At 58.7% G+C, this 55,620-nt stretch carries 56 protein-coding genes, 1 pseudogene and 1 riboswitch (1 of these 58 only partly in view); of the genes and pseudogenes, 22 read left to right on the plus strand and 35 right to left on the minus strand.

The features are described from left to right. Window positions 1–773: 773 nt before the first annotated feature. Window positions 774–1,067, minus strand: a complete 294-nt coding sequence (locus tag AO242_RS23770) for a BolA family protein (protein ID WP_095094864.1) — start codon at window positions 1,065–1,067, stop codon at window positions 774–776. A 15-nt stretch (window positions 1,068–1,082) separates the two neighbouring features. Further along, window positions 1,083–1,610 (minus strand): DUF2059 domain-containing protein, encoded by a 528-nt coding sequence (locus tag AO242_RS23775; RefSeq protein ID WP_027902054.1) that lies wholly within the window; start codon window positions 1,608–1,610, stop codon window positions 1,083–1,085. Window positions 1,611–1,780: 170 nt separating this feature from the next. Here AO242_RS23775 and AO242_RS23780 point away from each other — a divergent pair, with 170 nt between their 5' ends. After that, window positions 1,781–3,175, plus strand: coding sequence for a class II fumarate hydratase (locus AO242_RS23780; protein ID WP_099270607.1), 1,395 nt, complete (start codon window positions 1,781–1,783; stop codon window positions 3,173–3,175). After that, window positions 3,168–3,782: an NAD(P)H-dependent oxidoreductase gene (locus tag AO242_RS23785; RefSeq protein WP_027902056.1), complete on the plus strand. Its 615-nt coding sequence runs from the start codon at window positions 3,168–3,170 to the stop codon at window positions 3,780–3,782. Before AO242_RS23780 ends, AO242_RS23785 begins: the two co-directional genes overlap by 8 nt. Here the strand turns inward: AO242_RS23785 and AO242_RS23790 are convergent. The 3 genes from AO242_RS23790 to AO242_RS23800 form a co-directional block, all read right to left on the minus strand. Then, window positions 3,779–4,741 carry a DMT family transporter gene (locus tag AO242_RS23790; RefSeq protein ID WP_099270608.1) on the minus strand — a complete coding sequence of 321 codons (963 nt, stop codon included), beginning with the start codon at window positions 4,739–4,741 and terminating at the stop codon, window positions 3,779–3,781. The two genes, AO242_RS23785 and AO242_RS23790, sit on opposite strands and share 4 nt — an antisense overlap. Window positions 4,742–4,838: 97 nt before the next feature. Continuing rightward, window positions 4,839–5,453, minus strand: a complete 615-nt coding sequence (locus tag AO242_RS23795; protein WP_099270609.1) for a tRNA-uridine aminocarboxypropyltransferase — start codon at window positions 5,451–5,453, stop codon at window positions 4,839–4,841. Window positions 5,454–5,462: 9 nt separating this feature from the next. Continuing rightward, a complete protein-coding gene (locus tag AO242_RS23800; protein WP_027902059.1) occupies window positions 5,463–6,356 on the minus strand; it encodes a LysR family transcriptional regulator in 894 nt (297 codons plus the stop codon). Between the two features lie 295 nt (window positions 6,357–6,651). Between AO242_RS23800 and speB the strand changes: the two genes are divergently transcribed. Both speB and AO242_RS23810 read left to right on the plus strand, forming a co-directional pair. Beyond that, the gene (speB, locus tag AO242_RS23805; RefSeq protein WP_099270610.1) at window positions 6,652–7,602 is read left to right on the plus strand and encodes an agmatinase; all 951 of its coding nucleotides are present in this window, start codon (window positions 6,652–6,654) and stop codon (window positions 7,600–7,602) included. A 177-nt stretch (window positions 7,603–7,779) separates the two neighbouring features. Continuing rightward, entirely contained in the window at window positions 7,780–8,034 is a 255-nt protein-coding gene (locus AO242_RS23810; RefSeq protein ID WP_099270611.1) for a hypothetical protein, read from the plus strand. A gap of 116 nt (window positions 8,035–8,150) precedes the next feature. Here the strand turns inward: AO242_RS23810 and AO242_RS29985 are convergent, their stop codons facing one another. The 3 genes from AO242_RS29985 to AO242_RS23820 all read right to left on the minus strand — a co-directional run bounded on the left by AO242_RS29985 (window position 8,151) and on the right by AO242_RS23820 (window position 11,401). Then, the gene (locus AO242_RS29985; protein ID WP_264760712.1) at window positions 8,151–8,279 is read right to left on the minus strand and encodes a PA1414 family protein; all 129 of its coding nucleotides are present in this window, start codon (window positions 8,277–8,279) and stop codon (window positions 8,151–8,153) included. A gap of 1,143 nt (window positions 8,280–9,422) precedes the next feature. Continuing rightward, window positions 9,423–10,787 carry a DNA recombination protein RmuC gene (rmuC, locus tag AO242_RS23815; RefSeq protein WP_161628611.1) on the minus strand — a complete coding sequence of 455 codons (1,365 nt, stop codon included), beginning with the start codon at window positions 10,785–10,787 and terminating at the stop codon, window positions 9,423–9,425. Between the two features lie 191 nt (window positions 10,788–10,978). Continuing rightward, the gene (locus AO242_RS23820) at window positions 10,979–11,401 is read right to left on the minus strand and encodes a tetratricopeptide repeat protein (RefSeq protein WP_099270613.1); all 423 of its coding nucleotides are present in this window, start codon (window positions 11,399–11,401) and stop codon (window positions 10,979–10,981) included. A gap of 918 nt (window positions 11,402–12,319) precedes the next feature. Between AO242_RS23820 and AO242_RS23825 the strand changes: the two genes are divergently transcribed. The 3 genes from AO242_RS23825 to AO242_RS23835 all read left to right on the plus strand — a co-directional run bounded on the left by AO242_RS23825 (window position 12,320) and on the right by AO242_RS23835 (window position 14,703). Continuing rightward, window positions 12,320–12,544 (plus strand): hypothetical protein, encoded by a 225-nt coding sequence (locus tag AO242_RS23825; protein WP_027902063.1) that lies wholly within the window; start codon window positions 12,320–12,322, stop codon window positions 12,542–12,544. Window positions 12,545–12,806: 262 nt separating this feature from the next. After that, the gene (locus AO242_RS23830; protein ID WP_099270614.1) at window positions 12,807–13,286 is read left to right on the plus strand and encodes a hypothetical protein; all 480 of its coding nucleotides are present in this window, start codon (window positions 12,807–12,809) and stop codon (window positions 13,284–13,286) included. Between the two features lie 151 nt (window positions 13,287–13,437). Then, on the plus strand, window positions 13,438–14,703 hold the full coding sequence (locus AO242_RS23835) for an OmpP1/FadL family transporter (protein ID WP_099270615.1): 1,266 nt from the start codon (window positions 13,438–13,440) through the stop codon (window positions 14,701–14,703). 94 nt (window positions 14,704–14,797) lie between these two features. Here the strand turns inward: AO242_RS23835 and AO242_RS23840 are convergent, their stop codons facing one another. The 13 genes from AO242_RS23840 to cobO form a co-directional block, all read right to left on the minus strand. Then, the gene (locus AO242_RS23840) at window positions 14,798–15,349 is read right to left on the minus strand and encodes a glutathione peroxidase (RefSeq protein WP_027902066.1); all 552 of its coding nucleotides are present in this window, start codon (window positions 15,347–15,349) and stop codon (window positions 14,798–14,800) included. Window positions 15,350–15,423: 74 nt separating this feature from the next. Next, window positions 15,424–15,546, minus strand: coding sequence for a hypothetical protein (locus tag AO242_RS29860; protein WP_255877355.1), 123 nt, complete (start codon window positions 15,544–15,546; stop codon window positions 15,424–15,426). Then, window positions 15,543–16,745 (minus strand): MFS transporter, encoded by a 1,203-nt coding sequence (locus AO242_RS23845; protein WP_099270616.1) that lies wholly within the window; start codon window positions 16,743–16,745, stop codon window positions 15,543–15,545. The genes AO242_RS29860 and AO242_RS23845 overlap by 4 nt, the downstream gene beginning before the upstream one ends. Window positions 16,746–17,007: 262 nt before the next feature. Continuing rightward, the gene (locus tag AO242_RS23850; protein ID WP_099270617.1) at window positions 17,008–17,739 is read right to left on the minus strand and encodes an adenosylcobinamide-GDP ribazoletransferase; all 732 of its coding nucleotides are present in this window, start codon (window positions 17,737–17,739) and stop codon (window positions 17,008–17,010) included. Between the two features lie 241 nt (window positions 17,740–17,980). Then, complete coding sequence (cobC, locus tag AO242_RS23855) at window positions 17,981–18,562, minus strand: alpha-ribazole phosphatase family protein (protein ID WP_099270618.1); 582 nt, start codon at window positions 18,560–18,562, stop codon at window positions 17,981–17,983. Continuing rightward, a complete protein-coding gene (gene cobT / locus AO242_RS23860; protein WP_099270619.1) occupies window positions 18,559–19,611 on the minus strand; it encodes a nicotinate-nucleotide--dimethylbenzimidazole phosphoribosyltransferase in 1,053 nt (350 codons plus the stop codon). The genes cobC and cobT overlap by 4 nt, the downstream gene beginning before the upstream one ends. Then, window positions 19,608–20,129: a bifunctional adenosylcobinamide kinase/adenosylcobinamide-phosphate guanylyltransferase gene (gene cobU, locus AO242_RS23865; RefSeq protein WP_099270620.1), complete on the minus strand. Its 522-nt coding sequence runs from the start codon at window positions 20,127–20,129 to the stop codon at window positions 19,608–19,610. The genes cobT and cobU overlap by 4 nt, the downstream gene beginning before the upstream one ends. A gap of 130 nt (window positions 20,130–20,259) precedes the next feature. Then, window positions 20,260–21,714 (minus strand): cobyric acid synthase, encoded by a 1,455-nt coding sequence (locus tag AO242_RS23875; protein WP_099270621.1) that lies wholly within the window; start codon window positions 21,712–21,714, stop codon window positions 20,260–20,262. Then, a complete protein-coding gene (gene cobD / locus AO242_RS23880; RefSeq protein ID WP_099270622.1) occupies window positions 21,711–22,730 on the minus strand; it encodes a threonine-phosphate decarboxylase CobD in 1,020 nt (339 codons plus the stop codon). The genes AO242_RS23875 and cobD overlap by 4 nt, the downstream gene beginning before the upstream one ends. Next, window positions 22,723–23,631 (minus strand): adenosylcobinamide-phosphate synthase CbiB, encoded by a 909-nt coding sequence (cbiB, locus tag AO242_RS23885; RefSeq protein ID WP_027902074.1) that lies wholly within the window; start codon window positions 23,629–23,631, stop codon window positions 22,723–22,725. The genes cobD and cbiB overlap by 8 nt, the downstream gene beginning before the upstream one ends. Next, on the minus strand, window positions 23,628–24,278 hold the full coding sequence (gene bluB / locus AO242_RS23890; RefSeq protein WP_099270623.1) for a 5,6-dimethylbenzimidazole synthase: 651 nt from the start codon (window positions 24,276–24,278) through the stop codon (window positions 23,628–23,630). Before bluB ends, cbiB begins: the two co-directional genes overlap by 4 nt. After that, window positions 24,275–25,570 carry a cobyrinate a,c-diamide synthase gene (locus tag AO242_RS23895; RefSeq protein WP_099270624.1) on the minus strand — a complete coding sequence of 432 codons (1,296 nt, stop codon included), beginning with the start codon at window positions 25,568–25,570 and terminating at the stop codon, window positions 24,275–24,277. Before AO242_RS23895 ends, bluB begins: the two co-directional genes overlap by 4 nt. Before the next feature lie 10 nt (window positions 25,571–25,580). Further along, complete coding sequence (gene cobO, locus AO242_RS23900) at window positions 25,581–26,192, minus strand: cob(I)yrinic acid a,c-diamide adenosyltransferase (protein ID WP_099270625.1); 612 nt, start codon at window positions 26,190–26,192, stop codon at window positions 25,581–25,583. A 98-nt stretch (window positions 26,193–26,290) separates the two neighbouring features. Next, window positions 26,291–26,508: riboswitch (cobalamin riboswitch) on the minus strand. 102 nt (window positions 26,509–26,610) lie between these two features. Between cobO and AO242_RS23905 the strand changes: the two genes are divergently transcribed. Further along, complete coding sequence (locus AO242_RS23905; protein ID WP_099270626.1) at window positions 26,611–27,954, plus strand: PQQ-dependent sugar dehydrogenase; 1,344 nt, start codon at window positions 26,611–26,613, stop codon at window positions 27,952–27,954. 203 nt (window positions 27,955–28,157) lie between these two features. Here AO242_RS23905 and AO242_RS23910 read toward each other — a convergent pair whose 3' ends face one another. The 6 genes and pseudogenes from AO242_RS23910 to AO242_RS23935 all read right to left on the minus strand — a co-directional run bounded on the left by AO242_RS23910 (window position 28,158) and on the right by AO242_RS23935 (window position 33,756). After that, window positions 28,158–28,694 carry a C40 family peptidase gene (locus AO242_RS23910; RefSeq protein WP_027902383.1) on the minus strand — a complete coding sequence of 179 codons (537 nt, stop codon included), beginning with the start codon at window positions 28,692–28,694 and terminating at the stop codon, window positions 28,158–28,160. 93 nt (window positions 28,695–28,787) lie between these two features. After that, window positions 28,788–29,489, minus strand: coding sequence for a C40 family peptidase (locus tag AO242_RS23915; RefSeq protein ID WP_099270627.1), 702 nt, complete (start codon window positions 29,487–29,489; stop codon window positions 28,788–28,790). Between the two features lie 77 nt (window positions 29,490–29,566). Continuing rightward, window positions 29,567–30,331, minus strand: a complete 765-nt coding sequence (locus tag AO242_RS23920) for an NAD-dependent deacylase (RefSeq protein WP_164706036.1) — start codon at window positions 30,329–30,331, stop codon at window positions 29,567–29,569. Continuing rightward, window positions 30,325–31,029 carry a DnaA regulatory inactivator Hda gene (gene hda / locus AO242_RS23925; RefSeq protein WP_027902380.1) on the minus strand — a complete coding sequence of 235 codons (705 nt, stop codon included), beginning with the start codon at window positions 31,027–31,029 and terminating at the stop codon, window positions 30,325–30,327. Before hda ends, AO242_RS23920 begins: the two co-directional genes overlap by 7 nt. Window positions 31,030–31,296: 267 nt before the next feature. Next, window positions 31,297–32,367 (minus strand): annotated as a pseudogene (locus tag AO242_RS23930) (AI-2E family transporter); the annotation flags it as partial. Window positions 32,368–32,664: 297 nt separating this feature from the next. Continuing rightward, a complete protein-coding gene (locus AO242_RS23935) occupies window positions 32,665–33,756 on the minus strand; it encodes a DUF2066 domain-containing protein (RefSeq protein WP_099270629.1) in 1,092 nt (363 codons plus the stop codon). 329 nt (window positions 33,757–34,085) lie between these two features. Between AO242_RS23935 and purM the strand changes: the two genes are divergently transcribed. The 4 genes from purM (at window position 34,086) to AO242_RS23955 (ending at window position 37,076) form a co-directional block, all read left to right on the plus strand. Further along, window positions 34,086–35,144, plus strand: a complete 1,059-nt coding sequence (gene purM, locus AO242_RS23940) for a phosphoribosylformylglycinamidine cyclo-ligase (protein ID WP_099270630.1) — start codon at window positions 34,086–34,088, stop codon at window positions 35,142–35,144. Next, window positions 35,144–35,794 carry a phosphoribosylglycinamide formyltransferase gene (gene purN / locus AO242_RS23945; RefSeq protein ID WP_099270631.1) on the plus strand — a complete coding sequence of 217 codons (651 nt, stop codon included), beginning with the start codon at window positions 35,144–35,146 and terminating at the stop codon, window positions 35,792–35,794. Before purM ends, purN begins: the two co-directional genes overlap by 1 nt. An 8-nt stretch (window positions 35,795–35,802) precedes the next feature. Continuing rightward, window positions 35,803–36,516, plus strand: a complete 714-nt coding sequence (locus AO242_RS23950) for a DUF3108 domain-containing protein (protein WP_027899227.1) — start codon at window positions 35,803–35,805, stop codon at window positions 36,514–36,516. A 380-nt stretch (window positions 36,517–36,896) separates the two neighbouring features. Next, window positions 36,897–37,076 (plus strand): hypothetical protein, encoded by a 180-nt coding sequence (locus AO242_RS23955; protein WP_027899228.1) that lies wholly within the window; start codon window positions 36,897–36,899, stop codon window positions 37,074–37,076. Window positions 37,077–37,160: 84 nt separating this feature from the next. Here the strand turns inward: AO242_RS23955 and AO242_RS23960 are convergent, their stop codons facing one another. The 5 genes from AO242_RS23960 to cysM all read right to left on the minus strand — a co-directional run bounded on the left by AO242_RS23960 (window position 37,161) and on the right by cysM (window position 43,347). Next, complete coding sequence (locus AO242_RS23960) at window positions 37,161–37,703, minus strand: DUF2058 domain-containing protein (RefSeq protein WP_027899229.1); 543 nt, start codon at window positions 37,701–37,703, stop codon at window positions 37,161–37,163. A gap of 30 nt (window positions 37,704–37,733) precedes the next feature. Continuing rightward, complete coding sequence (gene mazG, locus AO242_RS23965; protein ID WP_027899230.1) at window positions 37,734–38,567, minus strand: nucleoside triphosphate pyrophosphohydrolase; 834 nt, start codon at window positions 38,565–38,567, stop codon at window positions 37,734–37,736. Between the two features lie 120 nt (window positions 38,568–38,687). Further along, window positions 38,688–40,931 (minus strand): GTP diphosphokinase, encoded by a 2,244-nt coding sequence (relA, locus tag AO242_RS23970; RefSeq protein ID WP_095094959.1) that lies wholly within the window; start codon window positions 40,929–40,931, stop codon window positions 38,688–38,690. Between the two features lie 158 nt (window positions 40,932–41,089). After that, entirely contained in the window at window positions 41,090–42,445 is a 1,356-nt protein-coding gene (gene rlmD, locus AO242_RS23975) for a 23S rRNA (uracil(1939)-C(5))-methyltransferase RlmD (protein WP_099270632.1), read from the minus strand. Next, the gene (gene cysM / locus AO242_RS23980; protein ID WP_099270633.1) at window positions 42,445–43,347 is read right to left on the minus strand and encodes a cysteine synthase CysM; all 903 of its coding nucleotides are present in this window, start codon (window positions 43,345–43,347) and stop codon (window positions 42,445–42,447) included. The genes rlmD and cysM overlap by 1 nt, the downstream gene beginning before the upstream one ends. 257 nt (window positions 43,348–43,604) lie before the next feature. On the opposite strand from cysM, the gene AO242_RS23985 reads away from it, so the two are divergent. The 4 genes from AO242_RS23985 (at window position 43,605) to AO242_RS24000 (ending at window position 48,534) form a co-directional block, all read left to right on the plus strand. Continuing rightward, the gene (locus AO242_RS23985; protein WP_099270634.1) at window positions 43,605–46,358 is read left to right on the plus strand and encodes a response regulator; all 2,754 of its coding nucleotides are present in this window, start codon (window positions 43,605–43,607) and stop codon (window positions 46,356–46,358) included. A 292-nt stretch (window positions 46,359–46,650) separates the two neighbouring features. Next, complete coding sequence (locus AO242_RS23990; protein WP_099270635.1) at window positions 46,651–47,640, plus strand: 2-hydroxyacid dehydrogenase; 990 nt, start codon at window positions 46,651–46,653, stop codon at window positions 47,638–47,640. Window positions 47,641–47,695: 55 nt separating this feature from the next. Continuing rightward, window positions 47,696–48,133 carry a hypothetical protein gene (locus AO242_RS23995; RefSeq protein WP_027899236.1) on the plus strand — a complete coding sequence of 146 codons (438 nt, stop codon included), beginning with the start codon at window positions 47,696–47,698 and terminating at the stop codon, window positions 48,131–48,133. Further along, a complete protein-coding gene (locus tag AO242_RS24000) occupies window positions 48,130–48,534 on the plus strand; it encodes an META domain-containing protein (RefSeq protein ID WP_099270636.1) in 405 nt (134 codons plus the stop codon). Before AO242_RS23995 ends, AO242_RS24000 begins: the two co-directional genes overlap by 4 nt. Window positions 48,535–48,827: 293 nt before the next feature. Here AO242_RS24000 and AO242_RS24005 read toward each other — a convergent pair whose 3' ends face one another. After that, a complete protein-coding gene (locus AO242_RS24005) occupies window positions 48,828–49,295 on the minus strand; it encodes a TlpA family protein disulfide reductase (protein WP_099270637.1) in 468 nt (155 codons plus the stop codon). 116 nt (window positions 49,296–49,411) lie between these two features. Here AO242_RS24005 and arsC point away from each other — a divergent pair, with 116 nt between their 5' ends. From arsC to AO242_RS24025, 4 genes are read left to right on the plus strand one after another with little or no spacing between them, the layout of a single operon-like run. Next, a complete protein-coding gene (gene arsC / locus AO242_RS24010; RefSeq protein ID WP_099270638.1) occupies window positions 49,412–49,765 on the plus strand; it encodes an arsenate reductase (glutaredoxin) in 354 nt (117 codons plus the stop codon). Beyond that, a complete protein-coding gene (gene wrbA / locus AO242_RS24015; RefSeq protein WP_027901856.1) occupies window positions 49,762–50,367 on the plus strand; it encodes an NAD(P)H:quinone oxidoreductase in 606 nt (201 codons plus the stop codon). The genes arsC and wrbA overlap by 4 nt, the downstream gene beginning before the upstream one ends. Beyond that, entirely contained in the window at window positions 50,360–50,776 is a 417-nt protein-coding gene (locus AO242_RS24020; RefSeq protein WP_099270639.1) for a DUF2069 domain-containing protein, read from the plus strand. The genes wrbA and AO242_RS24020 overlap by 8 nt, the downstream gene beginning before the upstream one ends. Window positions 50,777–50,805: 29 nt before the next feature. Next, window positions 50,806–51,477 (plus strand): DNA-3-methyladenine glycosylase I, encoded by a 672-nt coding sequence (locus tag AO242_RS24025; protein WP_027901854.1) that lies wholly within the window; start codon window positions 50,806–50,808, stop codon window positions 51,475–51,477. Window positions 51,478–51,598: 121 nt separating this feature from the next. On the opposite strand, the gene ttcA is transcribed toward AO242_RS24025, so the two are convergent. Next, window positions 51,599–52,423, minus strand: coding sequence for a tRNA 2-thiocytidine(32) synthetase TtcA (gene ttcA / locus AO242_RS24030; protein ID WP_099270640.1), 825 nt, complete (start codon window positions 52,421–52,423; stop codon window positions 51,599–51,601). Between the two features lie 279 nt (window positions 52,424–52,702). Between ttcA and AO242_RS24035 the strand changes: the two genes are divergently transcribed. Then, a complete protein-coding gene (locus tag AO242_RS24035; RefSeq protein WP_099270641.1) occupies window positions 52,703–53,305 on the plus strand; it encodes a Yip1 family protein in 603 nt (200 codons plus the stop codon). A 184-nt stretch (window positions 53,306–53,489) separates the two neighbouring features. Then, window positions 53,490–53,984, plus strand: coding sequence for a SprT family zinc-dependent metalloprotease (locus AO242_RS24040; RefSeq protein WP_027901851.1), 495 nt, complete (start codon window positions 53,490–53,492; stop codon window positions 53,982–53,984). Window positions 53,985–54,340: 356 nt separating this feature from the next. Here the strand turns inward: AO242_RS24040 and AO242_RS24045 are convergent, their stop codons facing one another. Further along, window positions 54,341–55,620 carry the 3' portion of a dicarboxylate/amino acid:cation symporter gene (locus AO242_RS24045; protein WP_099270855.1) on the minus strand. It continues 79 nt past the right edge of the window, so 1,280 of the gene's 1,359 nt are visible here — the last part of the coding sequence; the start codon falls outside the window, past its right edge; its stop codon occupies window positions 54,341–54,343.

The following is a 55,620-nucleotide window of genomic DNA, read 5'->3' on the forward strand; positions in this document are numbered from 1 at the left end:
GAGATGCAAAAAACGGTTATGTCTCAATCAAAGTGTCACCTATGTGAATGCACTTTTTTGTAACCCATGTGGTTGATCCGTACATGCCCCACCACTTGGTGCCTCGCTGTCGCTCGGCATGCCCGTAATCCGATATTGCTGCGTGGGGCCGCCGCCACCGGCCATCCATGGCCTGAGGCGGCTAAACCGGCATCCCTGCCGGTTTACCCCACACAGCAATATCGAATTCCGGCCGGCGTGGTTTAACGGGGCGCTTCAGATCAAGATCAAGATCAAGAGCAGATGCAGAAGCAGATCAAAAGCAGAGCGAAAACGGCGGTAGCGCCTCGGAATGGTAGGAGCGAACTTGTTCGCGAGACGTCAGCACAGCCAACACAGACGTCGTCTGACACACCGCTTCGCAGCCTTCGGCAGCTCCTACAGAACGTCGGCAAACCCAAGAAAACAGGTCGGCTGTCAGGCCGCCGCGCTTTTGATTTTGATCTGAGGCGCCCCGTTAAATCACGCTGGCCGAACGCGGATTTGAAACCGTGGGTAACCCGGCAGGACGCCGGGTTAGCCGCATTGGGCCATGGATGGCCCGTTGCGGCGGCCCACGGTTTCAGATCTGCGGGCGGGTACACCGAGCGACAGCGAGGTGCCGAGTGATGGGGCAAGAGCCTTTTGGTTACTTTTGGGCTGTTCAAAAGTGACGCGCTGTAAAAGCGCAACCAATATCAGCCGTTACCCAATAATGGATATGTACCCAAAAGCACGAGCACTAAATCAGCACCTCATTCCCCACCCGCACAAACAGGCGAAACCGGCGCAGCGCCGGTTTTCGCCCACTCGACCGGCGTATAGGTGTGCAACGCCAGGGCATGAAACTCGCCCATCAAGCCGCCCAGAATGCCGTAGACCTTCTGGTGCCGCTTGACAGCGTTAAGCCCCTCGAATTGCTCACTGACAATCACAGCCTTGTAGTGAGTCTGCTCGCCACGGCTATGCATATGGCTCTCATCAAGCACTTGCAGATGCAATGGTTGAAACACAGCCAGCGCTGACTCGATTCGCGTTTGCATAGTCATGACGGGCTTCGCTTATCAGGGCTTTTTGGCAGGAGCAGGAGCGGCTTTCTTGGAAGGCTCCAGTTCAGTCGTCATGTCAGCCAGCAGCTTGTTGACGACAGGAACAGCGCTTTCCAGCTTGCCCTGAGTCAATTGAGCGGACTGCTGAGTCAGCTCAGGCATCTTGGTCAGAACCTTCTTGCCCAATGGAGACTGGTAAAACGCAACCAGATCCTTCAACTCACTTTCAGTGAAGTTCGCCGTGTAAAGCTTGACCATATCCGGCTTCAGCTTGTTCCAGCCGATGGCCTGGTCCAAAGCAGCGTTGGCTTTGGCCTGGTAAGTTTCGAGAACGGCTTTTTTAGCCTCTGGTGCTTTGGTTTCGGCGAAACGCTGAGCAAACATCTGTTGTACTTGCATGTACACCGGGGTGCCCAGCTTGTCGGCGTTAGCCAGTTTCAAGAAGGTTTCAGCGCTGGCGTTGTGGCTGGCGGTATCGGCAAGAACCTGGCCGCTGGCACATACCAGAACAGCCGCAGTACAGATGGCGCGAAGACGGGTCATCGAGTTTCCTTTCTAGCAGTCGAGGCAGAACCTCAGGGCCGACCATTCTGCGCCCATGTCTGCTTTTGGCTCAACCCCTGACTGCCCAAGCGGTTAAAAACCACGATCGGGGGAACCCAGATAGGATCATGGAGCCTAAACTGCGCATACAAACTTAAGGAGTGAGTCCAGTGAGCCGCACAGAAACCGATAGCATTGGTCCGATCGACGTTCCCGATGACGCTTACTGGGGAGCTCAGACTCAACGCTCACTGATCAATTTCGCCATTGGCGACGAGCACATGCCGTTGCCGGTGCTGCATGCTCTGGCCCTGATCAAGAAGGCCGCCGCCCGGGTCAATGACCGCAACGGCGACCTGCCTGCAGACATCGCCCGGCTGATCGAACAAGCTGCCAACGAAGTGCTCGCGGGCGAGCTGGACTCGCAATTCCCGCTGGTGGTCTGGCAGACCGGCAGTGGCACCCAGAGCAACATGAACGTCAACGAAGTTATTGCCGGACGGGCCAACGAACTGGCGGGTCAGGGACGTGGCGGCAAGACTCCCGTGCATCCAAACGACCACGTCAACCGCTCGCAAAGCTCCAACGATTGCTTCCCGACAGCCATGCATATCGCGGCTGCGCAGGCCGTCAAAGAACAGCTGTTGCCAGCGATTGCAGAGCTGTCCTCGGGCCTGGCCGAGCAGTCGGCACGCCACATGAAGCTGGTGAAAACCGGGCGCACGCACATGATGGACGCGACGCCGATCACCTTCGGCCAAGAGCTGTCGGCCTATGTTGCACAACTGGATTACGCCGAAAAAGCCATTCGCGCCACCCTCCCCGCGGTCTACGAACTGGCCCAGGGCGGAACGGCAGTCGGCACCGGTTTGAATGCGCCCCATGGTTTCGCTGAAGCAGTGGCTGCAGAGGTGGCCGCGTTGTCCGGTCTGCCGTTTGTGACCGCACCTAACAAATTCGCCGCACTGGCGGGCCACGAACCGTTGATGGCCTTGTCGGGCGCGCTGAAAACTCTGGCCGGGACGCTGATGAAAATCGCCAACGACCTGCGCTTGCTGGGCTCCGGTCCCCGGGCCGGGTTTGCCGAGGTGAAGCTCCCTGCCAATGAACCGGGCAGTTCAATCATGCCAGGCAAGGTCAACCCGACGCAGTGCGAAGCGCTGTCGATGCTGGCCTGTCAGGTGATGGGTAACGACGTCACTATCGGTTTCGCCGCCAGCCAGGGCCATCTGCAATTGAACGTGTTCAAGCCCGTGCTGATTCACAACTTGCTCCAGTCGATTCGCTTGCTGGGTGATGGCTGCCGTAACTTCAACGAGCATTGCGTGGCGGGCATGGAACCCGATGCCGGGAAAATGGCTGAGCATCTTGAGCGTGGCCTGATGCTGGTGACGGCCCTGAACCCGCATATCGGTTATGACAAGTCCGCACAAATCGCCAAAAAAGCCTACAGCGAAGGCCTTACCCTGCGTGAAGCGGCACTCGCACTGGGCTATCTCACCGATGAACAGTTCGACGCCTGGGTGCGACCGGAAAAAATGCTCGAGGCAGGCAGTAATGGTTGAGGCCCGACACGGCGCGACACGGCTGGAAGGTGACGGCAAACGGATTCTGATGATTTTCGGTACGCCGAAAAGCGCCAGCTTCGGCCATGCCTTGGGCGAAGCCTATGCACAAGGTGCCCGCAGCGGCGGGCATGTGGTGCGCATGCTGAAACTGAGCGAACTGGATTTCGACCCGGTGCTGCATAACGGTTATCAGCAAAGTCAGATGCTTGAGCATGACTTGCTGGAAGCCCAGCGCGAGATCCATTGGGCTGAGCATCTGGTGTTTGTCTATCCGGTCTGGTGGGGCGGCTTGCCGAGCCTGCTGACAGGGTTTCTGGACCGGGTGCTGATGCCCGGTTTTGCCTTCAAGAGCCATGGCCGCAAGAGTGCGGCTAACGAATTGCTCAGAGGCCGCACGGCGGAACTGCTGGTCACGATGGACACACCGCCGCGCTACTTCCGATGGGTATATGGTGCCCCGGCACATCGGCAGATGGTCCGCACCGTATTGGCCTTCTGTGGCATCAAGACCAAACGCCTCAGCGAGTTTGCGCCGGTGCAGACTTCGACTGAGGAGCAACGTCAGCAGTGGCTCAAAAAAGCCGAACAGCTCGGTAAACGCTAAACCTGACTCGCCAGCCTGGCTTTGCGCGCGCGCAGGCCAGCCAGCAAAGACGGCCCTAGCGCTACCACCGCCGAACCCACTACTACCAGCACTGCCCCGCCATATCCCAACGCGTTGATATCCTCATGTTTGACGAAATCCGGCCACAGCCAGGCGGCGACGGCAACCGATGCGAAGGTCACTAACGGCGTCAACGCGAGGGTTGCACTGACCCGGGATGCTTCCCAATGGGCCAGCGCTTCAGCAAACGCACCATAGGCAACCAGGGTATTCAGGCAGCATGCCAGCAACAGCCAGCCCTGCACCGGGCTTAGCAGTAATGCTTCCATCGGATGCGCCCAAGGTGTGATCACCAAAGCGCAAAACAGGTAGATCACCATCATCACCTGGAATGAATTCCACACGGTCAACAGTTGCTTCTGGCTCAGGCCATAGAACGTCCAGACTGTCGCCGCCAGGAAAGCAATCAGTACGCCTGTGGTGTATTCGCTCATGGATGTCAGCAGTTCTGCGAGCCGCTGATTGAAGAACAACGTAAAACCGATCAGCAACACCGCCAGACCAAAGCCCTGAGCAATGGTAAAGCGCTCCTTGAACAGGAAAACGCTGCCGATCAGCAGCAGGATCGGCCCCACCTGAATGATCAATTGCGCGGTGCCGGGGCTGAGAATCTGCAGGCCAAGCAGGTACAGGATGTAATTGCCGACCAGACCGAAGACTGCCAGCGCCACGAGGCCTTTACCGCGCATGCCCAGCGCTTTGAAACTGGGCAATTGCCGTTTCGCGGCCAGCCAGATGAACAACAACATCCCCGATACCATCAGCCGAAACCAGGTCACTGTGACCGGGTCCATCACCTGCAGAACCTGCTTGAGCTTGATCGGCAGAATGCCCCACAGGAACGCGGTAACCAGCGCCAGACAAAGGCCATAGACCCAGCGGCCAGAAGAAATATGCATTAAGAAGAAGTCCCGGATATAAAGCAGGGAGACAGTCTAGGCCCTACGAGCCTGACGACACAGTTACAGTTGCGCAGTGAGAACGCTGACAAGTGTTTTAGTCAGCCTCGACCTGGCGCGGTTCAACGTGATTACGCTGGTAGGTTTCGTCGCCCATGGCTGCGATCTGCTGGTCGATCAGCGCCTCAAAGGGCACTAGCAAGGGCGCGAATGAACGCGGGGCCTCAATAATCTGCAAGGCGCAGGTGATCGCTTCCAGTGTCGAAAGCGCGTCCGGCCCCGGTGCTTTTCGCAGGCGGTAGCGCGATTCAGGAGCATTGGCCAGCGTCACTCGCGGCAGCGCGGCCAGCTCCGGATTCAGATGCAACAGCTTGCGCGCCTTGCGCCAGGTTCCGTCCGGGACCACCAATAGAATCGGCAGACTGTCCACTGGCTGCGCCACCAGATTCTGCGCGCCCTCCCCCGGGAACAATAGACGCGGTCGATAGCCCGGCGGATTGAGCAACGCGTGCAAATCCTCGAAAACCTCACCCACTACCGACTGGGAATTATTCAGTCCTAGCGCCGCCAACCGCGCGGTATTCAGCGCATGGTTCACTTCACTGGGATGCTGCAGGATCAGAACACGGGTGCGGCTGTCCAGCTGTGGGATCAGTGAGCACAGGCAATGGCTTTCGGGACGCAGACAACGTTCGCAGCGCGGGCGGGACATCGGTGTTCCTCAGATCGGGTTGAGTTGCGCTTTGAGCAAGTCGCGGAAAGTCTGGATCAACGGCTCACGACTACGTCCGCGCCGCACGATCATGGAGAACGGTGCCTGATAGCCAAACGTTGCTGGTAGCAGAACACGTAGATGACCAGAGTCCACCCAGGATTGCGCGTAGTGCTCAGGCAAGTAACCGATGTAAGCGCCCGACAGCACCAGAATCAATTGCGCCTCCATGCTTTCCACGGTGGCAGCGCTGTGCTTGAAACCGTGCCGGGCCAGCTCTGCCTGGCTCCAGTAACCGCGCCCGACCATCCGTTGCTGGGCGATGACAGGCTCAGGGATACGCCGTTCGGTAAACAACGGGTGGCGATTACTGCAATACAGCCAGTGCTGCTCGCGATACAACGGCTGGTAAAGCAAGCCGTTCATGCGTGTGGAAAACGAACCAATGGCCAGATCCAGACGGTTATCCAGCACGCCCAGTTGCAACTCGTAAGGGCTCATCACTGAAAGATGCAAATGCACGGCGGGATGTTCGGCGCTGTACGCACCGATCACTTCGGCAAACGGCAAAGCCCGATCGCTGACGGTGGAGTCCAGCACACCGAGGTTCAGGGTGCCGCGCAGTTCACCCTTGAGCGCTGCGGCGTAGAGCTCGAAGCCTTCAAGCTCGCCGAGCAGGCGCAAAGTTTCCTGATGGAACAGCTCTCCCTTGCTGGTCAGGCTGAAACCGCCCCGGCCTCGATGACACAAGACGATGCCCAGCGCGGCTTCAAGTTGGCTCATATAAGTACTGATCGCCGAGGTCGACAGGTTCAATTCCTGTTGCGCACTGGCAAAGCCTTGATGACGCACCACACTGGCGAAAATCCGCAGGAGTTTGAGATCGGGTAAAGCGCTGGGCATGGAGGGGTCCGGTAGAAAATCAAAATGTAATCACAACCCCTGTGGGAGCGAATTCATTCGCGAAAGGGCCATTGCAGACAATGAAAAAGTGTCGTCTGGCAAAACGCCTTCGCGAATGAATTCGCTCCCACAGACAGCGTTAGGGCGATGCTTTCGCGCTGTTACGAGACCCGCAGCTTAGCCCAAAACCGCTTTAGTTCTGAAATTCCTGAACTAAGTATTTCGCCCCAGCGATTGTTCCTCGCCCCCATGCTTCGCAAAATCGGCCCATTGAAACCAACGCTGAGGCATTCTCGTGGACAAGATTTTTCACCAGCCACTGGGCGGCAACGAAATGCCGCGCTTCGCCGGTATCGCCACCATGATGCGCTTGCCGCATTTGCAAACCGCAGCTGGTCTGGATGCTGCATTTGTCGGGGTTCCCCTGGATATTGGCACCTCTCTGCGCGCCGGCACCCGCTTCGGTCCTCGCGAAATCCGCGCCGAATCGGTGATGATCCGTCCCTACAACATGGCCACCGGCGCTGCGCCGTTTGACTCGCTGTCCGTCGCAGACATTGGCGATGTTGCCATCAACACGTTCAATCTTCTGGATGCCGTGCGCATCATCGAAGAGGCCTACGACGAAATCCTCGGCCACGACGTGATCCCTCTGACACTGGGTGGCGACCACACCATCACCCTGCCCATCCTGCGGGCCATCCACAAGAAGCACGGCAAGGTCGGTCTGGTGCATATCGACGCCCACGCCGACGTCAACGACCACATGTTTGGCGAAAAGATTGCCCACGGCACCACGTTCCGCCGTGCCGTTGAAGAGGGTCTGCTGGACTGTGACCGCGTTGTGCAGATTGGCCTGCGCGCCCAGGGTTACACCGCCGAAGACTTCAACTGGAGCCGCAAACAGGGTTTCCGCGTGGTCCAGGCCGAGGAATGCTGGCACAAGTCACTCGCGCCTTTGATGGCTGAAGTGCGGGAGAAAGTCGGCGACGGCCCGGTTTATCTGAGTTTCGACATCGATGGCATCGACCCGGCCTGGGCACCTGGTACCGGCACCCCGGAAATCGGCGGGCTGACCACGATTCAAGCCATCGAGATCATTCGTGGCTGCCAGGGTCTGGATCTGATCGGTTGTGATCTGGTGGAAGTCTCGCCGCCCTACGACACCACAGGTAACACCTCGTTATTAGGTGCCAACCTGCTTTATGAAATGCTCTGTGTTTTACCGGGCGTTGCTCATCGCTGAGCTGTATCTCTGCGCAAAAAGGATGCCTCAGGGCATCCTTTTTTATTTCCCGTGAACACGACAGATGGCGAGGATATTGGCGAATATGAGCTAGCCTTAAAGGCATAGCCGAATGGACACTCCCCTTGTTTTACGGAAGTCAGGGCTGATCCTCCAACGACAGAACAGGGGATTATCATGGATCGTGACGAAGTGCGAAGGTACGTCGAGGGAGCCCTTGGGGTGATCCTCGTCGACAAATCAGTGATTAGAGAGAGCCGAACTCTCGAAGACCTTGTTCTTGACGAAGAAGACATTGATGAGCTTTTCAAGAAGCTTCACGAATCTGGAATCAACGTCAAGAAACGGGAAAAAGAGGAAGCGTTGAAGCACCCCGAAAGCACAACAGTGATGGCGTTGATTGATCACATCTTTGTGAGCTTGCAGAAATGACAGCGTGTCGTGTTACTCAACGGAAAACACGCTTTCGGGCAGTTTCAGGTAATCAAGACCTGAACGCTACGACGACGGGACGCGGTCGCGTCCCGGGAGGGATGGCGCGGTACTGACTACCGACGCTGAGGCTGACGGCGCCGTTTGTCATCGGTGCGCACCGGTACAGGTTGCAATTTAGGGCGCTCGATCAAACCCAGAGCAACCCCGAGATCATGAAGCCAATCTTGCAATTTAGTGTCCATATAGCCCCCCTTCAGGGAAATACTTAACGGCTGGTTCTCAAGCCGCTTGTTACTAATAAATAGTAGTGCCGAATCACACTTTACGCCTGCTCACGCAGTCTTGCGGAAAAACATCTTTCACGATGTGTTCAATGTGACATTTCTTGTGTCGATGCCGCGTATTTATGCGACAGACGGTGACACCGCGCAGCCCTTCTCGCACGGTAGGAGCGAACTTGTTCGCGAGGCGTCATGCCTGAAACACCGCGCAGCCCCTATCGCCAACAAGTTGCCTCCTACCCGAACAACCTGACACCCCACACCCGGTAGGAGCGAACTTGTTCGCGAGGCGTCAGGCCTGAAACACCGCGCAGCCCCTATCGCCAACAAGTTGCCTCCTACCCGAACAACCTGACACCACACCACCCGGTAGGAGCGAACTTGTTCGCGAGGCGTCATGCCTGAACACCGCGCAGCCCCTATCGCCAACAAGTTGGCTCCCACCCGAACAACCTGACACCACACCACCCGGTAGGAGCGAACTTGTTCGCGAGGCGTCATGCCTGAACACCGCGCAGCCCCTATCGCCAACAAGTTGCCTCCTACCCGAACAACCTGACACCCCGCCACCCGGCAGGAGCGAACTTGTTCGCGAGGCGTCAGGCCTGAACACCGCGCAGCCCCTTCTCGCCAACAAGTTGGCTCCCACCCGAACAACCTGACAACGCGCCACCCGGCAGGAGCGAACTGTTCGCGAGGCGTCAGGCCTGAAACACCGCGCAGCCCCTTCTCGCCAACAAGTTGGCTCCCACCCGAACAACCTGACACCGCGCCACCCGGCAGGAGCGAACTTGTTCGCGAGGCCTCATGCCTGAAACACCGCGCAGCCCCTATCGCCAACAAGTTGCCTCCTACCCGAACAACCTGACACCCCGCCACCCGGCAGGAGCGAACTTGTTCGCGAGGCGTCATGTCTGAAACACCGCGCAGCCCCTATCGCCAACAAGTTGCCTCCTACCCGAACAACCACACCCCGCCACCCGGTAGGAGCGAACTTGTTCGCGAGGCGATTCAACTGGCAAACCACGTAGTCCTTCTCGCTAACAATCGGGAGGCATTCCGACGATGAACGATGACGAGGTCAGCCAAGAACAAACCCGTCCATCACTCCGGCAGCTGCACCAGCCCCTCATCATCGGTCATTGCCTTCTCCAGCAAGTCAGCAGGCAGGTTCTTGCTGGCCCGGGCGCCGAGTAGTTTGAGCTGTTCACTGCGGCTTACCAGGTTGCCGCGCCCGTCAGTCAGTTTGTTGCGGGCGGCGCTATAAGCCTTATCCAGTTGCTGCAGGCGACTGCCGACTTCATCCAGATCCTGAATGAACAACACGAACTTGTCATACAGCCAACCGGCACGCTCGGCGATTTCCCGGGCGTTCTGGCTTTGACGCTCCTGTTTCCACAAACTGTCGATAACCCGCAAGGTAGCCAGCAAGGTGGTCGGGCTGACGATCACGATGTTGCGATCAAAAGCTTCCTGAAACAGATTTGGCTCAGCTTGCAGGGCCGCAGAAAAGGCAGCCTCTATAGGCACAAACAGCAGAACGAAATCCAGGCTGTGCAGCCCTTCAAGACGCTTGTAATCCTTGCCGGACAAGCCTTTGACATGATTACGCAGCGAAAGCACATGCTGCTTCAGGGCGGTCTGACCGATCACATCGTCGTCGGCACTAATGTACTGCTGATAGGCCGTCAGGCTGACCTTGGCATCCACTACCACTTGCTTATCGCCGGGCAACATGATCAGCACATCAGGCTGAAAGCGCTCGCCGTCCGGTCCCTTCAGGCTGACCTGGGTCTGATATTCGCGCCCCTTTTCAAGACCGGCATGCTCAAGCACACGCTCAAGAATCAGCTCACCCCAGTTGCCTTGGGTTTTCTGCCCTTTGAGTGCGCGTGTCAGATTGGTCGCTTCATCGCTGAGTCGCAGATTGAGCTGCTGCAGCCGCTCCAGCTCTTTGCCCAGGGAGAAACGCTCACGGGCTTCAGCCTGATAACTCTCCTCCACACGTTTTTCGAATGACTGAATGCGCTCTTTAAGAGGATCAAGCAACTGGCCGAGCTGCTGCTGGCTGGTCTCGGCAAAACGCTGTTCGCGCTCATCAAAAATCTTGCTGGCCATTTCCGCGAACTGAGCCCGCAGCTCATCCCGGGAACTCTGCAGATCGTTCAGGCGTTGCTGATGATTTTCCTGTTGTTCGCGAAGCTCGGCAGTCAATGCAGCGCATTGCACATCCAGACGGCGCAATTCGGCTTCTTTATTAGTGCGCTCATGGTGCCAGTCCTGGGCAGCGGCCTGGGCGTTATCGCGCTCATGGCGCAGCAACTCGACTTCACGACGCGTTGCGGCCAGATCAGCTTGCTTGACGGAGTTGGCCTGACTCAGATCACTGATCTCATCACGGCAGGCATCCAGCTGCGCATTCAATCCGTCCTGAGCCATTTGTGCAGTGCTCAGTCGCTCGTCGAGCAGCGCGGTGTCCGCTTGTTGCTGAGTCAGTTTGCGCTGCAGCTGCCAGGCCAAAACCAATAGTGGCAACGCCGCTGCACCTAGCCCAAGAAGCAGGCTGTTCAAATCCATTGCCATAGGGACTCCAGGATGCCGGATTCATGCAGCATTATGCGCGATGCAGCGTGTGCGTCAGCAGCGGATTGCGTGTGCGCTTAACTGAGGTCCAGTTGACCGAGTAGATGCCGGGCGTCCTGCGAGCCCTTGGCCGAAGCCAGTTCCAGCCAGTGGCGGGCCTTTTGCGGCTCGTTGATAGGCGCTTGAGCGCACAGTCGGCCGTATTCGAATTGAGCACTGCAGTCTCCGGCGCGAGCCGCCTGCCGCAACAGTTCATGACCCATGCGACGGTCGCGGGTGTTGCCGCAATCCCGGCAGAGCATTTGCCCCAGTCGGCTCTGCGCAACCACCACACCGCTGCGCGCAGGTTGTTTGAGCAGACGGCCGGCGAAGTGTTTGACGCTGGGCTTTTGATTCAAGCGCGGATTATCCAGCAACCATAACGCGACGCGCAGAGAGAGACGTGCAGGTTCGCGGGCTACAGCTTGAGATTCGTGCGATGGATCAGGACGAGACTTCATAAACACAACGGGGGCAAATCAGGAGGCGCGCAACTCTACACTTTTTCTCGCAGAGGTAAAGGGGCAGAACGCTAAAGGCGCGTCGTAGAGCCAGCGCTCGGGACAATCCACAGAAGCTGTGGATAACTCAGTGGACAACCGCCCCTCGTGCCCCGCAAACGCAGACAGAATGCGGCCTGCGCTCAAACTGACGATTTTTTCACCAGCAAAAAAATTTGATGTTTTTCATTGACTTAATAATTCGCCACGCTAAATCAAGCCCTTACAAGCGCATATGACAGTGATGTGGCAGCAATTTGCGCCAATGTGCACAAGTCAATCTCAGGTCGCGATTATTTTCTGAAAACGGCGCTTTAAACCGCTCACAACTGCAAGCGAATCTCAACTGGAACAGTAACTTGAGCGGATCCAGCGACGAACGGCGCCCTTCTCTGTATGTTTTTTCACCAGCACCCTTCCAATGCCCTGACAACTCCGTTAACATCGTCGCCGTTAGTACCAAGCTGAAAGTCAATTTTTTGGTCGAAAAAGTCCCCCGGCAAACTTTCTTCAAAACGTAAGGAAGTTGCTGACAACAAGGGATCGACCACCTCGATGGTTTCCAGACATGGCCTGCATGCCGACTACCCGCAGACGGGAGTGGTAGTGCAATCATCCATGGCCTGACCGAACCAGCCTGCAATTGATCAGGATCTGCACCCAGAGCGTCGAACCTTTGCTCTTGTTGTGTTGCCTGCCCTCCTAAGTACCTACCGGTCAGCCCGAGCGCCATACGATAAAGTGCGCTTCAACTGGCTGCTTTTGTTCCAGACAGGTTCTTCGCCCAGCCATATCCTGCCGATCAGGATCGCCCGCGTTTACTGGAACGTTTATTTTTGCACGGTAATGTTCCGTGTCGTTTTAGGAAACACCTTAATAATGACTACTCATCATCAGACTCAACACGCTATCCATACACTGACCAACGCTTTTGCCCCAATGAACTGCCTGATCATGGCCGCTCGCAAAGGCTGCTTCAGCTTCACCCTGGTCAACGAACACGGCATCGCTCGCCACACCGAGCGTCTGTACCCCGATCAGTACTCCAGCGCAGAGCCGCTGCAGGCCGTGATCGAGCGTACTCGTCAGGCCCTCATCGCCTGATACGCCGCTCGTTTTCGCAGGAATAAAAAAGCCCCGCCTTTCAAAGCGGGGCTTTTTTTCGCCTCGATATTACCCAAACCTTCTATCGCCAAGGGCTATATGAGAACCGACGACTGACAGGAATTAACCTGAAAACAATCCTTTACACGCGAAATATGACACTACACTTCAACTCAGGCGATCACGATCGCTTCCGACGGGCCTGATTCTATTGTCGCTGCCACACGTCCGGGCCCGCCGGTCACTTTTCCCCGAGGATGTCATGGGAATCGATGCCAGAGATTTATCCCGCCACGTAATTCGGCCCACCTTGTTGTATCTGGACCGGCACAGCCCGCGCGCCGAATCGTTCCTGCTCGCCGTCGCCGCCAGTCAATCAGATCTGGGCGCTGCACTGGACAGCCGCCGCGGGCATGGCCTGTACAGCATATCCGAAGGCTGTCACCGGCAGCTCTGGGACAACTATCTAGCGCTCGACCCTGAACTGGCCAGCCTGGTTCGCGGCCTGGCCAGTCAGCATGCTTTTCTCACAGGGCCGCACCTGGAACTGACCGTCAACCTGCGTTACGCCACCGCCATCGCCTGGTTGATGGTCGAAGCTCAAGGTTCTTGCCTGCCCGCCGACGAAGATCCCCGCGTAATGGCCAAAATATGGCGCGAAATATTTCAGCCCCAAGGCCGTTTACGCGATTTCATGAGTGCCTGGCAACGCTGTGTAACACCACTTTCGCACCCGGCTTGAATGACTTTCGAGCAAATCACGATAAAAACAGATCGCGACATTTTTCGCGGATTGTCCTACAAAAAACGCTCTAGATCAGGCCATTCGGACTATGGCGCAATCTGAGAAATGTTGGTAATTTTCGCGCGGTGATCAACAAGGAGTTCTAATAATGAAAAAAGTAATGCTCAAGACCACACTCGGCCTCACTGTTAGCCTGGCTGCCTCCCAACTCTTCGCTGCTGGTTTTGCCATCAACGAACAAAGCATCAGCGGTATGGGGACCGGTTTTGCGGGCCGTTCCTCTTCTGCCGATGATGCAAGCACCGTATTCGGCAACCCTGCCGGTATGTCCCGTCTCAAGCGCGAACAAGTCAGCGTTGGCGCAGCAGCAATAATCGCCAAGACCGATATTGATAACGCCAGCAGCTCTTTTGGCGGCAGCAATGATGGCGATATGGTACCAGTCGTCGGAGTTCCGATGGGCTATTACGTCAAGCCGATCGATGATCACTGGGCATTTGGCGTTGGGGTTTACGTTCCATTTGGTCTGGTCACTGACTACGAAAGCGGCTTCGCCGGTCGTTACTTTGCTGACAAGAGCCACGTTCAAGTCGTCACCTTTCAGCCGACTATCAGCTACGCATTCAACGACAAGGTTTCCATCGGTTTTGGTCCGACGATCAACCGTATTGACGGTGAGCTGACCTCCAGCGCCCTCAACCCGGTTACCGGCCCGGTCAATGACGGCAAGGTAAAGGTCAAGGGTGACGACACCGCGCTGGGCTTCAACGTCGGCATTCTGGTGCAAGCCACTGACAGCACTCGCATTGGCGCAACCTACCACTCCAAAGTTAAGTACAAGCTGGACGGCGATACCAAAATCTCTGGTCCCAACTTCGGTCCGTTCAACGGCCAGAAGTACGACGCCTCGCTGGATCTGACTACTCCTGAATCCGTCGACTTCTCGGTTACCCATGAGCTTGACGCAAACTGGACACTTTATGCGGGCAGTACCTGGACTCGCTGGAGTCGCCTGGAAAGCATCGACGTAAAAAACAGCGGCGTCCCTGGCCCTCTGACCCCAACCATTGGCACCATCTCCGAGCCTCAGAACTGGCATGACACCTGGGCCCATGCCATCGGTGCATCCTACAAGGTCAACAAAGAGTGGACCTTGCGCACCGGCTTCTCGGTGGATCAATCGCCAACCAATAATGAAAACCGCTCGCCGCGCATCCCTACCGGTGATCGCAAAGCGATCAGCTTCGGCGCTGGCTGGAGTCCAAACGACAACCTGACTATCGACGTCGCTTACTCGTATCTGCGCGAAGATGAAGCGAAGATCCGTGATTCCAGCGCTACGAAAGGCACCTACAACGCGGACTTCCGCAACACCGCTCACGGTGTGGGCAGCTCGATCACCTACCGCTTCTGATCCATCGACCACAACGGGCTGACCCAGCCGTTTGCAAGCCAACAAAAAGCCCCGCAATCAGCAATGGTTGCGGGGCTTTTTCGTTACGACTGAATCAAGGTTTGGAGGCGATAGCCTTTTCCACGGCAGCAATCAGCTCCGGGTCATCCGGCGTGGTCATGCTGGAGAAGCTGGCGACCACATTGCCTTTACGATCCACCACGTACTTGTAGAAATTCCAGCGCGGCGCGTTGCTCTGCTCGGCCAGCACTTTGAACAAGTGAGTAGCATCGTCGCCTCTGACGGGTTGCGGCTCGGTCATGGTGAAGGTCACGCCGTAATTGACGTAGCAAACCTTGGCGGTTTCTTCGCCATCCTTGGACTCTTGTTTGAAGTCGTTGGACGGCACGCCGAGCACTTCGAGGCCCTCCCCCTTGAAGCGCTGATTCAATGCTTCCAGGCTTTTGAACTGGGGAGCGAAACCACAGAAGCTGGCGGTATTGACCACCAGCATTGGCTTGCCGGCGAATCGCTCGCACAGGTTGATATTTTCCTTGGCGCGCAACTTGGGCAACTCGCCTTGCAACAGCGCCGGGCAATCAGCGGCCATGGCAGTGCCACCTAAAGCGAACATGAGAACCGGCAGAGCAATCCAGCGAATGTGCATAAGGCATCCCGAGCGCCCGTGCGGCGCAGTCATAGTTGTCTATGGGACAAACTAACCCGCGCCCGGCTAAATGCCTAGAGGCAAGCGCCCATGCCCAACTGCAAAGCGGCGAGCCCAACGTTTTGCCAGGCCCACCAGATCAGCGCCAGCGTCAGAGCGCCAGCCATACCCGCGCCCCAGAACCACCATCTGCTCATGCTGCTTGCGCCTGCAATCGGGTAACCGGGCGTTCACGCACCGGCCAGTTCAACCCCGCCGCCAACAGGCTCAAGAGTATCGACACTTGCCAGATCAAGTCGTAATTCCCGGTCCGGTCATACACAACACCTCCCAGCCAACCGCCGAGGAAAGCACCCAGTTGATGGAACAGGAACACGATACCACCGAGCATCGACAGGTTACGCACGCCGAACAAGGTCGCGACGGTGCCGTTGGTCAGCGGGACGGTGGACAGCCACAGCAAGCCCATGGCCACGCCAAACAGATAGGCAGAGGTTTCACTGAGCGGCAGCGTGATGAACAACACAATCACCACCGCGCGGAGCAAATAGAGCACGGTCAGCAGACGCGGCTTGGACATGCGCCCGCCCAGCCAGCCTGCGGTATAAGTGCCGAAAATGTTGAACAAACCGATCAGCGCCAGCACTGTGGTGCCGACTTTGGCGGGTAAATGCTGATCCACCAGATAGGCAGGCAAGTGCACGCCGATGAACACCACTTGAAAACCGCAAACGAAAAACCCTAGCGCCAGTAGCCAGAAGCCCGAGTGCGAACAGGCTTCCTTCAATGCTTCGCTCAGGGTTTGCTCGCCACCGACCAGCGGCGTCGGGCTGTCCCTGAGCATCATCACCAGCGGCAGAATCAGTGCCACCAGCACGCCAAGTACCAGCAAAGCGCTGGACCACCCCAGCCAGCCAATCAGGCCCAGCGTGCCGGGCAGCATGGCGAACTGACCGAAAGACCCTGCGGCACTGGCGATCCCCATGCCCATGCTGCGTTTTTCGGCGGGCAGCGCACGGCCGACCACGCCCAGAATCACCGAGAACGACGTGCCTGACAGGCCAATGCCGATCAATAAGCCAGCGCTCAATGACAAGCTGAGAGGCGTGTCAGCCATGCTCATCAGCATCAGGCCGATGGCATAGAGAACGCCACCGATGAACACCACTTTCGCTGCGCCGAAGCGGTCGGCCAACGCACCCGCGAACGGCTGCGCCAGGCCCCACATCAGGTTCTGAAAGGCGATCGCGAACGCAAACACCTCACGCCCCCAGCCAAAGTCTGCACTCATGGGAGCGAGGAACAAACCAAAGCCATGCCGCGTACCCAGCGACAGCGCCAGAATCAACGCGCTGCCTAGCAGGATCCAGCCACTGGTACGCCAGACGGATGTCATTGTTGTTCTCCCGCTTGCACACTCAAGAAAAATTACGTGGATATACCCGTAACAGAATGTGTGAAAGCTACGCGGTGGGGGATGGGGGTGTCAATCTGATCGGGCTGTCGATGCGAATCTTGCAGACGCCGCCTCTTATCCATGACACCGCGCTGTCTCGCGGCATACATAGGATCTGTAGGAGCTGCCGAAGGCTGCGATAGCGGTGTGTCAGGAAGGATGCATCGCAGCCTTCGGCAGCTCCTACAATGACCTTGGTGAATCAGGCCAATACCATCGCCAATAGCACCGTAACCTCCAGCAACTCCAGCAATGCACCCGCCGTGTCTCCGGTGGTGCCACCCAGGCGCTTGAGCATCAAATGACGCAGCCAGAAGAAACAGACGGCCGCCGCAGTCAAAGCGTAAAAACCGGATAAACCGGCAACCAGCACACAGCCTACTGCGCAGACCAACAGCACCTGTTTACCCGCCGAGCGCGGCAAATGGTCGGCCAGCGCCTGCCCCAACCCGCCAGCTCTGACGTAAGGCGTGCACAGAAACAGACCGAGCATGGCGCTGCGACCCAGCACCGGTGCGAGCAGCAGTGCTAGGGAGTTCTGACTCTCAATCAACGCCAGCAGCGCAGTGAATTTAAGCAGCAGCACCAGAATCAGTGTGACCACCGCTATGGGTCCGCTGCGGGGATCTTTCATGATGGTCAAGGTGCGTTCGCGGTCGCCAAAACCACCGAGCCAGGCATCGGCGCTGTCGGCAAGGCCGTCCAGATGCAGTCCGCCGCTGAGCAACACCCACGCGGTCAGCAGCAATGCAGCATGGAGCATGACAGGCGCGTCGCTGAGCAGCGTATTCAAGCCCAACAACAACACACCGAACAGCACGCCCACCAGCGGATAAAACAGCACCGAACGCCCCAGCTCCTCGGGCTTGGGCATGCCGGGCAACGTGACGGGCAAACTGCTGAGGAACTGCAGGGCGATCCAGAACGGCAACATGTCAGGCTTCCTCGCTATCGAACCCACAACTCAAATTGGAACGCTGCCACTGTAGGAGTGAGCTTGCTCGCGATAGCGTCAGGCCAGACGTTAATTTCTCAACAGGTCTACCGCTATCGCGAGCAATGTGGATCGCCACCCCGGTCACTCCTACAGATTCAATGCTGATCGCGAGAACGCGCGGTGCCATGGGCAAGGAGCGCGCTCTTATCGAACAAACTGCAATCCTCGAGATTGCCCTTTACAGGCCATCGGTCGTTTTCAACACACCACCAGCGGCAACAGTAATCGCCAACAACGCCCCGTGCCCGACCGTGACTTGCAGCAATTGCTCACGAGGCAAGCCACGGGCGTTTGCCAGCAACAGGCGCATGACACCTCCATGGCTGATCAACAACACACGTTCGCCCGCATGGGCTTGATGCAGTTTTTTGACAGCAGCTAAAACCCTTGCCGAAAACTCGATCACGGGTTCGCCATTGGGTGGCGTGAAACCGTAAGGATCGTTCCAGAACAGGCCCAGACCTTCGGCATCGGTTTCCATCAACTGCGCGGCGCTGTGCCCTTCCCAAGCGCCGAAATGCAATTCCTGCAAGCCTGGCTCCAGGCTCAGCGGCAATGCAAGACGCTCGGCCAGTTCTTCAGCAAAGCGCGCGCAACGCTGCAATGGAGAACTGACGATTCGATCCCATGGACCGGCTTCAGCCACCGCGGCACGCATCTGCGCCCAGCCGGTGTCGGTCAAGGCATCATCCAGGCTGCCACGCATGCCGCCGCCCAGCTCGGTCTCACCGTGACGCAACATATCAAGATGCAAGATCATGCGGGACGATCTGCCACTGCGGCTTCAGCGAACGTCGCCATGCCGTTGTGCAGTTGGCAGGCCAGACGCACCAGCGGCACCGCCAAGGCTGCGCCGCTGCCTTCGCCAAGCCGCATGCCCAGATCCAGAAGCGGCTCGGCTTGTAATGTCTCCAACAGATGGCGATGGCCCGGCTCAGCGCCGCGATGACCGAACAGCAGCCAGTCACGGCAGCCAGGGTTCAGACGTACGGCGACCAGTGCCGCGACGCTGCAAATGAAACCGTCCACCAGCACGGTAATGCCTTCCTGAGCACAGGCCAGGTACGCGCCCACCAGCGCCGCAATTTCAAAGCCGCCCAGACAAAACAGGCTCTGCAAAGGATCGCCAGCCTGCTCGACATGCAGCTTCAATGCTCGCTCGATAACGTCTGTCTTGTGGCTGATGCCCGCCGCATTCAAACCGGTGCCCGGTCCGACCAGCAATTGCGCGGCGCACTCAAGTAACGAACAGGCCACGGCACTGGCCGCCGCGGTATTGCCGATGCCCATCTCACCACCGACAAATAGTTCGGTACCCACCGCCTTGGCCCGCAACACACTGTCGCGCCCGGCCTGCAATGCCAGCAGGCCTTGCTCTTGAGTCATTGCCGGAGCTTTGGCGAAGTTCGCAGTACCGGCACCGATGCGCAGGTGGCGTACGCCCGGCAGATCCAATGGGCTGACAGTGCCCAGGTCCACCACGTCCAGTTGCGCCGACAATTGCTGAGCAAGCACGCTGATTGCAGCCCCGCCGGTCACGAAGTTATGCAGCATCTGGCCGGTGACTTCCTGCGGGTAAGCTGACACGCCTTCCGCAACAACACCGTGGTCACCGGCAAAAATAGCGATCCACACCGCGTCGACTTTAGGTTTCACCCGACCCTGCAGACCGGCCAACTGCACCGCGACGCGCTCCAGTTGCCCAAGAGAGCCGGTGGGTTTGGTCAACTGCTGCTGCCGCGCCAGCGCTTCTTCCCGGACCGGAATGTTGATCGCCTGGGCGGGCTCAAGCCACCACGAGTTACTCATAATGCGGATCCTTTCAAGGTCAGTGGCAAACCGGCAACGGTCAGCACCACGCGCTGGCAACGCTCAGCCAGAGCCTGATGCAGCAGGCCCGCTTCATCGACATAACGACGAGTCAGCTCACCGAGGGGCACCACGCCCAGCCCGGTTTCGTTACTGACAAAAATGATTTCGCCCGGCAATTGCGCCAGACAGTCGAGCAACGCCTGACGCTCTTGCGCCAGACGCTCGGTGTTTTCAAGCATCAGCAAATTGGTCAGCCACAGCGTCAGGCAATCCACCAGCAAGCAGCGCTCGGCACTGGCGTTGTTCTGAAGAACACGCGCCAGCTCGATGGGTTCTTCAATCAAGCCCCAAGTGTCAGGCCGACGCTCGCGGTGCAGGGCGACGCGCTGATTCAGTTCGCCATCCACGGGTTGGCTGGTGGCGATATAAATCACCTCCAGACCTGAGCCACTGGCGAGGCTTTCGGCCAGCTTGCTCTTGCCGGAGCGTGCGCCACCGAGGATTAGTTGCTGCATGTGAGCCTGCCTCGTTTATTCGTCGTTGGAGCGAGGCTTGCCCGCGAATGGGCCGACCCGGTGTCACAGGCCCACCGCGTCATCGTTATTCGCGGGCAAGCCTCGCTCCAGCAAATATCGCCGCGCTTTGTCATTTCAACCCACACAACTCGCGCAGCAACGTGCCATCCAGATGGTTCTCAACCAGATCCGCCAGCCGCTCGATGTCGCGCTCGCGCAGTGCGTGGTAATCCACTTGCTGCACGTCCTGCAAACCAGCCCAGCGCAGTAGTGCGCTGCATGCCTCAGGGGTTTCGAACAGCCCGTGCAGGTAAGTGCCGAAGATCTGGCCGTCAGCACTTTGCGCTCCGTCGCAGCGGTCATCGTCCAGTAGCACGGCCGGATTTTCCAGGGCTGAGCCGGTGGTTACGCCAGCATGGATTTCATAGCCACTGACCCGTACGCCTTCCAGCGACAGACGCCCTTTCACGTTGCGCAGCTGCTTCTCTTCTTCGAGCAACGTGCTCATCGCCAGTAAACCAAGACCGGCGCTGGAACCCGGCGCGCCTTCGAGGCCCAGCGGATCATGCAACTGCTCACCGAGCATCTGCAAACCACCGCAAATCCCCAGCAACTTGCCACCATAACGCAGGTGTCGGGCGATAGCGCTGTCCCAACCATTAGCGCGCAGATACGCCATGTCGCTGCGCACGCTTTTCGAGCCGGGCAGGATGATCAGGTCAGCCGAGGGAATAGCCTGTCCCGGCCCGATGAATTGCAGATTGACCTGCGGATGCAGGCGCAGCGGATCGAAATCGGTGTGGTTGCTGATCCTCGGCAGGATCGGCACTACCACGTTGAGCACTTGCTCGACCTTATCGGTCTGGCGCTGATCGAGACCGTCTTCGGCCTCAAGATGCAGGTCCATCACGTAAGGCAGCACGCCAACCACAGGTTTGCCGGTCCGTGCTTCGAGCCAGTCCAGACCTGGCTGCAGCAGCGCGATGTCGCCACGAAAACGATTGATGATGAAGCCCTTGACCCGCGCCTGCTCGCTGGGCGAAAGCAATTCCAGCGTGCCGACCAAATGGGCGAAAACACCGCCACGGTTGATATCGGCAATCAGCAACACCGGGCAATCCACCGCTTCGGCGAAGCCCATGTTGGCGATGTCGTTGGCGCGCAGATTGATCTCGGCAGGCGAGCCAGCACCTTCGACCATTATTACCGGATAGGTCTGGCCCAGCCGCTCGTGGGATTCCAGTACCGCTTTCATGGCGATTTCTTTATAGCCGTGATACGCCACCGCATTCATGGTGGTAACGGCGCGACCATGAATAATCACTTGCGCGCCGGTGTCGCTGTTGGGCTTGAGCAATACCGGATTCATGTCGGTATGCGGCTGCAACCCGCAAGCCTGGGCCTGCACCGCTTGGGCGCGACCGATTTCGCCGCCGTCCGCCGTGACCGCGCTGTTGAGCGCCATGTTCTGTGGTTTGAACGGCACGACGGCGACACCCTGGCGGGTCAGCCAGCGGCACAGCGCCGTCACCAGCGTGCTCTTCCCCGCGTCGGACGTGGTGCCTTGCACCATCAACGTGGTCATGGCTGCTCCTGGCTTGGCAGGCTGTGGTTGAACTCGACCAGCGCTTTCTCAAGACGCTGCCAGTGGGCTTCAGTGTCCGGCAGGCCGAAGCGCAGACTGCATTCGAGCGGGTTATCGCTGACGAACAAGCGCAACAGAATGCCGCGTCGGGCACAGAACTCGTGCAGCGACTCGGCGTGCGGGGTGATCACCCGTTGAAACAGCGCGCAGCCGCCGTCCGGCTTTAGCCCGTGGCGAGTCAGTACCTGCACAAGACGCTCGCTGGCCTGATCGGTGCGGGCACGTTGCGCAAGGTGACCCTGAACATCTTTCAGGCACGCTTCGCCGATAATTCGCGTGGGGCCGCTCACGGTCCAGGGGCCGATTTCCTGAGCCAGTGATTTGAGTAAATTTGGCTCAGCCAGGACAAATCCCAACCGCACACCGGCAAGCCCGAAGAATTTGCCAAACGAGCGCAGCACGACCAGACCGGCGAGGCCGGTGTGGGCCGCAAGGCTCAAAGCCGGCGTGTTATCCATAAAGGCTTCATCGACCACCAGCCAGCCGCCCCGCTCCGCCAGTCGCCCATGCCACTTCAACAAGCATTCCTGGGTGAGCATCAGGCCGGTCGGGTTATTCGGATTAACCACGACCAGTACGTCGAGGCTGTCGAGGAAGTAATCCACTTCATGCTCAAGCACTTCGCGCACCAGAAAGCCCGCGCTGCGCCAGGCGTGAGCGTGCTCGGCATAACAAGGCGACAACACGCCCACCTTACCGGCAGTGCGCAAACGCGGCAGGGCCTGAATCGCAGCTTGGGATCCGGCAACCGGTAAAGCGCGCGCTGCGCCGTAATAAGCACAGGCGGCTTGCTCCAGACCATCATCGGCTTCGGGCAGGCGATGCCAGGCGGCGGCCGGAATCGATGGAATCGGGAAGGCCCAGGGTGCAATGCCCGTGGACAAGTCCAGCCAGTCAGCTTCATCAATGCCGTACTGTCTGGCTGCCCTGCGCAGGCGGCCGCCATGTTCAAGCATAAAATTCGGCTCCAATGCACAACACCAACAACCATAACCACACACCGCGCTGCACCAGTTGCCAGCCGCGATCAATGGAATTAGCGTCAGCGGGCACACCCTCACCCAACTGCGGACGCTGATGCAGCTCGCCGTGATAGATCGCGGCACCGCCCAGTTCGACACCCAGCGCACCCGCGCCCGCGGCCATGACCGGCCCGGCGTTGGGGCTGTCCCACGTCGGGCCTTGGGTGCGCCAGCAGCGCAGGGCCAGACGGGTTTTGCCCAGCAACGCGTACGTCAGCGCCACCAGCCTTGCAGGAATATAGTTGAGGACGTCATCAATCCTCGCCGCCGCCCAGCCGAAACGCTCAAAACGCTCGTTGCGATAACCCCACATAGCGTCCAGCGTGTTACTCAATCGATACAGGACCACGCCGGGCGCACCGGCAACGGCAAACCAGAACAGTGCAGCGAACACCGCATCGCTGCCGTTCTCCAGCACCGATTCAGTGGCCGCGCGGGCGACTTCAGTGGCGTCCAGCTCCGAGGTCTGGCGACTGACCAGATAGCCGACGCGACGCCTCGCTTCTTCAATGTCATCCGAGCGCAGCGCCTGCGCCACCGGCTCAACGTGCTCACCCAGACTGCGTAAACCCAGCGCGCAATACAGCGCAAGGATTTCCACCAGCCAGCCAATGTAAGGCAGCCAGCTCAATGCGGTCGCCAGCAGGGTCAGCGGGATGACCGCAATAAACCAGGCCGTGACGCCATGACTGCGCCAGCCGCGACCGGCCGAATTGAAGCGCTGCTCGATCCGGTCAGCGTAACGACCGAACGCGACCAATGGATGAGCGCGCTTCGGCTCGCCCAGCAACGCATCCAGCGCCACCCCGGCAACACTTAACAGCGCCACACTCATTGACCGACTCCCCATTGGTTTTCAAACAGCATTTCGTTCAGCGGGCGCTCTTTGCCCCAGCCTTCCATGACCAGCATCGGCACCGGATAGAACTCGGTCACCGGCCCCAGGCACAGAATCGCCAGCGGTTTTGCGCCCTCGGGCATGCCCAGCAAGTCAGCCAGGGCCTGTGGTTCAAACAGCGAGACCCAGCCCATGCCCAATCCTTCGGCACGCGCTGCCAGCCACATGTTCTGGATGGCGCAGGACAACGACGCCAGGTCCATTTCCGGCAACGTGCGGCGGCCGAAAATGTGTTTTTCACGATCATCCATCAGCGCGGCAACCAGGACTTCTGCACAGTCGTTGATGCCTTCCACTTTGAGCTTCATGAAGTCATCGGCGCGCTCGCCCAGCGCTTCGGCGGTACGAATCCGTTCGGCTTCAACCTGTGCCTGAATACTCGCGCGCAAAGCCCGGTCGGTGATGCGGATAAACCGCCATGGCTGCATCAGGCCCACACTGGGTGCCTGATGCGCTGCTTCGAGCAAACGCGTCAGCAACTCGGGCGCTACGCTGCCACCGCTGAAATGCCGCATGTCACGTCGCTCGGCAATAGCGCGATAGACCGCAGCACGCTCTTCGGCGCTGTACGCTTGATCACTCATGGTTTGAAAAGCGCCGCAATCGCCTGGGGATTGGAAGGGAAATAGAAGTGCACATAGGACGCCGTCATGCGCCCGTCGCGATAGACCGCCTCCGCGCCGCGCCCACCGTTGGGGCTCAAGCCCCGGGCAATTGGCTGCAACTCGGTGCTGGTCAACGAATGGTGATAAGTGTGGCCGCGCAGTTCGCCTTCGGGCAATGCGACGTTTTGTAGCGCCAGGGCCGCCAGACGCTTCTGCATCACAGCCTCGCCTGCCAGCAAGCCCACCAGCTCAACCCGCAACCCGTCGACATCGGTCAAGGCATCCAGCAGATACAACATGCCGCCGCACTCCGCCAGCAACGGTTTGCCCGCTTGATGGTGTTCGCGGATTGCGGTCAGCATCGGCGTATTCTGGCTCAATGCAACGTGATGCAGCTCGGGGTAACCGCCGGGCAGATACAGACTGTCCGCCTGGGGCAAAACGCTGTCGCGGATTGGCGAGAAGAACACCAGTTCGGCGCCCATTGCCCGCAACAAGTCCAGACTCGCGCCATAGGTAAAGGCGAACGCCTCATCGTGAGCGATGGCGATGCGCACGCCTTCAAGCAGCGGCTCGGCTGGAATAATTTCCGGAGCAGCGAAGGTCACGGCGGGCGGCAAAGCCACTTCGCAGGTGCTGGCCAGGGCATCAGCCGCTGAGTCCAGACGCAGGTCCAGGTCATTCAGCTCGCTGGCTTGTACCAACCCGAGATGACGGCTTGGCAATTCAATCCCGGTTTCCCGTGACAACGCGCCGTACCAGCGCAAACCTTCGGTCAGGCTGCCTTCCAGCAATTGCGCATGACGCACAGTGCCGACGCGGTTGGCCAACACACCGGCGAACGGCAGGTCCGGCTGATAGCGCGCCAGCCCCAGGGCCAATGCGCCAAAGGTCTGGGCCATGGCCGTACCGTCGATCACGCCCAGTACCGGCACACCGAAATGACGAGCCAGATCAGCGCTGGACGGTGTACCGTCAAACAAGCCCATCACGCCTTCAATCAGAATCAGATCAGCCTCACCCGCGGCTTGCCACAAAAGGCGACGACTTTCATCAGCACCGACCATCCACAGGTCGAGCTGATAGACCGGCGCACCGCTGGCGCGCTCAAGAATCATCGGGTCGAGAAAGTCCGGCCCACACTTGAACACGCGAACCTTGCGGCCCTGATTGCGATGCAGACGAGCCAATGCGGCGGTGACGGTGGTTTTACCCTGACCCGAAGCGGGCGCGGCGATCAATACCGCCGGACAGTGACGCGGCTCGCTCATGACAGTGCGCTCACAGCTCAATGCCTTTCTGGGCACGAATGCCAGACTGGAAGGCGTGCTTGACCACGGTGATATCGGAAACCGTATCGGCCATGTCGATCATTTCCGGCTTGGCACTGCGACCGGTGACGATCACGTGCTGCATCGGCGGACGCGCCTGCAAGTCGCTGAGCACTCGCTCGATGTCCAGATAGCCGTGCTTGAGGGCAATGTTCAGTTCGTCCAGCACCACCAGGCCAATGGACGGATCACGAAGCATTTCCAGAGACACTTCCCAGGCGGCTTCGGCCGCAGCGATATCGCGCTGACGGTCCTGGGTTTCCCAGGTATAGCCCTCACCCATTACGTAGTAACGGACCTGCTCCGGGAAGCGCCGAAAGAAGAACTCTTCGCCCGTGCTGTGACTGCCTTTGATGAACTGCACGACGCCGCACTGGATGTCGTGGCCCATGGCCCGGGCGAGCATGCCGAACGCGGAGCTGCTTTTGCCTTTGCCATTGCCGGTCAAGACCAACAGCAAACCGCATTCGTTAGGGGCGCTGGCAATGCGCTCGTCCATGACGGCTTTCTTGCGCAGCATGCGCGCCAGATGGCGTTCGTCACGTTCAGGGGATTCGTTCATCTCAGCTCTCCGCTTGAGGGCACGCGAAAGCAGACGGAGGGCATAGCAAAGACTGACAGCACGACCACAGGTCATGCGCAGAGCATCGCCCGCCGTGATGCTGTTGAATGGATCAGGCCGGTCTCCGGGCTCATGAGCGGGCGAACCCGGCTGCGCGCCTTCCCATGCCTGAGCACAGTGGCAGATTGCGCAGCTTTCACTCATTTACCGTTGCGGGGGCAGCGCCGGAATAGCTCGAAAAAGAGCGAACGCACCGGCTTCCCTGTTTCACTCGATCAGTCCGCGGACGATGAGCACCTGAAACAAGCGCGCAGGTTAGAGCGTTGACCCGGGAGCGTCAATCAACACAGGGGTTGAACCTCAACCGCGTGAGGGCCTCTACCGCTTACTGCACCACTGCCCGTTACGGAGATCCACCATGTTCACGCTCAAACCGCACTACGCCGTCTTGCTCGTGCTCGCCGCTGGCCTCGCGGGCTGTGGCGAGTCCTCGACCCTGCAAGTCACGGACGGAACAGGCCCGTCTCCGAAGCTGCCGGAGCCCAACAAGACCCTGATCCCGACGGTCAACATTGCCCCGGCCGTCGGCTGGCCGCAGGGTGGCAAACCTGTTGCAGCAGCGGGCACCCAAGTTGCCGCCTTCGCTGAAAACCTCGATCACCCGCGCTGGCTATATGTGTTGCCCAATGGCGATGTACTGGTCGCCGAAACCAATTCCCCGCCCAAACCCGATGACGACCAAGGCATTCGTGGCTGGGTCATGAAAAAGGTCATGGGCCGCGCCGGGGCCGGCGTGCCCAGCGCTAACCGGATTACCCTGTTGCGCGACAAGGATCACGACGGCGTGGCAGAAACCCGCACCGTGTTTCTGGAAAACCTCAACTCGCCGTTTGGCATGACGATGGTGGGTAACACGCTCTACGTCGCCGATACCGACCGGCTGATCAGCTTCCCCTATAAAGATGGCCAGACGGCGATCACCGCGCAACCGACCAAAATCGTCGATTTGCCCGGCGGTACGCTGAATCACCACTGGACCAAAAACGTCATCGCCAGCAAAGACGGCAGCAAGCTTTACGTAACGGTTGGCTCGAACAGCAACGTGGCGGAAAACGGCATGGCAGCTGAAGAAGGTCGGGCAGCAATCTGGGAAGTCGACCCGGCGAGCAAAACCCACCGCATCTTCGCTTCGGGTCTGCGCAACCCGAACGGCATGGACTGGGAGCCGACCACGGGCAAGTTGTGGACCGCGGTCAACGAGCGCGACGAAATCGGCAGTGACCTTGTGCCTGACTACGTGACCTCGGTTCAGGACGGAGCCTTTTATGGCTGGCCGTACAGCTATTACGGCCAGCATGTGGATGAGCGGGTTAAACCACAAAACCCGGAGCTGGTTGCCAAGGCCATTGCGCCTGACTTCGCGGTGGGTCCGCACACGGCCTCGCTGGGCCTGGTCTTCGCCGACGGCAAAACCTTGCCTGCACCGTTTAACGAAGGGATGTTCATCGGCCAGCACGGCTCGTGGAACCGCAAACCACATAGCGGATATAAGGTGCTGTTCGTGCCATTCAAAGACGGCAGACCAGCTGGTACGCCAATCGACCTGCTGAGCGGCTTCCTCAACGCCGACGAAAAGGCACAGGGCCGCCCGGTTGGCGTGGTGAATGACCATCAGGGTGGTTTGCTGGTGGCCGATGATGTGGGTAACAAAATCTGGCGGGTGACGGGAGCGAAGGCGCAACAGGCGGGTTTGAAGCCTTAGCCCTAAGGATCGCTGGATCGGGGGCATGCCTTCAGATTACGGTAAGTCCACTGACGCCATCGCGAGCAAGCTCACTCCTACAGAAGATCGAATTCCAACTGTAGGAGTGAGCTTGCTCGCGATGACGATGTACCAGTCAGTGCAAATCCAGCTGACACTCTGGGGATGAGAAACCAGCGGAAGAAAGTGATCTGCAACCTGGATTACTGATTGCGCGCCAGATTCGAAGGCTGGATCACTCGCTTGGCGTCCAGATAAGCCTTCTGCCAATAAGGTTTATCGAGGCTATCCAGCTTCACGGTTCCGCCGGTAGCAGGTGCATGTACAAAGCGCCCTTCGCCCACGTAAATGCCTGCATGGCTGACTTGCGAACCGCCGCCTGTGGCGAAGAACACCAGATCACCAGACTGCAGTTGCTCGCGCCCAACGCTCGGCGCACGCATCACGATCATGTCGCGGGTTGAACGTGGCAAGGCAATGCCCGCCGCATCACGATAGACAAAACCGATCAGACCGCTGCAATCAAAACCTGAATCAGGCGTGTTGCCGCCCCAGCGATAGGGCGTGCCCACGAGTCCTAGAGCGCGGAACAACACGTCTTCGGCGGCAGGATTAGGGTTCTCGGCGGGAGCAACGATCACCGGGCGTTGAACGACCCGAGGCTGAGGCGGCGGCGCACTGGCGCAAGCACCCAGTAACGCAGCGAGAGAAATGACCACAATACGTAGCGTAATCGACATAAACACAACAACCCGAGGTGGATGCGGCTTACTTTGCCGGGAGCCCGAAAAGCACAAGACAGGCTTATAGCCTGTCTTTGTACGGGACGCTAATTATTTGTGATTACGCTTTTTGACCGCTGGAGTCTTGAGCGTCGTCGCCGTCATCGCAGTGGTCTGAGCGGGCGCAGTTGGCGATTCCATCGCCAGAGCACGCTTGGCTTCGATGAAGGTCTTGCTCCAGTACACATCGTCCAGGCTGTCTACACGGACACCGCCACTGCGACGACTGCTGGAGTGGATGAACTGATTGTCGCCCAGGTAGATAGCGGCGTGGCTGACGCGACCGCGACCGGCAGTGCTGAAGAACAGCAGATCACCTGGTTCCAGATCATTGCGCTTAACCAGCGGAGCATCGATGTTGATCATTTCACGGGAAGAACGCGGCAGGCTCATGCCCGCCTCTTCACGGAACAGATAACCAATGAAGCCGCTGCAATCAAAACCGGACTTGGTGGAGGTACCGCCGAAACGGTAACGGGTACCGATCAGGGATTTACCACGTTCAAGAATGCTGTCAGCCAAAACTGGCAACTGATAAGGCTTGTTGTCGGAGAAACGCGCCAGTTCAGTTTCTGTCGCCAGTTCTTCCTGCAAAACCGAACGATCTGAACGGACGTTTGCATTGGGAGCGCTGACCGATCTGGCGGTTTGCTGCTGTACTTGCTGTTGTTGCGAGACCGGTGAATTGGCGGCGCAACCTATAAGCAGGGTGACAAGTGCGAGAGGCACGAGGGGTGCGAAGCGAGCTAGCATGGGCACGACCGTGGCTGATAAGTATTAAGAAGCCGCGACTATGCCCACTCTCATTCTGATTTGCAAATTCAATCGAACTAAATGTGACTTACCAGATCGTCCATGACATGTACCGCTCGACAGGCCAAAAACACGTCCATTTGGGCGCTATGATCGGTTGGCGTCAAATTTACTAGCGCCGTAAAACCGCCGCAAACCCTTGTTCTTACTACGGGTTCATGGATATAGGGGAAGCTTGCAGTGGTGCCAATACTCAGCACTGCATCAAAGCCTTTTGCCATCTCTTCATAGAGTATTTGCATCGCTTGCTCGGGCAACATCTCTTGAAACAAAACGACGGATGGTCGCATTACGCCACCACAAAACGAACAGAGAGGTGGAAGAGGTCGTTCCAGGTGCGTACTTAAATCAGCATCCTCTGCACCGCATGACTGACAAAAAAGCGGTGCCATCTGCCCATGAATTTCAATCAGTCGCTCAGGCGGACTGCCCGCCGCGCGATGATAGCCATCCACATTTTGCGTCAGCACCCAGCATTCCGGCTTTTTGCGTTGCAGCTCGGCGATGGCGTAATGGGCGGCATTGGGCTGGCCTCCCAGGCATGCCCTTCCCAACTGCGCGATGTACTTCCAGCACAGCGCAGGATCGCGGCGCAGCATGGGGCCCGACAAAGCCATTTCGATTGGAATACCGTCGTCGGTTTCACCGTTATACAAGCCACCGACGCCGCGATAGGTCGGTAGCCCCGAATCCGCTGACAAACCTGCACCGGTAATAACCAGAATCCGCCGGGCATGACGCAGCGCCGAGGCGGTTTGCAGCAGCAACGCGGGGTCTACCACCCAAGCGTCTCTTTAAGGAAGGGAATGGTCAGCTTGCGCTGGGCCTGCAATGAGGCCTGATCGAGGGTTTCCAGCAGATCGAACAATGCGCTCATGCTGCGAGTGCCACGGGTCAGGATGAAATGTCCGACCTCGTCAGTCAGATGCAGCCCGCGTCGCGATGCCCGCAGTTGCAGAGCACGCAGTTTGTCTTCGTCAGACAGGCCACGCATCTGGAACACCAGCGCCATGGTCAGGCGTGATTTGAGGTCGGGAAGTTTGACCGGTAACTCGCGGGGGGACTGCGATGCTGCAATCAGCAGACGGCGACCACTGTCGCGCAATCGATTGAACAGGTGAAAGAGTGCTTCTTCCCATTCCGGCTTGCCGACGATGGCTTGCAGGTCGTCGAGGCAGACCAGTTCGTATTGCTCAAGGTTGTCGAACAGTTCGACGCCTTCATCAATCACTTCAGCCAGTGGCAGGTAAACCGCCGGCTCGCCCATCTGCTCGAAACGCAGGCACGCGGCCTGCAACAGGTGAGTCCGACCTACGCCATCCTTGCCCCATAGATAAATGAGGCTTTCGGTCCAGCCCGCCTCGGCTTCGCACAGCCGCTCGACGTAGCCGAGTGCCGCAGCATTGGCGCCGGGATAGTAATTGATGAAGGTGGCGTCATCACGCAGACGCACACCCAGGGGCAGCTGAATAGGTTTCATGCTGGCTGAACGGTTCAAATGAACCGTTAGGGGCCTCTGTGTAAAGTGCGCAAAGTTTATACCCGTGACGCTGGGGGCACAATGCGCCAGACCATAAGCAAAATCAAAGGTTTGCGTGAATCCAGCACAATGGTAGAGCGCTGTCCCTGTTGGAGCGAGGCTTGCCCGCGAAGAACAATAACGCGGTTATGCAGCAGACCGGGTTATCGTTCTTCGCGGGCAAGCCTCGCTCCAACAGGTATTTACGGATCCAAAAGAAGGGATCTCCACCTCCGTTTCTCCCCCCCCGCCGTAAACATCCGACTCTTTATAGACGTCATGCGCGTGACGGACCAGAACCATGATCACCGCTGCCACCGGTAGAGCCAGCAGGATCCCGGTGAAGCCGAACAACTCACCGCCCGCCAGAATCGCGAAGATCACCGCCACCGGATGCAGGCCGATCCGATCGCCGACCAGCAAGGGCGTGAGCACCATGCCTTCAAGCGCCTGACCGACCATGAACACCGCCGCGATACCCAGCATCGGGTAAAGGTCGCCGCCAAACTGGAACAGCCCGGCCACCAGCGCTGCGCCGATACCGATCACGAAACCCATATAAGGCACGATGGCGGCCAGACCGGCAATCACGCCGATCAACAGACCTAATTCCAGGCCCACCAACATCAAGCCGGCCGCGTAGATCACGCCCAGACCCACCATCACCAGCAACTGGCCGCGAATGAACGCACCCAGCACCTCATGACATTCGCCCGCCAGCTTGACGACCTGCTCTTCACGATGGCGCGGCAACAGGCCACGAATCTTGGCCATCATCACGTCCCAGTCCCGCAGCAGGTAGAAACACACCACAGGGATCAGCACCAGGTTGGTGATCCAGCCGATCAGCGCGAGGCTGGAGGCTGTCGCCCTGGACAATACAGCGCTGACGATATCGCCGGTCTGGCCCATGTGCTCGGAAATCGCCGCCTTGACTTTATCGAACTTCCAGAAGCCGTCAGCCAGTCCGAACTTGGTCTGCACCCACGGCAAAGCGCTGTGCTGCAACCAGTCCAGTATTTGTGGCGCCAGCTCATACAGACGGAACAGCTGCTTGGCGAGCATCGGTATCAGCACCAGCAGCAAGCCCATCAGGATCAGCGTAAACAGACCAAACACGGCCACCACGCTTAACGTCCGCGACAGGCCCAGCTTTTCCAGCTTGTCGGTCAGTGGGTCGCCCATGTAAGCCAACAGCAGCGCCACCAGAAACGGAGTCAGAATCCCGTGCAGCAAGAATACAAACAGGAACAGCAGAACAACCCCGCCAATCCAGAACCAGCGCCGTGTGTCAGTCATCAAAGCCCCTCAACTAAAATAAAAGCCCGCTGGAAAATCTACGTTGGCCTGCAAACCCAATTCCCGGTCGATCCCACAGATGCATCCATAACAAACCGCTGTCACGCGGCAAACTCAGGACCTGTAGGAGCTGCCGAAGGCTGCGATCGCGGTGCGTCAGGAGAAATGCTTCGCAGCCTTCGGCAGCTCCTACAGAAAAACATTCCAAATCACTTCGCGGGCGAGTCGGAACTCCGCCCGCTCGCTCATACAGATCCAGTCTCGCGCTCTTAACCGACAGCTTGCCGCAGCGATAAGTCACCAGCGGAAGTAAATCTGCGGTGCTGCTGTTGGCACGATTGTCGGCGCGGGAGCCTGAACCGCTCCTGTAGCGTCAACTGGTGCCGGTGCAGCCTGCTCAGGTGCAGCGGGAGCAGTCGGCGCCTGAGCAGCTTCGGCTGCCGGAATCTCCTGCAACTTGGCCAGCGACAATTGCGAACGCAGTTGCTCGGCACTGCCGTTCACTTCGTAAATGATGCGATCGCCTTCAACCAGCTTCAGACGCGCGCCAAACGGTTCGAGTAACTGCATCAGTTGCGCATAGCGTTCCAGAGTCATGCCTTGCACCTGCATCAGCAGCCCGCTGGAGGCGCCTGGCTTGGCCACAAAACGCGGCGCCAGTCGTTCGCTGACGGCCAGTAACACAGCGTCAGCCAAGGCCTCGGAGCTGGCAGCCGTCGCGGTGCCCTGCTCGCGCTTGTCGCCCATCCACAAACGCCATTTGCCCTGCCACTGTCCGGCCTCTTCCTTGGCGTGCACGGCCAACAAGGCATCCGCGCCGTATCGCTCTGACGCCTGCTTCAACGCAGTGGGATCCGTGCCTTCTATATTTTTCGCGGTACCCACGCCCTGTTCTTCCAGGTCCGCCAGCGGCAGACGCAGTGGCAAGGCACGGTGCTGGGCCGCACGACGCAGGGGTTCAGCAGAAGCCTGACCGTCGCCGACCAGATTGGAACCTTCGGTTGCATCATTCAGCCACCACCCAAGGATAGTCGGCCGATTGCTGCCCCACAGCGAATAACCGGCCTGGCGCAACGCACGGTCGGTGCTGGCCGGATCGAAATCCACCAGCAGGGTTTCCGGGGGCCCGGCGTCATAACCATATTGACTGATGATCTGCTGCGGATCCTTACGCAACTCGGCCAGCGATGAACTCTGCGGAGCACGAGCATCGCCGGTCAGGCGCAGGACCATGGTTTCCAGCGCAGCCTGGGTGGCACGTGTGCGCTCGTCAGGCGTCTGGCCACTGACGGGTTCACGGACTTGATAAAGATTGTTAACGGTTTCAGCGAAGCCCGGCAGACTGAATAGTGAGAGGCAGCCGGCAAAAAACAGATTCGAAAGACGCATGGACAGTTCCCGAACGGAAAAGCGGCCATAAAGAACCGCATCGAAATGACTGGCGTGAGTGAGACCGCAGCGAGCAGCTAAACATTCACAACAAAGATGAAGGCTACACCTTATAGGGGCGGCATCGAATCAACCAGTCCACAGACACACAGGTTTTTTTGCTTTCAATGCGCCAGCCCGTCGGCCTAAGGATGGCCGGTAAGGCCCAAGCCTGATAAAATCGCGCGCCTTCGCAGACTGGCGATGGTGGCGGCCCGAAAACTGGACACAGCTTTCAGCGGCCCCGCTGTTTCGGTCGATCCCCCGAATCCCCCCTAAAGGCCTGGATTATGAGCAAGCAACCCTCCCTGAGCTACAAAGACGCCGGTGTAGACATCGACGCCGGTGAAGCATTGGTCGAACGCATCAAGAGCGTTGCCAAGCGCACCAAGCGGCCGGAAGTCATGGGCGGCCTGGGTGGCTTCGGCGCCCTCTGCGAAATCCCGGCTGGTTACAAGCAGCCTGTGCTGGTTTCCGGCACCGACGGCGTCGGCACCAAACTGCGCCTGGCGCTGAACCTGAACAAGCACGACACCATCGGCATTGATCTGGTCGCCATGTGCGTCAACGACCTGGTGGTGTGCGGCGCAGAGCCGCTGTTCTTCCTGGATTACTACGCCACCGGCAAACTCAACGTCGACACCGCTGCTGACGTGGTCACCGGCATTGGCGCTGGCTGTGAACTGGCGGGTTGCTCGCTGGTAGGCGGCGAGACTGCTGAAATGCCAGGCATGTACGAAGGCGAAGACTACGACCTGGCAGGCTTCTGCGTTGGCGTCGTGGAGAAGGCCAAGATCATCGACGGCTCGAAAGTCGCTGCCGGTGATGCCCTGCTCGCCCTGCCGTCTTCCGGTCCGCACTCCAACGGCTACTCATTGATCCGCAAGATCATCGAAGTCGCCGGTGCCGATATCGAAACCATCCAGCTGGACGGCAAGCCGCTGACCGAACTGCTGATGGCACCGACCCGCATCTACGTAAAACCTCTGCTCAAGCTGATCAAGGAGACGGGCGCTGTCAAAGCCATGGCCCACATCACTGGCGGCGGTCTGCTGGACAACATCCCGCGCGTGCTGCCAGCTGGCGCTCAGGCGGTAGTCGACGTGGCGAGCTGGCAGCGTCCAGCCGTATTCGACTGGCTGCAGCAGCAAGGCAACGTCGCTGAAAACGAAATGCACCGCGTGCTGAACTGCGGCGTCGGCATGGTTATCTGCGTCGCTCAGGAGCACGTTGAAACCGCGCTGAACGTTCTGCGCGAAGCAGGCGAGCAGCCTTGGGTCATCGGCCAGATCGCCACCGCTGCCGAAGGCGCTGCGCAAGTCGAGCTGAAAAACCTCAAGGCGCACTGATGCCTGCAACCTGCGATGTAGTGGTGCTGCTGTCCGGCACCGGTGGCAACCTGCAAGCCATGATCGACAGCTTCAAGGGCGGTGATCACCCCGCCCGCATCCGCGCGGTGATTTCCAACCGCGCCGATGCCTTCGGTTTGCAGCGCGCCAGGGACGCAGGTATCGATACCAGCGTCCTCGATCACAAGGATTACGACGGTCGCGAGGCATTCGATGCCGCGCTGATCGAAGTGATCGACACCTACCAGCCGAAGCTGGTTGTCCTCGCCGGATTCATGCGCATCCTGACCGCGGGCTTCGTCCGGCATTATCAGGGGCGCCTGCTGAACATCCACCCTTCCCTGCTTCCTCTCTATAAAGGCTTGCACACCCACCAACGGGTGCTGGAAGCTGGCGACGCCGAGCATGGCTGTACCGTGCACTTCGTCACCGAGGAACTCGACGGGGGACCACTGGTCGTACAATCAGTGATTTCGGTGGAGCCCAACGATACGCCGAGCACTCTTGCCCAGCGTGTTCATGTTCAGGAACACCACATCTACCCACTGGCTATTCGCTGGTTTGCCGAGGGCCGCTTGAGCCTTGCCGCAGAAGGCGCATTATTGGACGGGCAGTTGATCGCCGCCAATGGCCACTTGATTCGAACCTAGGAGATATTATGCGTCGCGCTTTGCTGTTCGCTTTCGCTCTGCTCGCATTGCCTGCCACCCAGGCCGCAGACCTGCAACCCTTCTCCGCCAGCTACACCGCAGACTGGAAACAGCTGCCCATGAGCGGCACGGCCGAACGCAGCCTGACCTCCGGCCCGAACGGCGTCTGGACCCTGAATTTCAAGGCTTCCATGATGATCGCCAGTCTGAGCGAAGTCAGCACGTTGAAGGTCGACAAGGACACCATGCTGCCGCAGACCTACAACTTCGAGCGTGGTGGTCTGGGCAAGTCCAAGAAAGTTGATCTGGCGTTCGACTGGTCCACCAAGTTCATCACCGGCACGGATCGCGGCGACGCCGTCAAGCTGCCGCTGAACCGTGGTGTTCTGGACAAATCCACTTACCAACTGGCCCTGCAACACGATGTGGCCGCTGGCAAGAAGACCATGACCTATCAAGTCGTCGACGGTGACGAGATTGATACCTACGACTTCCGCGTGCTGGGCTCCGAGAAGGTCGCCACCAAGGCCGGTCAGATCGACGCCATCAAGGTCGAGCGCGTGCGCGACCCGACTCAAAGCAAGCGTATTACCGTGCTCTGGTTCGCCAAGGACTGGGACTACCTGCTGGTTCGCCTGCAACAGGTCGAAACCGACGGCAAGGAATACAACATCATGCTGCTGGACGGCACGGTGAATGGCAAAGCGGTCAAAGGCAGCTGATAGCAGCCAAGCCGTACTCAAGAGCCCCGCCATTGTGCGGGGCTTTTTTGTGCGGTCCTCGACATCACCACCCACGGTAGGAGCCAACTTGTTGGCGAGGCGGTTAGGCAGGCGACGCTCATCTATCGTCTGTACCAGCCCCTCGCGAACAAGTTCGCTCCTACCGGGATTACGCGTCAGTCTGAACCTGCGAGCGCCAGATGAAATAATCTTCATTTACCTGACAGACCCGCTGTAGCCCTTATAAATAAAGGCTCCCAGCACCCAGCCGAGCCCCGCAACCGAACATGAAAAAAACCAACTATTTACGTAGTCAGCTAACAAATTCTATAACTGAGGCCTGCGACAGATCGCCGCAGTCCAAGTCAGGAGTTTGAACGATGACCGTAATAGTAACTGAACGCGATGACGCCCATATCTCCCACGAAAGCATTGCCGATGGCATTCAAATCTGGGACGTCTACCAGCAGGATCAACTGGTCGGCATGTTTCACGTAGAGTCCGATGCGCAGCGCTACAAGATGGAACTCGAGGCGCAGGAAAACCAACGCAGTCAGTGATCGCTGACGTGCTGGATGACAAACAGAATCGCTTAAAAAACAAAACCCGCACTTGGCGGGTTTTGTTTTGACACGACGCTGGTATTACCACATCAGATCATCAGGGATCTTGTAAGCCGCGTACGGATCATCGCCGTCTGCCTTCTCTTCAGTCGGCTCGCTCAACATCACGATGCGACGCGGGTCGCGCTCCTGAATCTTCAGCGCCGCCTCACGCGGAATGACTTCATAACCCCCACCATGACTGACGATGGCCAGCGAGCCGTTGCTCAGCTTGCTGCGCATCAGGTTGTTGACCGACAGGCGCTTGACCTTCTTGTCGTCGACGAAGTTGTAGTAATCCTCGGTGGTCAGCTTGGGCAGGCGTGACGATTCGATCAATTGCTTGACCTGAGCGGCGCGGGCCTTCTGCTCGACCTTCTCCTGCTGCTGCCGATTGAGCTCCTGATCGCGCTTGACCTTCTCGGCCGCGGCTTCCTGGGCGGCACGCTTTTGCGAGTCGTCGATTTCAATCTGGCCTTTGTGGGCCAGACGCTGTTCTTTCTGCTTGTCTTTGCTGACCTGTTTGGCCTGCTTCTGGTTGACCAGGCCTGCCTTGAGTAACTGATCGCGAAGGGAAATGCTCATTGTCTACTCACTTATGCAGATGCAGCGAGCTCAGCCACAGCTGGGCGCGTTCTTTTCCTGACGTTTGGCTTCGCCCCACAGAGCGTCCATTTCTTCAAGGGTGCAATCTTCCATGGGACGCTGGGTGTCGCGCAATGCCTGTTCGATAAATCGGAAGCGGCGTTCGAATTTGCGGTTGGCAGCGCGCAGGGCATTTTCAGGATCGACCTTGAGATGCCGGGCCAGATTCACCGCTGCAAACAACAGATCGCCAACCTCTTCCTCAATGCCCGCAGCGTCGTTGTCAGCCATGGCTTCCAGCACTTCATCGAGCTCTTCGCGGACATTGTCGACCACGGGCAAGGCTGAAGGCCAGTCGAAACCTACCTGTGATGCCCGTTTTTGCAACTTGGCGGCACGAGACAACGCAGGCAAAACGGCGGGCACGTCGTCGAGCAGTGACAATTGCTCGGGCGCCTTTGCCTTGACGGCGCGCTCCTGAGCCTTGATCTCCTCCCAGCGCTGCTTGACCTCTTCGTCGTTCAAGCGCGGCGTTTCCAGTGGCGCATACAAATCGCCCGTGGGAAAAACATGAGGGTGGCGACGGATCAGCTTGCGCGTAATCCCATCGATCACACCGTCAAACTCGAATCGCCCTTCTTCCCGAGCCAGTTGGCTGTAGTACACCACCTGAAACAGCAAATCGCCCAGCTCACCCTTGAGATCATCGAAGTCACCGCGCTCGATGGCGTCGGCGACTTCGTAAGCCTCTTCAAGGGTGTGCGGCACGATGCTGGCGTAATTCTGCTGCACGTCCCACGGGCAACCGTATTTCGGGTCACGCAGACGGGCCATGAGGTGGAGCAGGTCTTGGAGAGAGTACATGGAGGTCCTGGTTCAGTCAGACTGCCACCGGTAGGAGCGAACTTGTTCGCGAGGCGACCGTCCTGAGTACACAGGTCCATTGCTTCGCGAACAAGTTCGCTCCTACCGGGGCAAGCACGATCAAGGCGTTCTGTTTCGCCGCGTCTCGATAATGTTCGGCAATTGCGAGATCCGCCCCAGCAAGCGGCCCAAGGCATCCAGCCCCGGGATCTCGATGGTCAGCGACATCAACGCCGTGTTGTCCTCTTTGTTCGAGCGGGTGTTGACCGCCAGTACGTTGATCCGCTCGTTGAGCAGGATCTGCGATACGTCACGCAGCAGACCGGAACGGTCGTAAGCACGGATGATGATGTCCACCGGATAGGTGAGCACCGGCACCGGGCCCCAACTGACCTGAATGATCCGCTCGGGCTCGCGACCGCCCAACTGCAGGACCGAGGCGCAGTCCTGACGGTGAATGCTCACCCCACGGCCTTGCGTGATATAGCCGACGATGGCATCGCCCGGCAGCGGCTGGCAGCAGCCCGCCATCTGCGTCATCAGGTTGCCGACACCCTGAATCTGGATATCGCCACGCTTGCCGGGCTTGTAGCCGGTGGCTTTGCGTGGGATCAGTTCCAGTTGCTCGTTGCCGCGCTCTGGCTCGACCAGCTGTTGCGCCAGATTGACCAGTTGAGTCAGACGCAAATCGCCCGCACCCAACGCCGCGTACATATCGTCGGCGGCGCGCATGTTGGCTTTTTCCGCCAACCGCTCGTGGTCCACCGCTGGCAGTGCCAGACGCGCCAGCTCCCGCTCAAGCAAGGTTCGACCGGCCGCAACGTTCTGGTCACGCGCCTGCAATTTGAACCAGTGAACGATTTTCGCCCGCGCCCGGGAAGTAGTGATGTAACCCAGGTTGGAGTTCAGCCAGTCACGGCTCGGCGTCCCCTGCTTACTGGTGATGATCTCGACCTGCTCACCGGTCTGCAGGCTGTAGTTGAGCGGTACGATCCGGCCATTGATCTTCGCGCCCCGGCAGTTGTGGCCGATTTCGGTGTGTACCCGATAAGCGAAGTCCAGCGGTGTAGCGCCCTTGGGCAAGTCAATGGCGTGGCCGTCCGGCGTGAAGACGTAGACGCGATCCGGCTCGATGTCGACGCGCAGCTGTTCAGCCAGCCCACCGATATCGCCCAGCTCTTCGTGCCATTCCAGCACCTGACGCAGCCAGGAGATTTTCTCTTCGTAATGATTGGAGCCGGATTTAACGTCAGTGCCCTTGTAACGCCAGTGCGCACAGACGCCCAGCTCGGCTTCTTCGTGCATGGCATGGGTACGGATCTGGACTTCCAGCACCTTGCCTTCCGGCCCGATGACCGCAGTGTGCAGCGAGCGATAGCCGTTTTCCTTGGGGTTGGCGATGTAGTCGTCAAACTCCTTGGGAATGTGCCGCCACAAGGTGTGCACGATACCCAGCGCGGTGTAGCAGTCGCGCATTTCCGGAACCAGCACCCGCACGGCGCGAACGTCGTAGATCTGGCTGAAGTCCAGACCCTTGCGCTGCATTTTGCGCCAGATGGAATAGATATGTTTGGCCCGACCACTGATATCGGCTTTGACGCCCGTGGCCAGCAGTTCGTTGTCCAGTTGCGACATCACTTCGCTGATGAAACGCTCGCGATCAAGGCGACGCTCGTGCAGCAACTTGGCGATCTGCTTGTATTGCTCAGGCTCCAGGTAGCGGAAGGACAAGTCCTCCAGCTCCCATTTGATATGGCCGATACCCAACCGGTGGGCCAGCGGCGCGTAAATATCGAAGACTTCACGGGCCACGCGATTGCGTTTTTCTTCGTCGGCATTCTTTACTGCACGGATTGCGCAGGTTCGCTCGGCCAGCTTGATCAAGGCAACGCGGACGTCGTCGACCATGGCCACCAGCATCTTGCGCAGGTTTTCCACCTGCACCTGAGTGCCCAATACCAACGACTGGCGCGGGCTGAGACTGGCGCTGATTGCCGCCATGCGCAGCACGCCATCGATCAGCCGGGCGACCGTTGCGCCGAAACGCTGCTCGACATCCGGCAAAGGAATCTTGCCTTCGCGCACGCCCCGGTACAAAACCGCAGCAACCAGCGAATCCTGGTCCAGCTTGAGGTCGGCGAGGATCTCGGCGATTTCCAGTCCCGTGTGAAAACTGGACGTGCCTTCGGCCCAGAGGTTCTTCGCTGCGTTGTCCTGCTGCTCGGCTTGCCGAACAAATTCACAGGCCTCTTTCAGCGCCTGTCGGTCCACTATGAGGTCGACGCTGACCACATGATCAAGCCACGCGTCGAGATTGATACTGCCGTCTGTGTTTATCGGCTGGTGTGCTCTCACCTGTACCATGTTGCTTACCTTCCCTACGGCGCGATGAATAGCGCCTACAGTCGCTGACCTTCTTGAGCGAACACTCCTCACCGGGCAAGCGAGGACTGGTGTCCGCGGGTCAGTCGGATTAAACGAGACTCCGTGTAAGCAGCCGACTCGATTCCCTGGGCCGCTGCTTACTTACTCGCTTCAAATAACGCCATCGCCTCGACATGTGCCGTCTGTGGAAACATATCGAGGATACCGGCACGTTTTAATCTGTAGCCCTGACTGAGCAATTCGACAGTGTCACGAGCCAAAGTTGCCGGGTTACATGAAACATAAAGTAACCGGCGGGCGCCTAATGTCTTCAGCTTGCGCACCACCTCAAAAGCACCGTCACGCGGCGGGTCCAACAGCACCGCAGTAAAGCCTTGCGCTGCCCATTCAGCCTTGTCCAGCGGCTGCGAAAGATCCGCCTGAAAAAATGCCACGTTGTGTAGATCATTACTCATTGCATTGCGGGTGGCACGCTCGACCATGGTCGCAACCCCTTCGACCGCTACCACCTCTTTGACCGTTTTAGCCAACGGCAAGGCAAAATTGCCCAGCCCGCAAAACAGATCCAGTACCCGCTCATCGGCCTGAGGTGCCAACCACTCCAGCGCCTGTTCGATCATCGCGGTGTTGACCGCCGCGTTGACCTGAATGAAATCTCCCGGCCGATACGCCAGCTCCAGATCCCAGGGCTCCAATCGATAGCCCAGGGATTGCGAAGCGTCTACCGGCTGCGGATCACCTTCCCCATGCAACCATAGTTGTGCGTCATGAGTATGGCAAAATGCTTTCAAATTGTTGAGATCGGTTTCAGCCAGTGGCGCAGTGTGCCGAACCAATACCGCGCTCGATGTCCCCCAAAACAATTCCACATGCCCCAGCACTTGAGGCTTGCTAAAGCTTTTCAGCATGCCCGGCAGTTGCATCATGATCGGTTGCAAGGCCTGTACCAGCACCGGGCATTCATCGATGGCGACGATGTCCTGACTGGCGGCGGCACGAAACCCAACGTCCAGCCGTTTCGCCTTGACGTCCCAGCGTACCGCGACCCGGGCGCGCCTGCGGTAGGCGAACTCCGGACCGGTCAGCGGCGCTGCCCACTGCTCTGGCTCAACGCCTGCGACCCGCTGCAACTGCTCGGCGAGCATGCGCTGTTTCAGGGCGAGCTGTTCAGCGTGGGGCACATGCTGCACGCTGCAGCCTCCGCAGCGACCGAAATGCACGCACGGCGCAGGACGACGCATCGCGCTGCCCTGGAACACACGTTCGGTGCGCGCTTCAACGATTTTGCCGTGGGCATTGAGTACCCGCGCCTCGACCTCTTCGCCTGCCAGACTGCCCGCGACGAACCAGGTCTTGCCTTCGAAAAACGCAATGCCGCGCCCATCGTTCGCCAGGCGCTCGATGGTCAGCCGCTGTTTCTTGCCCGTCGGAATCTGGTTTGCCCGGGTACCGCCTGCTGGCTGGAAGCGCAGGCCTCTTTCATGTTTGGCCATCAGTTGGGCGCGTCATAGACGCCAGTCGACAAGTAACGGTCGCCACGGTCACAAATGATCGCGACCAGGACCGCATTTTCGACTTCACGGGACAGACGCAACATGCCCGCAACCGAACCGCCCGAGGACACACCGCAGAAGATGCCTTCTTCCCGGGCCAGACGGCGCATGGTCTCTTCGGCCTCGACTTGGCCCATATCAATGATGCGATCCACCCGATCAGCCTGATAAATGCGCGGCAGGTACTCTTCCGGCCAGCGACGAATACCCGGGATCGCTGCGCCTTCCATCGGTTGCAGTCCGACGATCTGCACATTCGGGTTCTGCTCTTTCAGGTAACGCGACACGCCCATGATGGTGCCCGTGGTCCCCATGGAACTGACGAAATGGGTGACTGTGCCACCTGTCTGCTGCCAGATTTCGGGGCCGGTGCTGGTGTAGTGCGCCTGCGGGTTATCGCCGTTGGCGAACTGGTCAAGCACCTTGCCGCGACCTTCGCGCTGCATCCGCTCAGCCAGATCGCGAGCACCTTCCATGCCCTCTTCCTTGCTGACCAGAATCAGCTCGGCGCCGTAGGCAGTCATCGCCGCTTTGCGCTCGGCACTGGAGTTATCCGGCATGATCAGGACCATCTTGTAACCCTTGATCGCAGCGGCCATGGCCAGGGCGATACCAGTATTACCAGAGGTCGCTTCGATCAGGGTGTCACCAGGATGAATCTGACCACGCAGTTCGGCACGGGTAATCATCGACAGCGCAGGACGATCCTTGACCGAACCGGCGGGGTTATTCCCCTCCAGTTTCAGCAGGAGCGTATTGCTGGTATTACCCGCCATGCGCTGCAAGCGCACAAGCGGGGTGTTGCCGACGCAATCGGCAATGGTTGGGTACTGCAGGGTCATGGCGTATTCGCAATCCAGACTGCGGGGGCGCCTATCATAACGGCAAACGCCTAAAGCCCATATCACGCAAAGTGCGGGTCTTATCGCCAAATGGAATAACGCATAGTCAGCGATGCAAAGCCACCCTTCACCCAGTAGGGGTAATATGCGGCGATTGTGTTCGGTTAAATAGCTACACTGCCTGACACCAACCTCCCATCACCACCTTACAAGCCTGTGTAGATCACCGGCCATCCTCGCCCGCTGGAGAAAAAAGTGTGCTGAAAAAGCTGGGTATCAAAGGACGCGTCCTGCTGCTGACTGTCGTGCCAGCCATTATCATGGCGACGCTGCTGGGGGGATATTTCACCTGGATGCAGCTGCACGACTTGCAGGAGCAATTGTTACAGCGCGGCGAAATGATTGCCGAGGAGCTTGCGCCTCTTGCCGCGCCAGCGCTGGACCGCGGTGACAGCGCCCTGCTTGAACGCATCGCAGTGGAGACGCTGGAAGAAAACGACGTACGTTCCGTATCGTTTCTCAGCGCAGACCGGGTGCCACTGGCCCATGCCGGGCCGAGCATGATCAACTCGCCTCCCGAGGGCAACAGCACAAAACTCCTGCAACGCACCGGCAACGATGCGACACGCTACTTGCTACCGGTGCTCGGTCGCGAACGTCACCTGACCGGCGAAATCATCCCGAATGAAGCCGACCGCCTGCTGGGCTGGGTCGAAGTCGAGCTGACCCACAGCGGTACATTGCTGCGCGGTTATCGCAGCATGTTTTTCAGCCTGCTGCTGATTCTGGGCGGGATGGCCCTGACCGCAGTGCTCGCGCTGCGCATGAGCCGCACGATCAACGGCCCTATCAGCCTGATTAAACAAGCAGTTTCCCAACTCAAGGACGGTAATCTGGAAACCCGCCTGCCACCGCTGGGCAGTCTGGAACTGGATGAACTGGCTTCGGGCATCAACCGCATGGCCTCCACCTTGCAAAACGCCCAGGAAGAACTGCAACACAACATCGAACAGGCCACTGAAGACGTCCGGCAGAACCTGGAAACCATCGAAATCCAGAACATCGAACTGGATCTGGCGCGCAAAGAAGCGCTGGAAGCCAGCCGGATCAAATCCGAATTCCTGGCCAACATGAGCCATGAAATCCGCACGCCGCTCAATGGCATTCTTGGTTTTACCCATCTGCTGCAAAAAAGCGACCTCACCCCGCGCCAGTACGATTACCTGAGCACCATCGAAAAATCGGCCGACAGCCTGCTGGGGATCATCAACGAAATTCTCGACTTCTCGAAGATCGAGGCCGGCAAATTGGTCCTCGATAATGTGCCGTTCAACCTGCGTGATCTGCTGCAGGACACACTGACCATTCTTGCCCCAGCTGCCCACGCCAAACAGCTGGAGCTAGTCAGTCTGGTGTACCGCGACACGCCACTGTCATTGCTCGGCGACCCGCTGCGCCTGAAGCAGATCATGACCAATCTGGTCAGCAACGCGATCAAGTTCACCCGGGAAGGCACTATCGTCGCCAGGGCCATGGTCGAGGACGAAAGCGAAGACAGCGCCCAGTTACGCATTAGCGTGCAGGACACCGGGATCGGCTTGTCCAGCCAGGACGTGCGCGCCTTGTTTCAGGCCTTCAGCCAGGCCGATAACTCGTTGTCCCGACAGCCGGGCGGTACCGGTCTGGGCCTGGTGATTTCCAAGCGGTTGATCGAGCAGATGGGTGGCGAGATTGGCGTCGACAGCGAGCCGGGCGAAGGTTCGGAGTTCTGGATCAGCCTGCGCCTGCCCAAAGCCCGAGACGATATCGAGGACGCACCCGCCCTGCCGTTGCAGGGGCTGCGGGTCGCGGTAATGGAGCATCACGATCTGGCGCGGCAAGCCCTTGAGCATCAACTGGAAGACTGCGGCTTGCAGACACTGGTGTTCAACAACCTGGAAAACCTGCTCAACGGTGTCACCGCGGCGCATCAAACACCCGCAGCGATCAGCCTCGCCGTATTGGGTATCACTGCTCACGAGCTGCCGCCCGAGCGCCTGCGCCAGCACATCTGGGACCTGGAAAACCTCGACTGCAAAGTGCTGGTGCTGTGTCCGACCACCGAGCAGGCGTTGTTCCAGCTGGCGGTCCCGGACATCTATACCCAGTTGCAGGCCAAACCGGCCTGCACCCGCAAACTGCGCCGCGCCTTGTGCGAGCTGATCAGCCCGGTCGCCCAGCGCAGCGATACCGCCGAACCGTTGTCGAGCCGCCCGCCACGTCTGCTGTGCGTGGACGACAACCCGGCCAACCTGCTGCTGGTGCAAACCCTGCTGGAAGACATGGGCGCCGAAGTGACTGCGGTGGACAGCGGCTATGCAGCGCTGCACGCGGTGAAGACCGAGGCGTTCGATCTGGTGCTCATGGACGTGCAAATGCCCGGCATGGACGGGCGTCAGACCACTGAAGCAATCCGCGCCTGGGAGACCGAACGCCAGAGTTCGTCGCTGCCTATCGTCGCGCTGACCGCCCACGCAATGGCCAATGAAAAGCGCGCGCTGCTGCAGAGCGGCATGGACGATTACCTGACCAAGCCCATCAGTGAACGACAACTGGCCCAGGTGGTGCTCAAGTGGACGGGGCTGGCCCTGCGCAATCAGGCACCGGAGCGTCAAACCGAAAACACTCACCGCAGTGCCGACATGCATGTGCTCGATCACAGCGAAGGATTGAAACTGGCCGCAGGCAAACCCGATCTTGCCGCCGACATGCTGGCCATGTTGCTGGCATCACTGGAAGGCGACCGTGAAGCGATTCGCTCAGCCCGTGAAAGCGATGACCGGGAAGCCCTGCTCGAACGCGTCCATCGCCTGCACGGCGCCACCCGATATTGTGGAGTTCCGCAATTACGTGCTGCATGTCAACGCAGCGAAACGCTACTCAAGCAAAATGCACCGCAAGTCCACGATGCCCTGGACGAACTGGAATCAGCCATAAAACGCCTGGCCGACGAAGCGCGGGTGAGTGCCTGATCGAAGGGTTTGAGCCCACGGTCCATGGCACCGCGCTCACTCGCGCCAAACATAGAACTGTAGGAGCGCGCTTGCCCGCGATTCGGTCTGTCAGTCGATGAATATATCGTCTGTGCTGGCGCAATCGCGGGCAAGCGCGCTCCTACAGAAAAGGCATTTGAATTCAGTTAGTTACTTTATGTTCAATGGGAGCCGCCGAAGCTGCAAAGCAATATATCTGACACACCGCTTTCTCGGCCTTCGGCAGCGCCTACAAGATCCGGTATCTCTCCAACACTACAAGGAATCGTAGATGCGCACTCTGATCTTCAGCAGCCAGACTTACGACCGCGACAGCTTTCTTGCCGCGCGTCTGCCTGAATCGCTGCAACTGCACTTCCAGCCGGCTCGCCTGACAATGGAAACGGCCGCACTCGCGGACGGCCACGAAGTCGTGTGCGCGTTCATCAATGATGACCTCAGCGCGACCGTGCTGGAGCGCCTGGCTGCCGGAGGTACTCGGCTGATTGCTCTGCGTTCGGCCGGCTACAACCATGTCGACCTGCCAACCGCGCAGAAACTGGGGATCAGCGTGGTGCGGGTACCCGCCTATTCACCGCATGCCGTGGCCGAACATGCCGTCGCGCTGATTCTGGCCCTCAACCGTCGCCTGCATCGCGCCTACAACCGCACCCGTGACGGCGATTTCAGCCTGCATGGCCTGACCGGCTTCGATCTGGTGGGCAAAACCGTCGGCATCGTCGGCACCGGGCAGATCGGCGCAACCTTCGCCAAAATCATGTCGGGTTTCGGGTGCGAGTTGCTCGCCTACGACCCCTTCCCCAATCCACACGTCGAAGCCTTGGGCGCCCGCTACCTGATCCTCGAAGAATTGCTGCAACAGTCGCAGATCATCAGCCTGCACTGCCCGCTCACGCCAGCGACCCGACACCTGATCAATGCCCGGTCGCTGGCGACCATGCAGCGCGGTGCCATGTTGATCAACACAGGACGCGGCGCGCTGGTCGACACCCCGGCCCTGAGCGAAGCCTTGAAAAGCGGTCAGTTGGGTTATCTGGGGCTGGATGTCTACGAAGAAGAAGCGCTGCTGTTTTTCGAGGATCGGTCCGATCACCCGTTGCAAGATGACGTGCTTGCCCGCCTGCTGACCTTTCCCAATGTAATCGTGACCGCTCATCAGGCTTTTCTGACCCACGAAGCCCTGGGTGCTATCGCGCAGACCACGCTGGACAACATTCATGCCTGGGCCAGCGGTCAGCCGCAAAATCTCGTGGCAAGCTAGCGGGAGGAGAAATCCCACAACTGCGTGATAGGATGCGCGCAATTTGGAGGACCTCATGGCCGAACACGATTTTCGCTACAGCATGCTCAACCCGCAACACACCCTGACCGAGTGCCGCACCCTGGCACCGGGGCGCTATCAAGTGACTGGCAACGGCGGTTCGATTCACGACCGTGACGAACTGCTGGTGACCATCAAAGGCAGCAAAACCCTGCACATGCGCCTGCAGGTCGAGAAGGTCCGCCACTTGATCAACCCGCCCGGCCAATGGATTGCAGTCGCCAAAGGTCCAGTGTTCGACGAGCTGGCCATCCACCAGTGGAAGGTCAATTGCGACAGTTGCGGTGTAGTGCTGGACTTCGAGTTCATGGTTGACGCCAAGGCTGGCGTTGCCGCACAGAAACCCGCCGCATCAGCACGCATTGCCGAGCTGGGCTGGAAATCCGAAGGTGAGAAGCACTTCTGCAAGAAGTGTCAGGAGAAAGCTGCATGAAACCGTTTGCCCTGTCAGCACTCGTCGGTGCTGCCTTGCTGGTCGGCTGCGCGGCTAAACCGCTGCCGATCAAGCATGACCAAAGCTACGTGCTGGAATGGATCGGCGAACGTCCGCTGATCGACAACAGTCACCTGACCATGACCCTGGGCGCCGATGGCCGCGCCTACGGCAATGCCGGCTGCAACCACTGGTTTGCGTCGTATACCCTGCAGGACGAGACCATCACGTTTGGTGCCGTCGGCAGCACCCGCAAAATGTGTGCCCCGGCCCTGATGGAGCAAGAGCAACGCTTCCTGCAAGCGGTTGGCAAAGTTCAGCGCTGGGACATCTCGCCCATTGACCAGCTGCGCCTGTGGCCTGCGCAAGGCAAACCGTTGAGGTTCTGGGAAGAGGGTTGAACCCTGGGTTGCACCATTTCCGGTAGGAGCGAACTTGTTCGCGAGGCGGTGTATCTGAAGAACCGCGTCAGCCCTCTCGCCAACAAGTTGCCTCCTACCACAACAACCTGACACGGCAATGCCCGGTAGGAGCGAACTTGTTCGCGAGGCGGTGTATCTGAAGAACCGCGTCAGCCCTCTCGCCAACAAGTTGCCTCCTACCGGAACAACCTGACACGGCACCGCCCGGTAGGAGCGAACTTGTTCGCGAGGTGATGGTGCAGCCGATAGAGGTTTTTCCTGCCTATTAGATTTCACCCCTCCCCGCGTAGCGCCTTCAGCTTCGCCGTCACACCGGCGGCGGTCTGTTCGCCCAGCAACTGCGCACGCATCTTGCCCTTGTCGTCGATGATGTACGTCACCGGCAAGGCTTCACTCGGCGGCAAGTCATATTGCGCAGCCGGGTCCTGAGCCAATACCGTGAACTTGATACCCAGTGCATTGCTGGCGGTTTTCAGCTCTTCGCCCTGCAAGTTGTCGAAATTGACGCCAAGCACCGTCACCTTCTGGTCCTTGAGTTCTTCCGACAGGTGATTGAGTTCCGGGATTTCAACCCGGCACGGGCCGCACCATTCAGCCCAGTAATTGATCACCAGCCAATGCTTGTCGATGCGCTCGCTGGCAACTTTCTGGCCGTTCTGGTCAGTCCCCAGATCCACGCCACACCCCGCCAACAACACACTGCCGACCAATGCCACTACCGCTGCCAATCGCCTCGCCATGTTGTTCCTCTCTGTCATGAAATACTTCAAACCTGCGACGGATCACCGCTTGGTGTTTAGCCCAGGTCCTATGGCGGGGAGGATAGCCGCCACTTCATGCTGGATGCGACCTGCAAATGACCGACCTGACGCTTTATCACAACCCGCGCTGCTCCAAATCGCGCGGCGCGCTGGAACTGCTGCAAGCCCGAGGCCTGAGCCCGTCCATCGTGTTGTACCTGGAAACCCCGCCCGACGCCGGGCAATTGCGCGACGTTCTGAACAAGCTGGGCATCAGTGCCCGTCAACTGCTGCGCACCGGCGAAGACGATTACAAGGCCCTCAACCTGGCCGACCAAAGCCTGAGCGACGACGCCTTGATCGACGCCATGGTCGCGCACCCCAAACTCATCGAGCGGCCGATTCTGGTCGCCGGTGACAAGGCCGTCATCGGCCGCCCACCAGAAAACGTCCTGGAGCTTTTACCATGAGCACGCCGTACATCCTGGTCCTCTTTTACAGCCGCAACGGCTCAACCAGTGAAATGGCCCGGCAGATCGCCCGCGGTATCGAACTGGGCGGTATGGAAGCGCGCTTGCGTACCGTGCCCGCCATTTCCACCGAATGCGAAGCCGTGGCGCCGAGCATCCCGGAAAGTGGCGCGCTGTTCGCGACACTGGATGATCTGAAAAACTGCGCAGGCCTGGCCCTTGGCAGCCCGACGCGGTTCGGCAACATGGCTGCACCGCTCAAGTACTTCCTCGACGGCACCAGCAACCTGTGGCTGACCGGCGCGCTGGTGGGCAAACCGGCCAGCGTGTTCACCTCCACCGCCAGCCTGCACGGCGGCCAGGAAACCACCTTGATGTCGATGCTACTGCCGTTGCTGCACCACGGCATGCTGATCACCGGCCTGCCTTACAGCGAATCTGCACTGGTGGAAACCAGCGGCGGCGGCACCCCCTATGGCGCCAGTCACCACGCCGGGCCTGACGGCAAGCGTCCGCTGGACCCGCATGAAACCCAACTGTGTCGAGCACTCGGTCAGCGTCTGGCGAAAACCGCCCTTCTGCTGGACCCGGCCCGTGGCTAAAAAGCCCAAAGTCCTGCCTGCGCTGGACTGGCTTGAACCGCGAGTAAAAATCAGCCGCCTGATCAGCCTGACCAGTTTTTTCGGGCTGATCGCGCTGCTGAGCATTTATTACCTGTGGATTGCCGACCTGCACGGCGCAAGGCCCTGGGTGATTCTGCTGATCGAACTGGTGCCGCTGCTATTGTTCGCACCCGGGATTATCAGTGGTAGCCCCCGCGCTTATTCGTGGCTGTGTTTCGTGGTCAACCTGTATTTCATCAAAGGTGCGCTGGCAGCGTTCGATCCCAACCGTTCGCTGTTCGGCATCCTGGAGATGCTCGCCAGCCTCGGGGTATTTGTCAGCGCGCTGCTGTACATCAGATGGACTTTTCAGCGAAACCGTAAACTTGCGGGCGAAGGCCAAGTCTGAGGCTGTACGCATCATTTTCTGGAGCAGTAATGCACGATTACAAATGGCTGAATGAGTACTGCCTGAACCGCTTCGGCTCGGCCAAAGCCCTCGAAGCACATTTGCCGACACCCAAGACCGCTAAACAACTGCAAGCCATCGGCGACGACCGCTACCTTTCGACCATGGCCCTGCGGGTGTTCCGCGCCGGTTTGAAACACAGCCTGGTGGACGCCAAGTGGCCGACTTTCGAGGAAGTGTTCTACCGCTTCGATCCGGAAAAAGTCGTGCTCATGGGCGCCGACCATCTTGAGCGGCTGATGCAGGATGCGCGGATCATTCGCCACTTGGGCAAACTCAAAAGCGTGCCGCGCAATGCGCAACTGGTACTGGACATCGAAAAGGAACACGGCAGTTTCGGCAACTTCATCGCCCAATGGCCGGTGGATGACATCACCGGGCTCTGGCAGTACCTCGCCAAACATGGCAACCAGATGGGCGGACTGTCTGCGCCGCGCTTCCTGCGCATGGTGGGTAAAGACACCTTTATCCCGACCTGGGACGTGGTAGCCGCGCTCAACGCCCAGAAGATCGTCGACAAAGTCCCGACCAGCAAACGCGATCAGGCCATCGTCCAGCAAGTGTTCAACCAATGGCAAAGCGAAAGCGGCAGGCCGTTGTGCCAGCTGTCAGCGATGCTGGCGTTTACGGTGAATCACTGAGAAGGGAAGCTTCGCTTAACTCGTAGGACCGGCTTTAGCCGGGAGGAGGCCTTTACATGTACAACATTTCCATCGTCACGGCCGCCATCCTCCCGGCTAAAGCCGGTCCTACAGATTCAACCTAGACATTCACCACATTCACAAACCGCGATGCGGCGGTTTCGTCGATGCGCAGGTTAGTGAAGTCGAACAGATTGCGGTCAGCCAGCTGGGACGGAATGACATTTTGCAGACTGCGGAAAATACTGTCGGTCCGGCCTGGCGTCTTGCGCTCCCACTCCTGAAGCATGTCCTTGACCACCTGACGCTGCAGGTTTTCCTGAGAACCACACAGGTTGCACGGGATGATCGGGAAATTCCTGAAGTCGGAATAAGCCTGAATGTCCTTCTCATGGCAGTACGCCAATGGCCGGATCACCACGTTGCGACCATCGTCGGCGCGCAGCTTGGGCGGCATGGCTTTCAGCGAGCCATTGAAGAACATATTCAGGAAAAACGTCTCGACGATGTCATCGCGATGATGCCCCAGCGCCATTTTCGTTGCGCCAATCTCGTCGGCAAAAGTGTAAAGCGTGCCGCGACGCAGGCGTGAACACAGCGAACAGGTGGTCTTGCCCTCCGGGATCAGTTCCTTGACCACCGAGTATGTGTCTTTCTCGACGATGTGATACTCGATGCCCAGCGTTTCCAGATAGGCAGGCAGCACGTGCTCGGGAAAACCCGGCTGCTTCTGATCCATGTTCACGGCGACGATATCGAACTTGATCGGAGCGACCTTCTGAAAATGCATCAGCACATCAAGCATGGTGTAGCTGTCTTTGCCGCCAGACAGGCAGACCATGACCTTGTCACCCTCTTCAATCATGTTGAAGTCGGCCACGGCTTCACCGGCCAGGCGACGCAGGCGTTTCTGCAGTTTGTTCTGATTGACTGAAAGGGTGCCCATGGCGCTGGTATCCGGTTGCAATGACAAGGAGAAAAGCCCGGCATTTTACGCATAAATACGGCGTGGGGCTAAATCTTGCTGCTTACTGCCTGAGGGCATTAACAGTGTCCTGTAGATCGCCAATTGCTCTAACTGGCTGCTTTTTGTACAGGTCACGCTTCCTATACTGATACAGAGCCTGGACGTAGGACCGGCTTGAGCCGGGAGGGCGATACTGGACTCTCGCGGCTAAAGCCGCTCCTGCGAATATTGCTTTACCAGAAGGAAGGAGTACTCCACATGATCCATCACATCTGGGGGTTGTTTACCCATCCTGATCAGGAATGGCGGGACATCCGTGGCGAGGAAGAACAAAGCATCGGCCATCTATACCTTACGCACACGCTGATTCTGGCGGCGATTCCGGCGGTTTCGGCGTACATCGGCACTACGCAGATGGGCTGGGTGATTGGGGATCGAGCGCCGGTCATGCTGACCCACCAAAGCGCGATATGGATGACTATCATGTCGTACATCGCCATGCTCGCCGGTGTCGCGATCATGGGTGGCTTCATCCACTGGATGGCCCGCACCTACGATGCGACGCCTAGCCTGGCACGCTGCCTCGCCTTCGCGACTTACACGGCGACACCGCTGTTCATCGGCGGTCTGGCTGCGCTTTACCCACACATGTGGCTAGGCATGATGATCGGCACGGCAGCTGTCTGCTATACGGTTTACCTGCTGTACGTCGGCGTGCCGACCTTCATGAAAATCCCGGCGGACGAAGGCTTCATGTTCTCAAGCTCCATACTGGCAGTGGGCCTGGTGGTGCTGGTGGCGATCATGGCATTTACGGTGGTGCTATGGGGCATTGGTGTGGGGCCGGAATACACCAATTGAACACACCCCTTCGCTTTCTGTAGGAGCTGCCGAAGGCTGCGAATCGATTTTCCATGATACTCCGCTTCGCAGCCTTCGGCAGCTCCTACATGGATGTGCGCATGCTCATGACCATTCGGCAGCTTGGGTTTTCGATATCCAGCCCTTTTACGGCATACTCGGTGTCTCTGGAGACCCATGAAGCATGCTCGAGCCACTCAACACCCGTGTCGAAGTCTGTTACCAACAAGCCGAAGCTTTTTTCAAACGCCCTTTCACACGCCCGGTAGTCAGCCTCAAGCTGCGCGGCCAAAAAGCCGGTGTCGCGCATTTGCATGACAACATGCTGCGCTTCAACCCACAGCTGTACCGGGAAAACAGCGAAGACTTTTTACGCCAGACCGTCGCCCACGAAGTCGCGCACCTGATCGCCCACCAATTGTTCGGTGACCGCATCCAGCCCCACGGCGAGGAATGGCAACTGATCATGCGCGGCGTCTACGAACTGCCGCCCAACCGCTGCCACACCTACGCCGTCCAGCGCCGCAGCGTGACGCGCTACATATACCGCTGCCCGTGCCCGGGAAGCGAATTCCCGTTCTCGGCCCAACGTCACCAAATGGTCCGCAAAGGCCGCCGCTATTTGTGCCGCAGCTGCCGCGAAACACTGGTGTTCAGTGGTGAAACGCGGGTGGTTTAAGTTCCAGCTTGAACGAGATAGAACGGTGGGAGCGAATTCATTCGCGAAGAGGCAAGTAAAAGCGATACATCTCCATCGTCTGAAAAACAGCATTCGCGAATAAATTCGCTCCCACCGAATTTATGCAAATCCGTAGGACCGGCTTTAGCCGGGAGGGCGTCGGGACATTCACTACATACTCTTCGTCAGAAATACCGCTCTCCCGGCTAAAGCCGGTCCTACGGGATTGCAAGCAAACATAGAATCTCCCACATATCCCACGTCGTCGAATCAGCTTGCTAAAGATAATGGCGGCTAGCCGCCAGCCCATAAAAAAACCCATCCGAAGATGGGTTTTTCAGTAACGCGGGCTGTGGTTAGACAGGCTTGCGCGTCGGGATCGGGCGGGTCAGTGGCTCTTCAGCCAGTTCAGCAACACCCAGATCATCTACTGGAGCGGTGTTGTCGATAGCACGACCACCGGAAGCCAGCTCGGTTTGCAGCTTGTCGGTGTCCAGCTCGCCGACCCACTTGGCAACCACGACGGTGGCAACAGCGTTACCCACCAGGTTGGTCAGGGCGCGGGCTTCGGACATGAAGCGGTCGATACCCAGGATCAGCGCCAGACCGGCAACCGGCAAGTGGCCAACAGCCGACAGGGTTGCAGCCAGTACGATAAAGCCGCTACCGGTCACGCCAGCAGCACCTTTGGACGACAGCAGCAGAACCAGCAGCAGGGTGATCTGATGGGTGATGTCCATGTGAGTGTTGGTCGCCTGAGCGATGAACACTGCAGCCATGGTCAGGTAGATCGACGTACCGTCCAGGTTGAACGAGTAGCCAGTGGGGATAACCAGACCCACTACCGACTTCTGTGCGCCCAGACGTTCCATCTTGATCAGCATGCGAGGCAGTGCCGATTCCGAGGAGGAAGTACCCAGTACGATCAACAGCTCTTCACGGATGTAGCGGATCAGCTTCAGCACGCTGAAGCCGTGAGCGCGGCAGATGCCACCCAGCACGATCAGTACGAACAGTGCGCACGTGATGTAGAAGCAGATCATCAACTGGCCCAGTTGCACCAGCGAGCTCACACCGTAAGCACCGATGGTGAACGCCATGGCACCGAAGGCACCCAGAGGCGCCAGCTTCATGATCATGTTGATGATGTTAAACATCACGTGAGCGAAGCGATCGATGAAGTCCAGAACCGGCTTGCCGTAAGCACCCAGGCGATGCAGCGCGAAGCCGAAGATCACCGAGAACATCAGGACTTGCAGGATATCGCCGTTAGCGAAGGCACCGACGATGGTGTTCGGGATCACGTTAAGCAGGAAGCCAACGATGCTCTGGTCAGCGCCCGCACTGACGTAGGCAGCGATTTTGGAAGCATCCAGCGTGCTCACGTCGATGTTCATGCCGGCACCCGGCTGAACAACGTTGACCACAACCAGACCGATCAGCAGGGCGATGGTCGATACGATTTCGAAGTACAGCAGCGCGTAGCCGCCAGTCTTGCCCACCGACTTCATGTTCTGCATGCCAGCGATACCGCTAACCACAGTACAGAAGATGATCGGGGCAATGACCATTTTGATCAGTTTGATGAACCCGTCGCCCAGCGGCTTGAGAGCCTTGCCGGTGTCAGGATAGAAGT

The sequence above is a fragment of the Pseudomonas sp. ICMP 561 genome (genome assembly GCF_002699985.1).
GTDB classification, from domain to species: domain Bacteria; phylum Pseudomonadota; class Gammaproteobacteria; order Pseudomonadales; family Pseudomonadaceae; genus Aquipseudomonas; species Aquipseudomonas quasicaspiana.

What these genes read in the sequence shown, in the direction of transcription:
- AO242_RS24040 (WP_027901851.1), top strand. Translation starts at nt 53,490, where the DNA reads ATGCTCGAGCCACTCAACACCCGTGTCGAAGTCTGTTACCAACAAGCC.
- AO242_RS24025 (WP_027901854.1), top strand. Translation starts at nt 50,806, where the DNA reads ATGCACGATTACAAATGGCTGAATGAGTACTGCCTGAACCGCTTCGGC.
- AO242_RS23875 (WP_099270621.1), bottom strand. Translation starts at nt 21,714, where the DNA reads ATGACCACGTTGATGGTGCAAGGCACCACGTCCGACGCGGGGAAGAGC.
- relA (WP_095094959.1), bottom strand. Translation starts at nt 40,931, where the DNA reads ATGGTACAGGTGAGAGCACACCAGCCGATAAACACAGACGGCAGTATC.
- AO242_RS23990 (WP_099270635.1), top strand. Translation starts at nt 46,651, where the DNA reads ATGCGCACTCTGATCTTCAGCAGCCAGACTTACGACCGCGACAGCTTT.
- AO242_RS23820 (WP_099270613.1), bottom strand. Translation starts at nt 11,401, where the DNA reads ATGAAGTCTCGTCCTGATCCATCGCACGAATCTCAAGCTGTAGCCCGC.
- AO242_RS23800 (WP_027902059.1), bottom strand. Translation starts at nt 6,356, where the DNA reads ATGCCCAGCGCTTTACCCGATCTCAAACTCCTGCGGATTTTCGCCAGT.
- AO242_RS23775 (WP_027902054.1), bottom strand. Translation starts at nt 1,610, where the DNA reads ATGACCCGTCTTCGCGCCATCTGTACTGCGGCTGTTCTGGTATGTGCC.
- mazG (WP_027899230.1), bottom strand. Translation starts at nt 38,567, where the DNA reads ATGTACTCTCTCCAAGACCTGCTCCACCTCATGGCCCGTCTGCGTGAC.
- rlmD (WP_099270632.1), bottom strand. Translation starts at nt 42,445, where the DNA reads ATGGCCAAACATGAAAGAGGCCTGCGCTTCCAGCCAGCAGGCGGTACC.
- AO242_RS24035 (WP_099270641.1), top strand. Translation starts at nt 52,703, where the DNA reads ATGATCCATCACATCTGGGGGTTGTTTACCCATCCTGATCAGGAATGG.
- AO242_RS23840 (WP_027902066.1), bottom strand. Translation starts at nt 15,349, where the DNA reads ATGCACATTCGCTGGATTGCTCTGCCGGTTCTCATGTTCGCTTTAGGT.
- AO242_RS29860 (WP_255877355.1), bottom strand. Translation starts at nt 15,546, where the DNA reads ATGAGCAGATGGTGGTTCTGGGGCGCGGGTATGGCTGGCGCTCTGACG.
- cbiB (WP_027902074.1), bottom strand. Translation starts at nt 23,631, where the DNA reads ATGAGTGTGGCGCTGTTAAGTGTTGCCGGGGTGGCGCTGGATGCGTTG.
- hda (WP_027902380.1), bottom strand. Translation starts at nt 31,029, where the DNA reads ATGAAACCTATTCAGCTGCCCCTGGGTGTGCGTCTGCGTGATGACGCC.
- AO242_RS23995 (WP_027899236.1), top strand. Translation starts at nt 47,696, where the DNA reads ATGGCCGAACACGATTTTCGCTACAGCATGCTCAACCCGCAACACACC.
- cysM (WP_099270633.1), bottom strand. Translation starts at nt 43,347, where the DNA reads ATGACCCTGCAGTACCCAACCATTGCCGATTGCGTCGGCAACACCCCG.
- wrbA (WP_027901856.1), top strand. Translation starts at nt 49,762, where the DNA reads ATGAGCACGCCGTACATCCTGGTCCTCTTTTACAGCCGCAACGGCTCA.
- cobU (WP_099270620.1), bottom strand. Translation starts at nt 20,129, where the DNA reads ATGCAGCAACTAATCCTCGGTGGCGCACGCTCCGGCAAGAGCAAGCTG.
- bluB (WP_099270623.1), bottom strand. Translation starts at nt 24,278, where the DNA reads ATGAGTGATCAAGCGTACAGCGCCGAAGAGCGTGCTGCGGTCTATCGC.
- cobC (WP_099270618.1), bottom strand. Translation starts at nt 18,562, where the DNA reads ATGATCTTGCATCTTGATATGTTGCGTCACGGTGAGACCGAGCTGGGC.
- AO242_RS24005 (WP_099270637.1), bottom strand. Translation starts at nt 49,295, where the DNA reads ATGGCGAGGCGATTGGCAGCGGTAGTGGCATTGGTCGGCAGTGTGTTG.
- AO242_RS23950 (WP_027899227.1), top strand. Translation starts at nt 35,803, where the DNA reads ATGCGTCGCGCTTTGCTGTTCGCTTTCGCTCTGCTCGCATTGCCTGCC.
- AO242_RS23845 (WP_099270616.1), bottom strand. Translation starts at nt 16,745, where the DNA reads ATGACATCCGTCTGGCGTACCAGTGGCTGGATCCTGCTAGGCAGCGCG.
- AO242_RS23935 (WP_099270629.1), bottom strand. Translation starts at nt 33,756, where the DNA reads ATGCGTCTTTCGAATCTGTTTTTTGCCGGCTGCCTCTCACTATTCAGT.
- AO242_RS23835 (WP_099270615.1), top strand. Translation starts at nt 13,438, where the DNA reads ATGAAAAAAGTAATGCTCAAGACCACACTCGGCCTCACTGTTAGCCTG.
- cobD (WP_099270622.1), bottom strand. Translation starts at nt 22,730, where the DNA reads ATGCTTGAACATGGCGGCCGCCTGCGCAGGGCAGCCAGACAGTACGGC.
- AO242_RS23770 (WP_095094864.1), bottom strand. Translation starts at nt 1,067, where the DNA reads ATGACTATGCAAACGCGAATCGAGTCAGCGCTGGCTGTGTTTCAACCA.
- ttcA (WP_099270640.1), bottom strand. Translation starts at nt 52,423, where the DNA reads ATGGGCACCCTTTCAGTCAATCAGAACAAACTGCAGAAACGCCTGCGT.
- AO242_RS23795 (WP_099270609.1), bottom strand. Translation starts at nt 5,453, where the DNA reads ATGTCCCGCCCGCGCTGCGAACGTTGTCTGCGTCCCGAAAGCCATTGC.
- purM (WP_099270630.1), top strand. Translation starts at nt 34,086, where the DNA reads ATGAGCAAGCAACCCTCCCTGAGCTACAAAGACGCCGGTGTAGACATC.
- arsC (WP_099270638.1), top strand. Translation starts at nt 49,412, where the DNA reads ATGACCGACCTGACGCTTTATCACAACCCGCGCTGCTCCAAATCGCGC.
- AO242_RS23910 (WP_027902383.1), bottom strand. Translation starts at nt 28,694, where the DNA reads ATGTCGATTACGCTACGTATTGTGGTCATTTCTCTCGCTGCGTTACTG.
- AO242_RS23785 (WP_027902056.1), top strand. Translation starts at nt 3,168, where the DNA reads ATGGTTGAGGCCCGACACGGCGCGACACGGCTGGAAGGTGACGGCAAA.
- cobO (WP_099270625.1), bottom strand. Translation starts at nt 26,192, where the DNA reads ATGAACGAATCCCCTGAACGTGACGAACGCCATCTGGCGCGCATGCTG.
- AO242_RS24000 (WP_099270636.1), top strand. Translation starts at nt 48,130, where the DNA reads ATGAAACCGTTTGCCCTGTCAGCACTCGTCGGTGCTGCCTTGCTGGTC.
- AO242_RS23955 (WP_027899228.1), top strand. Translation starts at nt 36,897, where the DNA reads ATGACCGTAATAGTAACTGAACGCGATGACGCCCATATCTCCCACGAA.
- AO242_RS23960 (WP_027899229.1), bottom strand. Translation starts at nt 37,703, where the DNA reads ATGAGCATTTCCCTTCGCGATCAGTTACTCAAGGCAGGCCTGGTCAAC.
- AO242_RS23850 (WP_099270617.1), bottom strand. Translation starts at nt 17,739, where the DNA reads ATGTTGCCGTTCTGGATCGCCCTGCAGTTCCTCAGCAGTTTGCCCGTC.
- AO242_RS23790 (WP_099270608.1), bottom strand. Translation starts at nt 4,741, where the DNA reads ATGCATATTTCTTCTGGCCGCTGGGTCTATGGCCTTTGTCTGGCGCTG.
- AO242_RS29985 (WP_264760712.1), bottom strand. Translation starts at nt 8,279, where the DNA reads ATGGACACTAAATTGCAAGATTGGCTTCATGATCTCGGGGTTGCTCTG.
- AO242_RS23915 (WP_099270627.1), bottom strand. Translation starts at nt 29,489, where the DNA reads ATGCTAGCTCGCTTCGCACCCCTCGTGCCTCTCGCACTTGTCACCCTG.
- purN (WP_099270631.1), top strand. Translation starts at nt 35,144, where the DNA reads ATGCCTGCAACCTGCGATGTAGTGGTGCTGCTGTCCGGCACCGGTGGC.
- AO242_RS23825 (WP_027902063.1), top strand. Translation starts at nt 12,320, where the DNA reads ATGACTACTCATCATCAGACTCAACACGCTATCCATACACTGACCAAC.
- AO242_RS23810 (WP_099270611.1), top strand. Translation starts at nt 7,780, where the DNA reads ATGGATCGTGACGAAGTGCGAAGGTACGTCGAGGGAGCCCTTGGGGTG.
- AO242_RS23905 (WP_099270626.1), top strand. Translation starts at nt 26,611, where the DNA reads ATGTTCACGCTCAAACCGCACTACGCCGTCTTGCTCGTGCTCGCCGCT.
- cobT (WP_099270619.1), bottom strand. Translation starts at nt 19,611, where the DNA reads ATGAGTAACTCGTGGTGGCTTGAGCCCGCCCAGGCGATCAACATTCCG.
- AO242_RS23830 (WP_099270614.1), top strand. Translation starts at nt 12,807, where the DNA reads ATGGGAATCGATGCCAGAGATTTATCCCGCCACGTAATTCGGCCCACC.
- AO242_RS23895 (WP_099270624.1), bottom strand. Translation starts at nt 25,570, where the DNA reads ATGAGCGAGCCGCGTCACTGTCCGGCGGTATTGATCGCCGCGCCCGCT.